Annotated in this window: 53 protein-coding genes, 4 tRNA genes and 1 riboswitch (2 of these 58 cut by a window edge); of the genes, 38 read left to right on the top strand and 19 right to left on the bottom strand. The window is 60.6% G+C overall.

Annotated elements, in window-relative coordinates:
• The 3 genes from ABIE16_RS14040 to ABIE16_RS14030 all read left to right on the top strand — a co-directional run.
• Positions 1–328, top strand: partial view of a PaaI family thioesterase gene (locus ABIE16_RS14040; protein ID WP_090453899.1) — the 3' portion only. It extends 125 nt beyond the left edge of the window; 328 of the gene's 453 nt are visible here — the last part of the coding sequence; its start codon lies beyond the left edge, outside the window; its stop codon occupies positions 326–328.
• 81 nt (positions 329–409) lie between these two features.
• On the top strand, positions 410–2,314 hold the full coding sequence (htpG, locus tag ABIE16_RS14035) for a molecular chaperone HtpG (RefSeq protein ID WP_429521388.1): 1,905 nt from the start codon (positions 410–412) through the stop codon (positions 2,312–2,314).
• A gap of 67 nt (positions 2,315–2,381) precedes the next feature.
• Positions 2,382–3,110 carry a dienelactone hydrolase family protein gene (locus ABIE16_RS14030; protein ID WP_429521387.1) on the top strand — a complete coding sequence of 243 codons (729 nt, stop codon included), beginning with the start codon at positions 2,382–2,384 and terminating at the stop codon, positions 3,108–3,110.
• Positions 3,111–3,394: 284 nt separating this feature from the next.
• On the opposite strand, the gene ABIE16_RS14025 is transcribed toward ABIE16_RS14030, so the two are convergent.
• From ABIE16_RS14025 to purM, 5 genes are all read right to left on the bottom strand, one after another.
• Positions 3,395–4,255, bottom strand: a complete 861-nt coding sequence (locus ABIE16_RS14025; protein ID WP_429521386.1) for a pirin family protein — start codon at positions 4,253–4,255, stop codon at positions 3,395–3,397.
• Positions 4,256–4,317: 62 nt separating this feature from the next.
• Complete coding sequence (locus tag ABIE16_RS14020; protein ID WP_057715818.1) at positions 4,318–4,734, bottom strand: OsmC family protein; 417 nt, start codon at positions 4,732–4,734, stop codon at positions 4,318–4,320.
• A 202-nt stretch (positions 4,735–4,936) separates the two neighbouring features.
• Entirely contained in the window at positions 4,937–5,650 is a 714-nt protein-coding gene (locus ABIE16_RS14015; protein ID WP_057715817.1) for a DUF3108 domain-containing protein, read from the bottom strand.
• 8 nt (positions 5,651–5,658) lie between these two features.
• Complete coding sequence (gene purN, locus ABIE16_RS14010) at positions 5,659–6,309, bottom strand: phosphoribosylglycinamide formyltransferase (protein WP_407515228.1); 651 nt, start codon at positions 6,307–6,309, stop codon at positions 5,659–5,661.
• Entirely contained in the window at positions 6,309–7,367 is a 1,059-nt protein-coding gene (gene purM, locus ABIE16_RS14005) for a phosphoribosylformylglycinamidine cyclo-ligase (RefSeq protein ID WP_057716649.1), read from the bottom strand. Before purM ends, purN begins: the two co-directional genes overlap by 1 nt.
• A 384-nt stretch (positions 7,368–7,751) precedes the next feature.
• Here purM and ABIE16_RS14000 point away from each other — a divergent pair, with 384 nt between their 5' ends.
• The 6 genes from ABIE16_RS14000 (at position 7,752) to ABIE16_RS13975 (ending at position 13,079) form a co-directional block, all read left to right on the top strand.
• Positions 7,752–8,804, top strand: coding sequence for a DUF2066 domain-containing protein (locus ABIE16_RS14000; protein ID WP_429521385.1), 1,053 nt, complete (start codon positions 7,752–7,754; stop codon positions 8,802–8,804).
• Positions 8,805–8,840: 36 nt separating this feature from the next.
• Complete coding sequence (locus ABIE16_RS13995) at positions 8,841–9,914, top strand: AI-2E family transporter (RefSeq protein ID WP_090453906.1); 1,074 nt, start codon at positions 8,841–8,843, stop codon at positions 9,912–9,914.
• 230 nt (positions 9,915–10,144) lie between these two features.
• Positions 10,145–10,849 (top strand): DnaA regulatory inactivator Hda, encoded by a 705-nt coding sequence (gene hda / locus ABIE16_RS13990; protein WP_007984552.1) that lies wholly within the window; start codon positions 10,145–10,147, stop codon positions 10,847–10,849.
• Positions 10,850–11,072: 223 nt separating this feature from the next.
• Entirely contained in the window at positions 11,073–11,705 is a 633-nt protein-coding gene (locus ABIE16_RS13985; protein WP_057715813.1) for a C40 family peptidase, read from the top strand.
• A 165-nt stretch (positions 11,706–11,870) separates the two neighbouring features.
• Entirely contained in the window at positions 11,871–12,407 is a 537-nt protein-coding gene (locus ABIE16_RS13980) for a C40 family peptidase (protein WP_057715812.1), read from the top strand.
• Positions 12,408–12,425: 18 nt separating this feature from the next.
• Complete coding sequence (locus tag ABIE16_RS13975; RefSeq protein WP_429521384.1) at positions 12,426–13,079, top strand: O-methyltransferase; 654 nt, start codon at positions 12,426–12,428, stop codon at positions 13,077–13,079.
• 126 nt (positions 13,080–13,205) lie between these two features.
• Here the strand turns inward: ABIE16_RS13975 and ABIE16_RS13970 are convergent, their stop codons facing one another.
• Together ABIE16_RS13970 and ABIE16_RS13965 are read right to left on the bottom strand one after the other, a co-directional pair.
• Entirely contained in the window at positions 13,206–14,519 is a 1,314-nt protein-coding gene (locus tag ABIE16_RS13970; protein WP_429521383.1) for a PQQ-dependent sugar dehydrogenase, read from the bottom strand.
• Between the two features lie 66 nt (positions 14,520–14,585).
• The gene (locus ABIE16_RS13965; protein ID WP_429521382.1) at positions 14,586–15,170 is read right to left on the bottom strand and encodes a hypothetical protein; all 585 of its coding nucleotides are present in this window, start codon (positions 15,168–15,170) and stop codon (positions 14,586–14,588) included.
• Between the two features lie 153 nt (positions 15,171–15,323).
• Positions 15,324–15,556: riboswitch (cobalamin riboswitch) on the top strand.
• A gap of 81 nt (positions 15,557–15,637) precedes the next feature.
• Between ABIE16_RS13965 and cobO the strand changes: the two genes are divergently transcribed.
• From cobO to ABIE16_RS13895, 14 genes are all read left to right on the top strand, one after another.
• Positions 15,638–16,249: a cob(I)yrinic acid a,c-diamide adenosyltransferase gene (gene cobO / locus ABIE16_RS13960; RefSeq protein ID WP_057715808.1), complete on the top strand. Its 612-nt coding sequence runs from the start codon at positions 15,638–15,640 to the stop codon at positions 16,247–16,249.
• The gene (locus tag ABIE16_RS13955; RefSeq protein ID WP_057715807.1) at positions 16,246–17,583 is read left to right on the top strand and encodes a cobyrinate a,c-diamide synthase; all 1,338 of its coding nucleotides are present in this window, start codon (positions 16,246–16,248) and stop codon (positions 17,581–17,583) included. Before cobO ends, ABIE16_RS13955 begins: the two co-directional genes overlap by 4 nt.
• Positions 17,580–18,230 (top strand): 5,6-dimethylbenzimidazole synthase, encoded by a 651-nt coding sequence (gene bluB, locus ABIE16_RS13950; protein ID WP_090453914.1) that lies wholly within the window; start codon positions 17,580–17,582, stop codon positions 18,228–18,230. Before ABIE16_RS13955 ends, bluB begins: the two co-directional genes overlap by 4 nt.
• Entirely contained in the window at positions 18,227–19,135 is a 909-nt protein-coding gene (gene cbiB, locus ABIE16_RS13945) for an adenosylcobinamide-phosphate synthase CbiB (protein ID WP_090453916.1), read from the top strand. The genes bluB and cbiB overlap by 4 nt, the downstream gene beginning before the upstream one ends.
• Complete coding sequence (gene cobD / locus ABIE16_RS13940) at positions 19,128–20,120, top strand: threonine-phosphate decarboxylase CobD (RefSeq protein WP_340315130.1); 993 nt, start codon at positions 19,128–19,130, stop codon at positions 20,118–20,120. The genes cbiB and cobD overlap by 8 nt, the downstream gene beginning before the upstream one ends.
• Positions 20,117–21,568: a cobyric acid synthase gene (locus ABIE16_RS13935; protein ID WP_429521381.1), complete on the top strand. Its 1,452-nt coding sequence runs from the start codon at positions 20,117–20,119 to the stop codon at positions 21,566–21,568. Before cobD ends, ABIE16_RS13935 begins: the two co-directional genes overlap by 4 nt.
• 122 nt (positions 21,569–21,690) lie before the next feature.
• Positions 21,691–22,212, top strand: coding sequence for a bifunctional adenosylcobinamide kinase/adenosylcobinamide-phosphate guanylyltransferase (gene cobU, locus ABIE16_RS13930; RefSeq protein WP_429521380.1), 522 nt, complete (start codon positions 21,691–21,693; stop codon positions 22,210–22,212).
• The gene (cobT, locus tag ABIE16_RS13925; protein ID WP_429521379.1) at positions 22,209–23,264 is read left to right on the top strand and encodes a nicotinate-nucleotide--dimethylbenzimidazole phosphoribosyltransferase; all 1,056 of its coding nucleotides are present in this window, start codon (positions 22,209–22,211) and stop codon (positions 23,262–23,264) included. Before cobU ends, cobT begins: the two co-directional genes overlap by 4 nt.
• Positions 23,261–23,836, top strand: coding sequence for an alpha-ribazole phosphatase family protein (cobC, locus tag ABIE16_RS13920; RefSeq protein WP_429521378.1), 576 nt, complete (start codon positions 23,261–23,263; stop codon positions 23,834–23,836). The genes cobT and cobC overlap by 4 nt, the downstream gene beginning before the upstream one ends.
• A 2-nt stretch (positions 23,837–23,838) precedes the next feature.
• The gene (locus tag ABIE16_RS13915; protein ID WP_218497179.1) at positions 23,839–24,570 is read left to right on the top strand and encodes an adenosylcobinamide-GDP ribazoletransferase; all 732 of its coding nucleotides are present in this window, start codon (positions 23,839–23,841) and stop codon (positions 24,568–24,570) included.
• Positions 24,571–24,743: 173 nt separating this feature from the next.
• Entirely contained in the window at positions 24,744–25,148 is a 405-nt protein-coding gene (locus ABIE16_RS13910; RefSeq protein WP_046037619.1) for a MarR family winged helix-turn-helix transcriptional regulator, read from the top strand.
• A gap of 52 nt (positions 25,149–25,200) precedes the next feature.
• Positions 25,201–26,409: an MFS transporter gene (locus ABIE16_RS13905; RefSeq protein WP_057715797.1), complete on the top strand. Its 1,209-nt coding sequence runs from the start codon at positions 25,201–25,203 to the stop codon at positions 26,407–26,409.
• Positions 26,406–26,528 (top strand): hypothetical protein, encoded by a 123-nt coding sequence (locus ABIE16_RS13900; protein ID WP_008051054.1) that lies wholly within the window; start codon positions 26,406–26,408, stop codon positions 26,526–26,528. Before ABIE16_RS13905 ends, ABIE16_RS13900 begins: the two co-directional genes overlap by 4 nt.
• 55 nt (positions 26,529–26,583) lie before the next feature.
• Positions 26,584–27,150: a glutathione peroxidase gene (locus tag ABIE16_RS13895; protein ID WP_429521377.1), complete on the top strand. Its 567-nt coding sequence runs from the start codon at positions 26,584–26,586 to the stop codon at positions 27,148–27,150.
• 180 nt (positions 27,151–27,330) lie between these two features.
• Here ABIE16_RS13895 and ABIE16_RS13890 read toward each other — a convergent pair whose 3' ends face one another.
• From ABIE16_RS13890 to ABIE16_RS13880, 3 genes are all read right to left on the bottom strand, one after another.
• Positions 27,331–28,611 carry an OmpP1/FadL family transporter gene (locus ABIE16_RS13890; RefSeq protein WP_057715795.1) on the bottom strand — a complete coding sequence of 427 codons (1,281 nt, stop codon included), beginning with the start codon at positions 28,609–28,611 and terminating at the stop codon, positions 27,331–27,333.
• 146 nt (positions 28,612–28,757) lie between these two features.
• Positions 28,758–29,240, bottom strand: a complete 483-nt coding sequence (locus ABIE16_RS13885; protein WP_057715794.1) for a hypothetical protein — start codon at positions 29,238–29,240, stop codon at positions 28,758–28,760.
• A gap of 275 nt (positions 29,241–29,515) precedes the next feature.
• A complete protein-coding gene (locus ABIE16_RS13880; protein ID WP_008051046.1) occupies positions 29,516–29,740 on the bottom strand; it encodes a hypothetical protein in 225 nt (74 codons plus the stop codon).
• A gap of 1,007 nt (positions 29,741–30,747) precedes the next feature.
• Here ABIE16_RS13880 and ABIE16_RS13875 point away from each other — a divergent pair.
• Together ABIE16_RS13875 and rmuC are read left to right on the top strand one after the other, a co-directional pair.
• Positions 30,748–31,071 (top strand): hypothetical protein, encoded by a 324-nt coding sequence (locus ABIE16_RS13875; RefSeq protein ID WP_079246787.1) that lies wholly within the window; start codon positions 30,748–30,750, stop codon positions 31,069–31,071.
• 175 nt (positions 31,072–31,246) lie between these two features.
• Entirely contained in the window at positions 31,247–32,611 is a 1,365-nt protein-coding gene (rmuC, locus tag ABIE16_RS13870; protein WP_162252406.1) for a DNA recombination protein RmuC, read from the top strand.
• A gap of 171 nt (positions 32,612–32,782) precedes the next feature.
• Here rmuC and ABIE16_RS13865 read toward each other — a convergent pair whose 3' ends face one another.
• Complete coding sequence (locus ABIE16_RS13865) at positions 32,783–36,253, bottom strand: hybrid sensor histidine kinase/response regulator (protein WP_429521376.1); 3,471 nt, start codon at positions 36,251–36,253, stop codon at positions 32,783–32,785.
• A gap of 216 nt (positions 36,254–36,469) precedes the next feature.
• Entirely contained in the window at positions 36,470–37,006 is a 537-nt protein-coding gene (locus tag ABIE16_RS13860; RefSeq protein WP_340315149.1) for a TetR/AcrR family transcriptional regulator, read from the bottom strand.
• A gap of 148 nt (positions 37,007–37,154) precedes the next feature.
• Between ABIE16_RS13860 and ABIE16_RS13855 the strand changes: the two genes are divergently transcribed.
• The 4 genes from ABIE16_RS13855 (at position 37,155) to ABIE16_RS13840 (ending at position 41,933) form a co-directional block, all read left to right on the top strand.
• Complete coding sequence (locus ABIE16_RS13855; protein WP_429521375.1) at positions 37,155–38,345, top strand: MFS transporter; 1,191 nt, start codon at positions 37,155–37,157, stop codon at positions 38,343–38,345.
• 48 nt (positions 38,346–38,393) lie between these two features.
• The gene (locus ABIE16_RS13850) at positions 38,394–38,705 is read left to right on the top strand and encodes a cupin domain-containing protein (RefSeq protein WP_429521374.1); all 312 of its coding nucleotides are present in this window, start codon (positions 38,394–38,396) and stop codon (positions 38,703–38,705) included.
• 105 nt (positions 38,706–38,810) lie between these two features.
• Entirely contained in the window at positions 38,811–39,962 is a 1,152-nt protein-coding gene (locus ABIE16_RS13845; protein ID WP_429521373.1) for a TDT family transporter, read from the top strand.
• 96 nt (positions 39,963–40,058) lie between these two features.
• Entirely contained in the window at positions 40,059–41,933 is a 1,875-nt protein-coding gene (locus ABIE16_RS13840; protein WP_090453940.1) for an MFS transporter, read from the top strand.
• A gap of 126 nt (positions 41,934–42,059) precedes the next feature.
• Here the strand turns inward: ABIE16_RS13840 and sugE are convergent, their stop codons facing one another.
• From sugE to rdgC, 3 genes are all read right to left on the bottom strand, one after another.
• A complete protein-coding gene (sugE, locus tag ABIE16_RS13835) occupies positions 42,060–42,374 on the bottom strand; it encodes a quaternary ammonium compound efflux SMR transporter SugE (protein ID WP_007977599.1) in 315 nt (104 codons plus the stop codon).
• A gap of 118 nt (positions 42,375–42,492) precedes the next feature.
• Entirely contained in the window at positions 42,493–43,458 is a 966-nt protein-coding gene (locus tag ABIE16_RS13830) for a bile acid:sodium symporter family protein (protein WP_150814129.1), read from the bottom strand.
• A gap of 134 nt (positions 43,459–43,592) precedes the next feature.
• Complete coding sequence (rdgC, locus tag ABIE16_RS13825) at positions 43,593–44,513, bottom strand: recombination-associated protein RdgC (protein ID WP_007969735.1); 921 nt, start codon at positions 44,511–44,513, stop codon at positions 43,593–43,595.
• Between the two features lie 159 nt (positions 44,514–44,672).
• Between rdgC and ABIE16_RS13820 the strand changes: the two genes are divergently transcribed.
• The 4 genes from ABIE16_RS13820 to ABIE16_RS13805 all read left to right on the top strand — a co-directional run bounded on the left by ABIE16_RS13820 (position 44,673) and on the right by ABIE16_RS13805 (position 45,210).
• Positions 44,673–44,748 (top strand) — tRNA-Val (locus ABIE16_RS13820).
• Between the two features lie 19 nt (positions 44,749–44,767).
• Positions 44,768–44,844: transfer RNA gene (locus tag ABIE16_RS13815), tRNA-Asp, on the top strand.
• A gap of 198 nt (positions 44,845–45,042) precedes the next feature.
• Positions 45,043–45,118: transfer RNA gene (locus tag ABIE16_RS13810), tRNA-Val, on the top strand.
• 15 nt (positions 45,119–45,133) lie between these two features.
• A tRNA-Asp gene (locus ABIE16_RS13805) sits at positions 45,134–45,210 on the top strand.
• 184 nt (positions 45,211–45,394) lie between these two features.
• On the opposite strand, the gene ABIE16_RS13800 is transcribed toward ABIE16_RS13805, so the two are convergent.
• Both ABIE16_RS13800 and ABIE16_RS13795 read right to left on the bottom strand, forming a co-directional pair.
• Entirely contained in the window at positions 45,395–46,531 is a 1,137-nt protein-coding gene (locus ABIE16_RS13800; protein WP_429521372.1) for a catalase family protein, read from the bottom strand.
• Positions 46,532–46,559: 28 nt separating this feature from the next.
• Positions 46,560–48,362 carry a di-heme-cytochrome C peroxidase gene (locus tag ABIE16_RS13795; protein ID WP_429521371.1) on the bottom strand — a complete coding sequence of 601 codons (1,803 nt, stop codon included), beginning with the start codon at positions 48,360–48,362 and terminating at the stop codon, positions 46,560–46,562.
• A gap of 270 nt (positions 48,363–48,632) precedes the next feature.
• On the opposite strand from ABIE16_RS13795, the gene ABIE16_RS13790 reads away from it, so the two are divergent.
• The 5 genes from ABIE16_RS13790 to ABIE16_RS13770 all read left to right on the top strand — a co-directional run bounded on the left by ABIE16_RS13790 (position 48,633) and on the right by ABIE16_RS13770 (position 51,329).
• Positions 48,633–49,349 (top strand): FKBP-type peptidyl-prolyl cis-trans isomerase, encoded by a 717-nt coding sequence (locus tag ABIE16_RS13790; RefSeq protein ID WP_090453947.1) that lies wholly within the window; start codon positions 48,633–48,635, stop codon positions 49,347–49,349.
• Between the two features lie 292 nt (positions 49,350–49,641).
• On the top strand, positions 49,642–50,097 hold the full coding sequence (locus ABIE16_RS13785; RefSeq protein WP_057715782.1) for a YkvA family protein: 456 nt from the start codon (positions 49,642–49,644) through the stop codon (positions 50,095–50,097).
• A 114-nt stretch (positions 50,098–50,211) separates the two neighbouring features.
• On the top strand, positions 50,212–50,553 hold the full coding sequence (locus ABIE16_RS13780; RefSeq protein ID WP_218497211.1) for a helix-turn-helix domain-containing protein: 342 nt from the start codon (positions 50,212–50,214) through the stop codon (positions 50,551–50,553).
• Complete coding sequence (locus ABIE16_RS13775; protein WP_007898892.1) at positions 50,550–50,921, top strand: hypothetical protein; 372 nt, start codon at positions 50,550–50,552, stop codon at positions 50,919–50,921. Before ABIE16_RS13780 ends, ABIE16_RS13775 begins: the two co-directional genes overlap by 4 nt.
• Positions 50,922–51,329 carry a sel1 repeat family protein gene (locus ABIE16_RS13770; protein ID WP_057715781.1) on the top strand — a complete coding sequence of 136 codons (408 nt, stop codon included), beginning with the start codon at positions 50,922–50,924 and terminating at the stop codon, positions 51,327–51,329. It begins immediately after the preceding gene.
• Between the two features lie 24 nt (positions 51,330–51,353).
• Here the strand turns inward: ABIE16_RS13770 and ABIE16_RS13765 are convergent, their stop codons facing one another.
• Positions 51,354–53,144 carry a bifunctional diguanylate cyclase/phosphodiesterase gene (locus ABIE16_RS13765; RefSeq protein WP_218497213.1) on the bottom strand — a complete coding sequence of 597 codons (1,791 nt, stop codon included), beginning with the start codon at positions 53,142–53,144 and terminating at the stop codon, positions 51,354–51,356.
• Between the two features lie 144 nt (positions 53,145–53,288).
• Positions 53,289–55,279 carry the 3' portion of a carboxy terminal-processing peptidase gene (locus tag ABIE16_RS13760; protein WP_429521370.1) on the bottom strand. 91 nt of this gene lie beyond the right edge of the window, so the window shows 1,991 of its 2,082 coding nt (coding positions 92–2,082); its start codon lies off the right edge, out of view; it ends in the stop codon at positions 53,289–53,291.

Genomic DNA, 55,279 nt, shown 5'->3' with positions numbered 1-55,279 from the left:
GCTGTTCAAGCTGCCAGCGAACCAGGACAACATCGGTAACCCCTTGTTGCCGGCGATTCATGGCGGTGTGATCGCCGGTTTCATGGAATTGGCCGCGGCGCTGCACCTGTTGGTGTTTACCGGAACGCCCGGGGTGCCGAAGATCATCGACTTCTCCCTGGATTACCTGCGAGCCGGACAGTTTCGCGATACCTGGGCCCGATGCCAGGTTTGGCGCCAGGGTCGCCGGGTCGCCAATGTGGCGATTACCGCCTGGCAAAGCACCGAAGCCGAGCCCATTGCCACGGCTCGTGCACATTTCAAACTCGAAGAGCCCTTGAAATCCTGAACTCAGCCCCAAACTCTGAGGACAACCCGCCGTCGATCCTCAAGGTCGCGGCTTATGCCATCTGATTGGAGTTTGATGACCATGAGTGTGGAAACTCAAAAGGAAACCCTGGGCTTCCAGACCGAGGTGAAGCAGCTGCTGCATCTCATGATCCATTCGCTGTATTCCAACAAGGAAATTTTCCTTCGCGAATTGATCTCGAACGCCTCTGACGCTGTCGACAAGTTACGTTTCGAAGCCCTGGCCAAGCCAGAGCTGCTGGAAGGTGGCGCCGAACTGAAAATCCGCGTGAGCTTCGACAAGGACGCTAAAACCGTCACCCTCGAAGACAACGGTATTGGCATGAGCCGCGAAGACGCGATCACCCACCTGGGTACCATCGCCAAGTCTGGCACCGCCGATTTCATGAAGCACCTGACCGGCGACCAGAAGAAAGACTCGCACCTGATCGGCCAGTTTGGCGTTGGTTTCTACTCCGCCTTCATCGTCGCCGACAAAGTCGATGTGTTCAGCCGTCGCGCCGGCAGCCCGGCCAGCGAAGGCGTGCATTGGTCGTCCAAAGGCGAAGGCGATTTCGAAGTCGCAACCGTCGACAAGGCTGAGCGCGGCACTCGCATCGTCCTGCACCTGAAGTCCGGTGAAGACGAGTTCGCCGATGGCTGGCGTCTGCGCAACATCATCAAGAAGTACTCCGACCACATCGCCTTGCCGATCGAGCTGCCGAAAGAAGTGGCCGCTGCCGAAGGTGAAGAGCAGCCGGCCGTTGAGTGGGAAACCGTCAACCGCGCCAGCGCCCTGTGGACCCGTCCGCGTACCGAGATCAAGGACGAGGAATACCAGGAGTTCTACAAGCACATCGCTCACGATTTCGAAAATCCGCTGAGCTGGAGCCACAACAAGGTCGAAGGCAAGCTCGAATACAGCTCATTGCTGTACGTGCCGACCCGTGCGCCGTTCGACCTGTACCAGCGTGAGGCGCCGAAAGGCCTGAAGCTGTACGTGCAGCGCGTGTTCGTCATGGATCAGGCCGAGTCCTTCCTGCCGCTGTACCTGCGCTTCATCAAGGGCGTGGTCGACTCCAACGACCTGTCGCTGAACGTGTCGCGGGAAATCCTGCAGAAAGACCCGATCATCGACTCGATGAAGTCGGCGCTGACCAAGCGCGTCCTGGACATGCTGGAAAAACTGGCGAAGAACGAGCCTGAGCAATACAAGGGCTTCTGGAAAAACTTCGGTCAGGTCATCAAAGAAGGCCCGGCAGAAGATTTCGCCAACAAGGAAAAAATCGCCGGTCTGCTGCGTTTCGCATCGACCCACGGCGACGATGGCGAGCAGGTTGTCGGCCTGGCCGAGTACCTGGCGCGCGCCAAGGAAGGTCAGGACAAGATCTACTACCTGACCGGCGAAACCTACGCCCAGGTCAAGAACAGCCCGCACCTGGAAGTCTTCCGCAAGAAAGGCATCGAAGTGCTGCTGCTGACCGACCGTATCGACGAGTGGCTGATGAGCTACCTCAGCGACTTCGACGGCAAGAGCTTTGTCGACGTAGCGCGCGGTGACCTGGACCTGGGCAACCTGGACTCGGAAGAGGACAAGAAGGCCGCGGAAGAAGTCGCCAAGGCCAAAGAAGGTCTGGTCGAGCGTCTGAAAACCGCATTGGGCGAGTCCGTTGCTGAAGTGCGGGTTTCCCATCGCCTGACCGACTCCCCGGCAATCCTGGCCATCGGTGAGCAGGACCTGGGCTTGCAGATGCGCCAGATCCTGGAAGCCAGCGGTCAGAAGGTTCCGGATTCGAAGCCGATCTTCGAATTCAACCCGGCTCACCCGCTGATCGAGAAGCTCGACAACGAGCAGAGCGACGAGCGCTTCGGCGACCTGTCGCACATCCTCTTCGATCAGGCGGCCCTGGCGGCCGGCGACAGCTTGAAAGACCCGGCGGCCTATGTGCGCCGTCTGAACAAGCTGTTGGTCGAGCTATCGGCCTGACGGTGTTGTAGAAAAACCCGCTTCGGCGGGTTTTTTCATTTCGGTGCTAAAACAACAGGAGTCAGAAATGAGCCAAATCACTGTACGTTCCGTTGCCTATCAGATTGACGGCCAGGCTTACGAAAGCCGTCTGGCCTTCGATGCCGACCATAAAGGCCCGCGCCCGGGCTTGTTGATGGCGCCGAACTGGATGGGCGTCAGCGCCGGTGCCGAGGAGATCGCCAAGTCGGTGGCTGCCAAGGGTTATGTGGTGTTGATCGCAGATCTTTACGGTCAATCGGTTCGACCGACGAACAATGACGAGGCCGGCGCGGCCATGATGCCGTTGAAGAATGATCGCCCATTGTTGTGCAAGCGCATGCAGGTGGCGTTCGAACAGCTGCAAAGCCAGGGTGAAGTGGCTGTCGATACTTCGAAACTGGCCACTTTCGGTTTCTGCTTCGGCGGTTGCTGCGCCCTGGAGTTTGCCCGTACCGGCGCGCCGGTGAAGGTCGCGGTGTCGTTCCACGGCACGCTGGACACACCGAATCCGGCTGATGCGAAAAACATCAAGGGTAAGGTCCTGGTGCTGCATGGCGCATCCGATCCATTGGTGCCGAAGGAGCAGTTGCCGGCGTTCGAAGACGAAATGAACGCGGCGGGTGTGGACTGGCAGTTGCTGAGCTACGGCGGTGCGTTCCACTCGTTCACCGACCCGCACGCCAATGTGCCGGGCATGATGATGTATGACGCCAAGGTGGCTGCCCGGGCGTTCACGTCGATGCACAATCTGCTGGATGAAGTGTTCAAGGGCTGATAGCTGTTTTCAGCCTGGGGTCGGCCGGTGTCTTCGCCGGCCTCATCGCGAGCAAGCTCGCTCCCACAGGGGAATGGTGTCGTACACAATTCTTGCGGCCGACACGGTCAACTGTGGGAGCGAGCTTGCTCGCGATGGCGGCATAACTGGCGCTGAAGTTTTCAGGGCAATTCGAACCTCTCACTCCCACAGGGGAAATGTGTCGTACACAATTCTTGCGGCCGGCACGGTCAACTGTGGGAGCGAGCTTGCTCGCGATGGCGGCATAACGGGTGCTGAAAGTTTCAGGGCAGTTCGATTCGCTCAATTTCCCCGGGCACCGTCGGCCAATCCCCGGCCGCCCAACGCCGGCGTGCTTCATCAATCGCCGCCGGATCGCTCGCGACAAAATTCCAGTTGATCCGCCGTGGCCCGTCCAGCGGAGCACCGCCGAACAACACGGCGTGACTGTCGCTTTCGGCAAACAGTGTCATCTCTTCCCCCGCAGGCAGTACCACCAGCGAGTACGGCTCTATTGGCTCGCCATCGAGTTGCACTTCGCCGCTCAACACATACAGCGCACGTTCTTCATGCTCGGTGGGAATCAGCAATGTCGTCGCCGTTTGCAGGTGCAGTTCCGCGTACAGCGTAGGAGAAAGCACTGGCACTGGCGATTCCAGGCAAAAGCCTGACCCGGCAATCATGCGAATCTTCACCCCCAGGTTTTCGCTGACTGGCAATGTGGACACTGGATGATGGCTGTAATGCCCCGGACCTTGTTCTTTATCCTTGGGTGAAGCCAGCCAGATCTGCAGGCCGTGCATCGTGAAGCCGCTTTCCTTCAGGGCCTCGGGCGTGCGTTCGACGTGGGCAATGGCGCTGCCGGCCGTCATCCAGCTGACGTCGCCAGTCCCGACCACTTGATCGGAACCGAGACTGTCCTTGTGCTGGATCTGCCCCTGGAACAAGTAGGTGAGGGTGGACAGGCCAATGTGTGGATGCTGGCGAATGTTCATGCCTTTGCCCGGTGGATAACGGGTTTCCAGCATGTGGTCGAAAAACACGAATGGCCCGACGCTGCGGCACTTGGCCGAAGGCAGCGGGCGGAGAATCGGCTGGCCCTCGACATCTTCGGTGCGGGGGCGGATCACGAGCGGAGTGTTCATGGTGCGTTCCAGGCTGAGCGGGTAATGCGTTCGAGCATAACCCGCTTGGGCAGCCCTTGCCGCTATTGGCTGAACGCGCCTTCGGACAAATGCGTTTCGATGCTGACTTCAGACGTGGTCATCAGCTTGTGGATCGGGCAGCGATCGGCCACACGGTGCAGTTCATCGCGCTGGGCGTCGGTGAGTACGCCCTTGAGGGTCAGTTTGACGTGCAGCGCGTACTGGCCTTTCTGTTCCAGGCTGTTGTCGCGCTTGACCTCGACGCCGACACCGGTCAGCGGGATGTCTTTCTTCCTGGCATACAGCTTCAGGGTCAGGGCTTTGCAGGCACCCAGCGCGGCATCGAAATAATCGTGTGGCTCCGGCGCCGAACCCTCTCCGCCAGCCGTGGCGGGCGCGTCGGCGAAGAGTTCGTGGTCATCGATCTGGACGCTGTGGCGCAAACCTTCGGCAGAAACGGTGTTGACGGTAACAGTCATGGCAAACCTCGCAGGCGACAGGAAAACTCATTCGATCAAAAAATGACCTTGAGGGTATAGAGCCATCGCGTTTGTCGGGTGTTCCAATCTGTAGGAGCGAGCTTGCTTGCGATGATCTCACTGGCACTGCGTGTATCCGCCAGGGCGAGTCATCGTTAAAGTCCATCGCGAGCAAGCTCGCTCCTACTGGTCTCGATCCGGATCAGCTGCCTTTGACTGGCTTGCCGTTGACCGTGCCGTCCAGGAGCATGATGTTGTATTCCTTGCCGTCGGTTTCGACCTGTTGCAGGCGGACCAGCAGGTAGTCCCAATCCTTGGCGAACCACAGCACGGTGATGCGCTTGCTTTGCGTCGGATCGCGTACGCGCTCGACCTTGATCGCATCGATCTGGCCAGCCTTGGTGTCGACTTTTTCCGAACCCAGCACACGGAAGTCATAGGTATCGACTTCGCCATCATCGACAACCTGATAGCTCATGCTCTTTTTGCCGGCAGCCACGTCATGTTGCAGCGCCAGTTGATAGGTGGATTTGTCGACCATGCCGCGGTTCAGCGGAATATCGACCGCGTCACCACGATCGGTGCCGGTGACCTTTTTCGCGGCCCAGTCGAAATCCAGGTCGGCTTTCTTGGCTTTGCCCAGGCCGCCACGCTCGAAGTGGTAGGACTGGGGCAGCAAGGTGTCCTTGTCCACGGTCAGGGTGCTTTCTTCGGACAGGCTGGCGATCATCATCGAAGCCTTGAAGCTGAGCTTCCAGACGCCGTTGGCTTCCTTGGTCAGGCTGCGCTCGGCAGTGCCACTCATGGGCAGCTGTTTCCAGTCGGCGGTGTAGCTGGCGGAGAAAGGTTGAAGGTCTGCCGCCTGGGCGAAGGGCAAGGCGAGCAGAGCGCAAGCGAAGAGCAGGGCGCGACGCATAAAATCTCCTAGTTTCGAATCAAGTGGCCGCTGGCCGCGAGTAACTGTCCATCCAGTAAAGCACCTTGCTCACCGAGGGCTAGACGACCTTCGGCAAACCAGCGTACGGCCATCGGGTAGATCAGGTGTTCCTGAACATGGACCCGCTGCGCCAGACTCTGCGGCGAATCCTGTAACTCTACCGGTATTACAGCTTGTACGACCAGTGGTCCGCCATCGAGTTCCTCGGTGACGAAGTGCACGGAGCAGCCGTGCTCGGTGTCGCCAGCCTCCAGCGCGCGCTCATGGGTGTGTAACCCTTTGTGTTTGGGTAGCAGCGAGGGATGGATATTGAGCAGGCGACCCTGATAGTGGCGTACGAAACCAGCGCTGAGAATGCGCATGAATCCGGCGAGTACCACGAGTTTGGGATTGAAGGCGTCGATCAGTTCGATCAGCGCGGCGTCGAAGGCCTCGCGACCTTCGAAAGCCTTGTGATCCAGGGCGCGGGTGTCGATACCCGCGTCCCTGGCGCGTTGCAGGCCGTAGGCGTCGGCGCGGTTGGAAATCACCGCAGCGATGCGGACCGGGCTGTCGCCGGTCCGCGTGCTGTCGATCAGGGCCTGCAAGTTACTGCCGGTGCCGGACAACAGCACCACGACATCACAGGTCTTAGGCATCAGTGAGCCTTGAGGTTCTTCAGTTCAACCTGAGCTGCGCCTTCGGCAGCGGTGGAGATCTGGCCGATGACCCAAGGCTGCTCGCCCGCTTCGCGCAGAACGTTCAGGGCGGTTTCAACGTGCTCCTGAGCCACGCAGATGACCATGCCCACGCCGCAGTTCAGCACGCGGTGCATTTCGTTCTCGTCAACGTTGCCTTTCTCTTGCAGCCAGTCGAACACTGCCGGGCGGTTCCAGCTTGCCACGTCAACCACGGCTTGAGCGCCTTTTGGCAGAACGCGCGGGATGTTGTCCAGCAGACCGCCGCCAGTGATGTGGGCCATGGCTTTGACAGCGCCGGTTTCCTTGATCAGCTTGAGCAGCGGCTTCACGTAGATACGGGTCGGGGCCATCAGCAGGTCGGTCAGCGGCTTGCCGTCGAGCTGGATGTTCTCGATGTCGGCGCCGGATACTTCGATGATCTTGCGGATCAGCGAGTAGCCGTTGGAGTGCGGGCCGGAAGACGGCAGGGCGAGCAGGGCATCGCCGGCAGCAACCTTGGAACCGTCGATGATTTCGGATTTTTCCACGACGCCGACGCAGAAACCGGCCAGGTCGTAGTCTTCACCTTCGTACATGCCCGGCATTTCAGCGGTTTCGCCGCCAACCAGCGAGCAGCCCGACAGTTCGCAGCCTGCGCCGATGCCGGTCACAACCTGGGCAGCGGTGTCGACGTTCAGTTTGCCGGTAGCGTAGTAGTCCAGGAAGAACAGCGGCTCGGCGCCGCACACCACCAGGTCGTTGACGCACATGGCAACCAGGTCGATGCCGATGCTGTCGTGCTTGTTCAGATTCAGTGCCAGGCGCAGCTTGGTGCCGACGCCGTCAGTACCGGAAACCAGCACAGGCTGCTTGTAGCCGGCCGGGATTTCGCAGAGGGCGCCGAAACCGCCCAGGCCGCCCATGACTTCCGGGCGCGCAGTGCGCTTGGCGACGCTCTTGATGCGTTCGACCAATGCTTCACCGGCGTCGATGTCTACACCGGCGTCCTTGTAGCTCAGGGAGGGTTGCTTGCTCATGATCCAGGCCTTTAGGGGGGGGATTTCTGGGTAACGACCGAGTCCATCGGGACCGCCGAAACAGGCGAAGGCGAGGGCCATGCACGAATTTCAGGGTGCCCGGCTGTTGCCGGTCTGCGAAGGCGCGCGATTTTATCAGGCTTGAGCCGCAGCGGCCATCCTCAGGCCGACAGCAGGGCCATATCCGTTCAAAAAAACCGTTAATGCGCGGTGTCGGTGGCATCCTGCATGGCTGTATAAGGTATCGCATTAACCGTCTATCGTTATGACAGTGCGAAAACTTACCCGGAACGTGTGAATGTTTTGCGTCGGGCAACGGTCACAGTCTTGCTCGATCGTCTTCATGCGGTCTGTTCCAGCCGCTCTTGTCGTCAGGAATCCTCCATGCGTTTTTGTAAATTCTTGCTTGTGAGTTGTTTGTCAGTGGTCAGCCTGGTCAGTCAAGCCGAAACCGTCAAAGGCCTTTACCTGGTGCGCGAGCCGGTGAATGGCCAGTCGCCCGAGGAGCGCGACCAGGCGACTCAGCGTGCGTTGGACACGTTGGTACTGCGCCTGACCGGCGACCCCAAGGCCGCTCAAAGTCCGGGGTTGGCAGCGATTCGCAAAGACCCGCAACAGATCATCAGCCAATACGGCTTTGAGGCCGGGCCCCCGGAAGTCCTGAAGGTCGATTTCGATCCGGGTACCACCGAGCAGGCCTTGCGCCGCGCCGGCCTGGCCATGTGGGGGGCCAATCGGCCGTCGATCCTCGGCTGGTGGTTGAATGATTCCACCGAGGGTTCGAGCCTGGTGGGCGACGGCCAGGCCAGCGCGGCGCCGCTGCGTCGGGCTGCTCAGCATCGGGGCTTGCCATTGCGCTTGCCATTGGCGGACCTGAACGAACAGATCGTCGCAACCGCGCCGAACCTGGAGGGCGCAGATCCCGCACCTTTGCATGCGGCATCGGAACGCTACAATGCCGACGCCCTGCTTGCCGTACACGCCAGGGAAGAGGGCGGGCAATGGCAAGCCAAGTGGCAATTGTGGCTGGGGGATAAAAAAGAGGCCGGCAGTGTGCAGGGCGCCGATCAGGCCGCCGTGGCCGATGCGGTGATGCTGGCCGTCAACGAGCGCCTGGCGCCGCGGTTTGTCGCCAGGCCGGGTGCTTCGAGCGAGCAATTGCTGGAAGTGCAAGGCATGAATCTTGAGCGCTACGCGTCGCTCGGACGATTGCTGGAACCGTTTGGCGGGCGTGTGCGCAGTGTCGACGGTGACCGGATTCTTTATCGGGTCAATGGCAGCGTCGATCAGTTGCGTGCGCAACTGTCGCTGGCCAGACTGCAGGAGGCGCCGGCGGGTCAGGCCCCGGCCCCGGTCGCGCCCGTTCAGCCAACCACCGGCAGCCCGGTGCCAGCCGCCGCACCGGCCCCGATCCCGCAGCTACGTTTTCGCTGGTAGTTTTTCTTTCTTTATATAGAAGCAATGGAGTGGTTCATGGCCGATACGCGGCGTTGGTTCTGGCTCGGCGGGGTGGTCCTGCTGTGTGTGTTTGTCTGGTTGTTGCATCCGATCCTGACGCCGTTCCTGGTGGCGCTGCTGCTGGCCTACCTGTTCGACCCGCTGGTGGATCGGCTGGAGAAGGCAGGCTTGTCCAGAACCTGGGGTGTCGTGGCGGTGTTTACCCTGTTTACATTGATCTTCACCGCGCTGCTGCTGGTGTTGGTGCCCTTGCTCGCCAGGCAGTTGTTTCGTTTGTATGAGCTGGCCCCGCAAATGCTCGACTGGCTGCAGCACACGGCGTTGCCCTGGGCGCAATCGAAGTTCGGCCTGTCGGACGGTTTCTGGAAGTTTGACAAGCTCAAGGCCGCCATCAGCGAGCATATGAGTCAGACCACTGATGTTGTCGGTGTGGTGCTGAGCCATGCAACGGCCTCGGGGCTGGCGTTGATCGGCTGGCTGGCGAACCTGGTGTTGATTCCGGTGGTGAGCTTCTACCTGTTGCGGGATTGGGACCTGATGATGGCCAAGGTCCGCAGCCTGCTGCCCCGTGATCGTGAAGCGCGCGCGGTGTCGCTGGCGGGTGAATGCCATGAAGTGCTCGGAGCGTTCGTGCGCGGACAGTTGCTGGTGATGGTGGCCTTGGGTGTGATCTACGCAGCAGGCCTGATGCTGGTCGGGTTGGAACTGGGTCTGCTGATTGGCCTGATTGCCGGTCTGGCGGCGATCGTGCCGTACATGGGGTTTATCATCGGCATTGGCGCGGCGCTGCTTGCGGGGCTGTTCCAGTTCGGTGGTGATCTTTATCCAATGCTCGGCATTGTCGCGGTGTTCATGGTCGGCCAGGCGCTTGAGGGTATGGTGCTGACGCCGTTGCTGGTCGGTGACCGGATTGGTCTGCACCCGGTGGCGGTGATTTTCTCGATCCTGGCCGGTGGTGAGCTGTTTGGCTTTACCGGTGTGCTGCTGGCGTTGCCAGTCGCCGCGGTGATCATGGTGCTGGTGCGCCATGTGCATGATTTGTATAAGGATTCTGATATCTACGGGAGGGCCGACGAGCCGCAGGTGTAAGGGCCGTCGATAGCTGATGGCGGGCTGCCCGGGTTCGTGCCGGATCAGCCTGCTGGCATCGCCCGGCTGTCACATGCACCGCCAAAGAATCTGTCACAAAACCAATGCATTAACGCAAACCTTTGATTTTGCTTGTGGTCTGTCGCATTGTGCGGTCCGCTTCACGGGTATAAACTTCGCAAACTTTACACAGAGGCCACTAACGGTTCCTTTGGAACTGTTCAGTAAGCATGAAACCGATTCAGCTGCCCCTAGGTGTGCGTCTGCGTGACGACGCCACCTTTATCAACTACTACCCAGGCGCCAATGCCGCTGCACTCGGCTATGTCGAGCGGCTGTGCGAAGCCGACGCCGGCTGGACCGAAAGCCTGATCTACCTTTGGGGCAAGGACGGGGTAGGGCGTACGCACCTGTTGCAGGCCGCCTGCCTGCGCTTCGAGCAATTGGGCGAGCCGGCGGTGTATCTGCCGTTGGCCGAGCTGCTCGATCGCGGCATTGAAATCCTCGACAACCTCGAACAGTACGAGCTGGTCTGCCTGGATGATTTGCAGGTGGTCGCCGGACGAGCAGATTGGGAAGAGGCGCTGTTTCATCTGTTCAATCGCTTGCGCGACAGCGGTCGGCGCTTGCTGATTGCCGCGTCGACATCCCCTCGGGAGCTGCCGGTGAAGCTGGCGGATCTCAAATCCCGCCTGACCCTGGCCTTGATCTTCCAGATGCGTCCGCTGTCCGATGAGGACAAACTGCGTGCCCTGCAATTGCGCGCATCCCGTCGCGGTCTGCATCTGACCGATGAGGTCGGGCATTTCATTCTGACTCGCGGTACCCGCAGCATGAGTGCGCTGTTCGAGTTGCTCGAGCGCCTCGACCAGGCCTCCCTCCAGGCTCAGCGCAAGCTGACAATCCCGTTTTTGAAAGAAACCCTCGGCTGGTAAACCCGCTGAAACCGGGGCTTTTAGCTGTTTCGGCATATTTCAGGCGCCAGAAATCCCGCTTTCCTGCAAGGTTGCAGGCCGCGTGTGTGTTTAAAATGGGCTTAAGCGCTTAGATGTAAACGAGAAACGGATAAGTCACAAAAAGATCGATTGAATTTGCAAATGAGGTTGATAGCGGGCATAGTCTCGGCTTCTTTACAACTTTTCAGCCACGGTCGTGCCCATGCTAAATCGCTTCGCACCCCTCGTGCCTCTCGCACTCGTTACCCTGTTGTTCGGTTGCGCTGCCCACACTCCAGTGGCCCAGCAGGCTCCGCAACAGCAGGTTCAAAACTCGGCTACCGCCCAGTCTTCCGCTCTCTTCCAGGAAGAACTGGCTACCGAAAAAGAACTCGCAGACTTCGCTGGCGGCAAGTCCTACCAGCTTCCGGTCCTGGCCGACAGCATCCTCGAACGTGGCATGTCCCTGATCGGTACCCGCTACCGTTTCGGCGGTACTTCTGAAGCCGGCTTCGATTGCAGTGGTTTCATCGGTTACCTGTTCCGCGAAGAAGCGGGCATGAACCTGCCACGCTCCACCCGCGAAATGATCAACGTGGACGCTCCGCTGGTCTCGCGCAGCAAGCTTGAACCGGGCGACCTGCTGTTCTTCGCAACCAACGGTCGTCGTGGTCGCGTCAGTCACGCCGGGATCTACCTGGGTGACAACCAGTTCATCCACTCCAGCAGCCGCCGCAGCGGCGGTGTGCGCATCGATAGCCTGGGCGACAGCTACTGGAGCAAGACCTTCATCGAAGCCAAGCGCGCCCTGGCAATGGCACCTAACGCGTCGCCAATCGTCACTGCACGCAAATAAGCGGACAAATTGTAAGGCGAACTTAAAGTCTTACTTGAAGTTTGTCGTGTAGCCGCTAGAATCTTGATCTACAAATGATGGCAAACCGCCTGCGTCCCACGCAGGCGGTTTTCTTTTCTGCGCTCCCCGCAGAAAAAGCCGCAGCCAGATCAGGATGTTCTGCTTATGACGACGTCGGCCCGCCTCGCAATCATGTTCTTCGCAGCGCTGCTCAGTGCCTGCGCCAGCCGCACACCGCCTCCTGCGCCGGTGGTTCGCGCTCCCATCGTATTTGGTTCCTCACAGGCTTTTTCGCCCGAAGCGGAAGACGTGCTGTTTCGCGCGCTCGGTCTGGTGGGCACGCCTTATCGCTGGGGTGGCAATACGCCGGATTCCGGATTTGATTGCAGCGGCCTGATCGCTTATGTGTACCGCGATGTCGCCGGTATTGCCTTGCCGCGTACCACGCGCGAGATGATCTCCATGCAAGCGGCGAATGTGGGCAAGGATGGCTTGCAGACCGGCGACCTGCTTTTCTTTGCCACCAATGGCGGTTCCCAGGTCAGTCATGCTGGCATCTATGTGGGAGAGGGGCGTTTCGTCCATGCGCCGGCCACCGGCGGCACCGTGAAGCTCGACAGCCTGTCCAAGGCGTATTGGCAAAAAGCTTACCTGAGCGCCAAGCGTGTTCTGCAGCCTGAACATTTGGCGCGCAATCCATAACCTCCGGAGCTGGTGGTCATGACTGCTCGCACGCTCAATCTCGACGACGCCCTGTACCAATACCTGCTCGATGTTTCCCTGCGCGAAACGCCTCTGCTCAAGCGCTTGCGCGATGAGACCCAGGCGCTGCCGATGGCACGCTGGCAGGTGGCGCCTGAGCAGGGGCAGTTTCTTGCTTTGCTGGTGAAACTGACGGGGGCCAGGCGTTTGCTCGAAGTCGGCACCTTTACCGGTTACAGCGCGCTGTGCATGGCGGCGGCATTGCCCGCTGGTGGCTCGCTGATTTGCTGTGACATTCCCGGTGACTACAACGCCACGGCCCTGCGTTACTGGCAGGAAGCCGGGCTGGCCGGACGCATCGATCTGCGTCTGGCACCTGCGCTGGAAACCCTCGACAAGCTGGACCAGCCAGGCCAGTTCGATCTGATTTTCATCGATGCCGACAAGGCCAACTACCCGGCTTATCTGGAGCACGCCCTGCGATTGCTGCGGGTCGGCGGGCTGGCGGTGTTCGATAACACGTTGTGGAGCGGGCGCGTGCTCGAGGCCAGTCCCGAGAGCGCGGACACCCGGGCGATCCAGGCGCTCAACCGGGCGTTGAAGGACGATGCGCGGGTGGATCTGTCGTTGTTGCCGTTGGGTGATGGGCTCACACTCTGTCGCAAACGCTAGACCCCTGAACCCTGTGGGAGCGGGCTTGCTCGCGAATGCGCAATGTCAGACGCCACATCTGTTGACTGATACACCGCCTTCGCGAGCAAGCCCGCTCCCACAGGGGAATATGTTGGCAGTTGGAATTTATTTTGCTGCCGACACCCGCCACACCTTGTTCCCCACATCATCGGCCACCAACAGGTCACCCTGTCGGTCGATCACCACGCCCACCGGGCGGCCCATGGCTTCTTCCTTGCCATTGAGAAACCCGCTGAGCACATCAACCGGATTCCCGACCGGCTTGCCGGCGCGGAAGGGCACGAAAATCACTTTGTAGCCGCTGTGCGGCCTGCGGTTCCAGGAGCCGTGCTGCCCGATGAATGCCCCTTGGGTGAAGGGCGGCGGCAGTTTGCTGTTTTCAGCAAACGTCAGGCCCAGTGATGCCGTGTGCGGGCCGACGGCGTAGTCCGGGGCGATAGCCTTGGCCACCAGGTCCGGGTTTTGCGGCTCGACGCGAATATCGACATGCTGGCCGTAGTAACTGTACGGCCAGCCATAGAATGCGCCGTCTTTCACCGAGGTGATGTAGTCCGGTACCAGGTCGCTGCCGATTTCATCCCGTTCGTTGACCGCAGTCCACAGCGCGCCACTGTGCGGTTCCCAGGCCATGCCGTTGGGGTTGCGCAGGCCGGACGCGAAGATCCGCTGCTGGCCGGTGGCGCGATCCACTTCCCAGATCGCCGCGCGACCTTCTTCCTTGTCCATGCCGTGTTCCGCAACGTTGCTGTTGGAACCCACGGTGACGTACAGCTTGCTGCCGTCCTTGCTGGCGATGACGTTTTTGGTCCAGTGGTGATTCAACAGGCCGCCCGGCAGGTCGACCACTTTTGCCGGCGGTGACTTGATCTGCGTATCGCCACTTTCATAGTGAAAGCGCAGCAGGCGATCAGTGTCGGCCACATACAGGTCATTGCCGACCAGGGTCATGCCGAAGGGCGAGTTGAGGTTTTGCAGAAACACCGTGCGGGTTTCCGCGACCCCATCGTGGTCCTTGTCGCGCAGCAAGGTGATGCGGTTGGCGCTGGGCACCCTGGCCCCGGCACGGCTCATGAATTTCTTCATGATCCAGCCGCGAATGCCTTTGCCGTCTTCGGGTTTGGGAGGGGCATTGGTTTCCGCCACCAGCACATCGCCATTGGGCAGTACATAAAGCCAGCGCGGGTGATCCAGGTCTTCGGCAAAAGCGGCCACTTGGGTGCCATTGGCGGCGATGGGCTTCGCACCCTGCGGCCAGCCGATGGCCGGGGCGATGTTCACGATCGGGATCAGGGTTTTGTCGGGTTCTGGCAGTTGAGGCGAAGGACCGGTGCCGTCGGAGACTTGCAGGCGGGCGGTCCCGCCACAAGCGGCGAGCCCTCCGCAGAACGCGATAACGAGAACGAGCGGGGGCGTGCGCATGCGGGTCTTCCCTATGAGTGCCTTGTTCTAATCATAGAGGCGCGTTGTCGTCCGATGGTTCAACCCTTAGCCACGTGCTTCCTTGAACAGCACTGCAATGCCGGGGTGATAGTTGCCGGCTTCGTTGCGCAACTTGCGGTAGGCATAGGGGAAATACCAGGCGACAGCGCAGGTGTGTTCCTTTTGCAGGTCGTCGACCATGTCCTGGAGTTCTTCCGGTGTGGCGCCCTGCTGGGCTTTTTGCGGGGCGACGAACAGGCAGCCGAGTTTCAGGTCGCTGGCGTGGCTCACGCGCTTCGCATCGCTGGCAACATCGAGCAGGGCCTGGGTCAGATTGAGGCTGTTGACCCGTGGCCAGCGCTGGCTGGTCTGGATGTAGGCGCGGGTTTCGGGTGAAGCCAGGAGCAGGTCGGCGCGGCTGTTGCGTTCGCCTTCTTCGGTCTGCTTGCGGGTTGGTGTCTGTTGCAGCGTGACCATCTCGGCCATCCAGGCGGCGGCAGACAGTAGTCCGAGATTGGCCTTTTCGTCGTGCCAGTACGGTGTGTCGCCATCACCGCGGACGGCGTTATAACGGTCGATGCATTCGAACCAGTGCTCGAGCACCGGGCGCAGGAATTCCAGCTTTGGATTGCTGATGATCATGCCTTGCATGGGCTCACCCTTGTTGTTGTGTTGTGAGGTTGTGGCTCTTTGATATCACTGCTGAGGGCGTGGCACAAGATTGACGTCAGTTTATTGATTGACGGCAGTTATTCGGTCGATGGCCTCCCGGCTTTAATTGACGCTCCACCCCCAACCCTCTAACCTTCGCGGCTTGTTTCAGGTGCTCTGTGGCTTGGGTCGACAGAGTGAAACAGGGAAGCCGGTGAGTGAGTCCTTCTGTTGGTCGAAGGCCTGCAATTCCGGCGCTGCCCCCGCAACGGTAAATGAGTGAAAACTGTGTGTGATGCCACTGTGTCGATTTGATGCGGGAAGGCGCACGGTCTGGCCCCGCGCCACTCATGAGCCCGGAGACCGGCCTGATTCATCCAGCGGCATCACGGTGGGCGATGCCAGGCTTTTTGCCTTCTATTCTTGTGCCTGCCCGCCGTTAATCCTGCCTCAACGGAGAGCTCCCCATGACTGACACCCCCGATCGTGACGAACGCCACCTGGCGCGCATGCAGCGCAAGAAAGCAGTGATCGACGAGCGCATCGCCAATTCCCCGAACGAGTGTGGCCTGCTGCTGGTGTTGACCGGCAACGGCAAGGGCAAGAGCAGTTCGGCCTTCGGCATGCTTGCCCGCGCCATGGGGCACGGCATGCAATGCGGCGTGGTGCAGTTCATCAAGGGCCGCAACAGCACGGGTGAAGAGTTGTTCTTCCGGCGCTTTCCCGAGCAGGTGCGTTTTCATGTGATGGGCGAAGGCTTTACCTGGGAAACCCAGGACCGCCAGCGCGACATCGCCGCCGCCGAAGCCGCCTGGGCGGTGTCGCAGCAACTGCTGCGCGATCCGTCCATCGGTCTGGTGGTGCTCGATGAGCTGAACATCGCCCTCAAGCACGGCTACCTCGATCTCGATCAGGTGCTCAGCGACTTGCAGGCCCGGCCGCCGATGCAACACGTGGTGGTCACCGGTCGTGCCGCCAAGCCGGAGATGATCGAGATGGCTGACACCGTCACCGAAATGGGCGTGATCAAGCACGCCTTTCAAGCCGGGATCAAAGCGCAGAAAGGCGTTGAATTGTGAGTCAGCCTCGGCACTGTCCGGCGGTACTGATTGCCGCGCCGGCCTCTGGCCAGGGCAAGACCACCGTCACCGCGGCGCTGGCCCGATTGCATCGCAATCAGGGGCGCAAGGTCCGAGTGTTCAAGTGCGGGCCCGACTTTCTCGATCCGATGATCCTCGAGCGCGCCAGCGGTGCGCCGGTGTATCAACTGGACATGTGGATGGTCGGCGAGCAGGAGAGTCGCCGGTTATTGTGGGAAGCCGCCGCTGAAGCCGACCTGATCCTGATCGAAGGCGTCATGGGGTTGTTCGACGGTACGCCGTCGAGCGCCGATCTGGCGCGGCATTTCGGTGTACCGGTGCTGGGGGTGATCGATGGCACCGCCATGGCCCAGACCTTTGGCGCATTGGCCCTGGGGCTGGCGCGTTATCAGCCGGACTTGCCGTTTGCCGGCGTGCTGGCCAATCGTGTCGGCACGCTGCGCCACGCGCAACTGCTCGAAGGCAGCCTGACTGAGGGTTTGCGCTGGTACGGCGCGCTGTCCCGGGAAACCGGGATCGAATTGCCGAGTCGGCACCTTGGGTTGGTGCAGGCCAGTGAGTTGAACGATCTCGACCTGCGCCTCGATGCGGCAGCCGATGCCCTGGCCAGCAGTTGCGAGGTCGCGCTGCCACCGGCAGTCGAATTCGCCGCCCCTGATGTCATCGCGGCCGAACCACTGCTGGCCGGTGTACGAATTGCCGTCGCCCGCGATGAAGCCTTTGCGTTTACCTACGGCGCGAGCCTGGATCTACTGCGGGCGATGGGCGCCGAGTTGTCATTCTTCTCGCCGATCCGCGACCGTGCGTTGCCGCAGGCGGACAGCCTGTATCTGCCAGGCGGTTACCCGGAACTGCACCATGTTGCGCTGGCGCAAAACACCGCGATGCTCGATGCGATCCGCGCCCACCACCAGGCAGGCAAACCGTTGCTCGCCGAGTGTGGCGGCATGCTGTATCTGCTCGACTCCCTGACCGATGTCGAGGGCACTCGCGCCGAACTGGTTGGCTTGCTGGCCGGTGATGCAGTCATGCAAAAGCGCCTGGCAGCGCTGGCTTTGCAAGCGGTGGAACTGCCGGAAGGCTCGCTGCGCGGGCACACCTATCATCATTCGCTGACCACCACTGAACTGGCGCCGATTGCCCGTGGCTTGAGCCCTAACGGCGGGCGCGGAGCGGAGGCGGTCTACCGTGAGGGGCGGATGACTGCCTCTTACGTGCACTTTTATTTTCCGTCGAACCCCTCGGCGATTGCCGCGCTGTTTGCGCCTGACCAAAACCCTGTGGGAGCGAGCCTGCTCGCGAAGAGGCCATGAGCGACAACGCATTCTCCGAAGCCGAGCGCGCGGCGGTGTACCGCGCCATCGCCGAGCGCCGCGACATGCGCCACTTCAGCGGCGGCACCGTCGAGCCCGAATTGCTCCGTCGCCTGCTCGAAGCCGCGCATCAGGCCCCCAGTGTCGGCCTGATGCAGCCCTGGCGCTTCATCCGCATCAGCGATCGCGCCTTGCGCGGGCAAATCCAGGCCCTGGTAGAAGAAGAACGCATCCGCACCGCCGAAGCCCTTGGCGAGCGCAGCGATGAGTTCATGAAGCTCAAGGTGGAAGGCATCAACGATTGCGCCGAGGTGCTGGTCGCCGCACTGATGGATGACCGCGAGCAGCATATCTTCGGCCGCCGCACGCTGCCGGAAATGGACATGGCTTCGTTGTCTTGCGCGATCCAGAACCTGTGGCTGGCGTCCCGTGCCGAAGGGCTGGGCATGGGGTGGGTGTCGCTGTTCGAACCACAGGCACTGGCGGACCTGTTGAGATTGCCGCCGGGTGCCAAGCCGTTGGCCGTGCTGTGCCTGGGGCCGGTCAAAGAGTTCTATCCGGCGCCGATGCTGGTGCTCGAAGGCTGGGCGCAGGCGCGTCCGCTACATGAATTGCTGTATGAAAATTATTGGGGAGTGAGTCAATGAGTGTGGCGTTGTTGAGTGTCGCCGCGGTTGCGCTGGATGCGCTGCTGGGTGAACCCAAACGCTGGCATCCGCTGGTGGCGTTCGGCCGTTTTGCCGAGCGCATCGAGCAACGTTTCAACGGCGGCGGTCGCGGCTGGCGCAGCCATGGCGTCACCGCGTGGGTGATTGCCGTGTTGCCACTGACGCTACTGGCCACGGCATTCTCCTGGGCGCCTTATGTCGGCTGGATCGTCGAGATTCTCGCGCTCTATTGCGCCCTCGGCATGCGCAGCCTCGGTGAGCACGTCACGCCTGTGGCCAAGGCCCTGCGCAGTAATGACCTGGAAGCGGCGCGCACTCGGGTGAGCTATCTGGTCAGCCGCCAGACCAGCGAACTGGATGAAACCGAAGTCGCCCGTGCCGCTACCGAGTCGGTGCTGGAAAACGGAAGCGATGCGGTGTTCGCAGCGTTGTTCTGGTTTGCCGTGGCGGGCGCGCCGGGCGTGGTGCTCTACCGCCTGAGCAATACGCTGGATGCGATGTGGGGTTATCGCAATGAGCGCTTCGAACGGTTCGGCTGGGCGGCGGCGAAGGTCGACGACGTACTCAATTACATTCCTGCGCGCCTGGTGGCACTGACATACGCGCTGCTGGGCAAAACCCGGCTGGCATTGAAATGCTGGCGCACCCAGGCCCCGACCTGGGATAGCCCGAACGCCGGCCCGGTGATGGCGGCAGGGGCGGGTGCCCTTGGTGTCGAATTGGGTGGGGCGGCGATTTATCACGGCGAACTGCATCAGCGTCCGCAGTTGGGTGAAGGTGTGCCGGCGGATGCCGACTCGATTGACCGGGGCTGGCAATTGGTCCAGCGCGGGGTATGGTTATGGCTGCTGATTCTCTGCCTGGGGGCCGAATTTTATGCTTGAGCACGGTGGGCGACTGCGCAAGGCGGCGCTCGAATACGGCATAGATGAAGCCGACTGGCTGGACCTGTCCACCGGCCTTGCGCCCTGGCCGTTTCCGGTGCCGGATATTCCGCTGCGGGCCTGGGCCCGTTTGCCGGAGACGGACGACGGTCTGGAGCAGGCCGCCTGTGATTACTACGGCACCTTGCAGGCATTGCCGGTGGCCGGCTCGCAAATGGCGATTCAACTGCTGCCGCGATTGCGTCGGGCGGGCAAGGTCGGCGTACTGTCGCCGTGTTATGCCGAGCACGCCGAAGCGTGGCGTCGCAACGGCTACATCGTGCGTGAAGTGCTGGAGCAGGAAGTCGACTTCTTTATCGACAGTTTCGACGTGCTGGTGGTAGTCAATCCGAATAACCCCACGGGCCTGAGCCTCACCCCCAGTCGGCTGCTCGACTGGCACACGCGACTGGCGCAGCGCGGTGGCTGGCTGGTGGTGGACGAAGCGTTCATGGATAACACGCCGCAACTGAGCCTGGCGCCGTTTGCCCATCAAGTCGGATTGATCGTCTTGCGTTCCTTTGGCAAATTTTTCGGCCTGGCCGGTGTGCGCCTGGGGTTTGTGCTGGCCGAGCGAAAGTTGCTCAAGTTGCTGGCAGAACAAGTGGGGCCGTGGGCCGTGAGCGGGGCAACCCGGGTAGTGGGTCAGGCCTGTCTGCGCGATACCGAGGGACAAACGCGGCAACGGGTGCGCACCGAAGAGGCCAGCGAGCGCCTTGCGTCGTTGTTGGAACAGCACGGCTTCGAGCCCCAGGGCGGTTGTGCGCTGTTCCAGTGGCTGATCACCGAGCGCGCCGAAGAGCTGCATGAATTCATGGCCCGGCGCGGCATTCTCCTGCGGTTGTTCACGCACAACAGCAGCCTGCGATTCGGCTTGCCCGGTGACGAAATCGCCTGGGTACGACTGGCGCGGGCGTTCGATGATTTCGCCAAGGAAAACCAATGACCACGCTGATGGTGCAGGGCACTACATCGGATGCCGGTAAAAGCACGCTGGTAACCGCGTTGTGCCGCTGGGTCACGCGTCAGGGCGTCAGGGTGGTGCCGTTCAAGCCACAGAACATGGCCCTCAACAGTGCGGTGACCGCCGACGGTGGCGAGATCGGCCGCGCCCAGGCGGTACAGGCCCAGGCCGCGCACCTCGAACCGCACACCGACATGAACCCGGTGTTGCTCAAGCCCAACAGTGACACCGGTGCCCAGGTGATCATCCATGGCCGCGCTGTCACGACCATGAATGCGGTCGCCTATCACGACTACAAAACCATCGCCATGCAAGCGGTGCTGGCCTCCCACGAGCGCTTGAGCGCGGCGTATCCGCTGGTGATGGTCGAGGGTGCGGGCTCGCCGGCGGAAATCAATCTGCGGGCCGGGGACATCGCCAACATGGGCTTCGCCGAAGCGGTGGATTGCCCGGTGCTGCTGATCGCCGATATCAATCGCGGCGGAGTTTTTGCCCATCTGGTAGGCACCCTCGAACTGCTGTCGCCGAGTGAGCAGGCGCGGGTCAAAGGCTTCATCATCAATCGTTTCCGTGGCGATATCGCGTTGCTGCAACCCGGTCTGGACTGGCTTGAAGAGCGCACCGGCAAACCGGTGATCGGCGTGCTGCCCTACGTGATGGATCTGCACCTGGAGGCCGAGGACGGCATCGATCAACGCCAGACCGATAAAGCCGAACAGGTGCTCAAGGTGGTGGTGCCGGTGCTGCCGCGCATCAGCAATCACACCGATTTCGATCCGCTGCGCCTGCATCCGCAAGTGGACCTGCAATTCATCGGCCCCGGCCAGGCGATTCCGCCCGCCGACCTGATTATCCTTCCCGGCTCGAAAAGTGTGCGCAGCGACCTCGCGTACCTGCGGGCCAACGGCTGGGACACCGCCATCGCCCGGCATCTGCGTTACGGCGGGAAACTGCTGGGGATCTGTGGCGGCCTGCAGATGCTCGGTGAGCAGGTACATGACCCGCTGGGCCTCGAAGGTGCGCCGGGTTCCAGTGCCGGTTTGGGGTTGCTGGCGTTCCAGACCCAGCTCGAACAAGAGAAGCAGTTGCGCAATGTGCGTGGTCGCCTGGTGCTGGAAGATGCGCCGGTGGCGGGCTATGAAATTCATGCCGGCGTGACCACCGGACCGGCCCTGGAACATGCCGCCGTGCATCTGGATGACGGCCGCTGTGATGGCGCGCAAAGTGCTGACGGGCAGATTTTCGGCACCTACCTGCACGGGCTTTTCGAATCGCCGGCGGCGTGCAGTGCTCTGCTGCGCTGGGCCGGGTTGCAGGATGTGCAGGCCGTGGATTACCACGCCTTGCGCGAGCGTGATATCGAGCGGCTGGCGGATCTGGTGGAGAAGCATCTGGATACCGGGCTGTTGCGGCAGCTCTGTGGATTTTGAGGTGAAAGCTCTGGCCTCTTCGCGAGCAAGCCCGCTCCCACAGTTGACCGCGTTCTAATGTGGGAGCGGGCTTGCTCGCGAAGACTGAAGTGGCCACACCGCCCATTTGAAAGGATGTAACCATGCTCCAACTGATCCTCGGCGGCGCCCGCTCCGGCAAGAGTCGCCTGGCTGAAAAACTCGCCATCGACAGCGCCCTGACCGTGACCTACATCGCCACCAGCCAGCCACTGGACGGAGAAATGAGCGAGCGGGTGGCCCATCACCGCGCCCGTCGTCCTGCCGAATGGGCCTTGATCGAAGAACCGGTGGAACTGGCCCGGGTGCTGCGTGAGTCCGCCCGTGTCGACCGTTGCCTGCTGGTGGATTGCCTGACCCTGTGGCTGACCAATCTGCTGATGCTCGACGATGCGCAGCGCTTGCACGCCGAGCGTGATGCCTTGCTGGACTGCCTGGCGTCGCTGCCGGGTGAAATCATTTTTGTCAGCAACGAGACCGGCATGGGTGTCGTGCCGCTGGGTGAGTTGACTCGTCGCTATGTCGATGAAGCCGGTTGGCTGCATCAAGCTCTGGCTGAGCGTTGCCAGCGTGTCGTCCTGACCGTCGCCGGCCTGCCCCTGACTCTGAAAGGAACTGCGTTATGACTCAATCCTGGTGGTTGAACCCGTGCAAGCCGGTCGATACCCAAGTGGTCGAACAGGCCCAGGCGCGGCAACAGCAACTGACCAAGCCGGCCGGCTCCCTCGGCCAGCTGGAAGCGCTGGCGGTGCAGTTGGCGGGATTGCAGGGGCGGGTCAAGCCGAGTCTGGAGCAGGTGTGGATCGCGATTTTTGCCGGCGACCATGGCGTCGTCGCCGAGGGCGTGTCGGCGTTTCCCCAGGAAGTCACCGGGCAGATGCTGCTCAACTTCGTCAGCGGTGGCGCGGCGATCAGCGTGCTGGCGCGGCAACTGGGCGCTTCCCTTGAGGTGGTGGATCTTGGCACGGTGACGCCGTCGCTAAACCTGCCGGGCGTGCGCCATCTGAATGTCGGCCCGGGCACGGCGAATTTTGTACAGGGACCGGCCATGACCCAGGCCCAGGGGCAACTCGCCTTGCAGGCCGGTCGTGACAGCGTGCAGCTGGCAATTGCCACCGGTGCGCAGTTGTTTATCGGTGGCGAAATGGGCATCGGTAACACCACCGCTGCCAGTGCATTGGCGTGTGCGCTACTCGATTGCCCGGTGGTGCATTTGACCGGACCTGGCACCGGGCTCAATGCCGAAGGTGTCAGCCACAAGGCCCAGGTCATCGAGCGCGCCCTGGCATTGCATGGCGCGCAGCGTGGCGATGCCTTGCAGACCCTGTTCAACCTCGGCGGCTTTGAGATCGCCGCGCTGGTCGGTGCCTATCTTACGTGTGCCCAGGAAGGTGTCGCGGTGCTGGTGGACGGCTTCATTTGCAGCGTCGCGGCACTGGTTGCGGTGCGCTTGAATCCAGAGTGTCGTCAGTGGCTGTTGTTCGGTCATCGCGGCGCCGAGCCGGGGCATCGTCATGTGCTGGAAACCCTGGATGCGCAACCCTTGCTCGATCTCGGCCTGCGGCTTGGCGAAGGCAGTGGTGCGGCGTTGGCTGTGCCGCTGCTGCGCCTGGCTTGCGACCTGCACGGGCAAATGGCGACCTTTGCCGAAGCCGCCGTGGCAGATCGTCCGGCATGACCTTGCGCGTGGATCTGTTGCGTCACGGTGAAACCGAACTCGGCGGCGGCCTGCGCGGCAGTATCGATGATACGTTGACCGACACGGGCTGGGCGCAGATGCGCGCCGCCGTGATCGGGCAAGGTCCGTGGGATCGGCTGGTCAGTTCGCCGTTGCAGCGTTGTGCGCGGTTTGCCGAGGAACTCGCTGCGCAACTGGGTGTTCCGGTGCAACTGGACAAAGACCTGCAAGAGTTGCATTTCGGCGCCTGGGAAGGACAGAGCGCGGCGGCGTTGATGGAAACCGACGCGCAGGCCCTGGGTTTGTTCTGGGTCGATCCCTATTCGTTCACGCCGCCTCAGGGTGAGCCGGTTGCAGACTTTTCGGCACGGGTGCTGGCAGCGCTGGAGCGTTTGCACGCGACCTGTGCCGGTGAGCGAATTCTGCTGATCAGCCATGGCGGTGTGATGCGTCTGTTGCTGGCACAGGCGCGCGGGTTGCCACGGGAGCAACTGCTCAACGTTGAGGTCGGGCATGGTGCACTGTTTTCGCTGACGGTGGAGCCTGCGGGCGTGTTGAAGGAAGTGCTCTGACCATGCTGCCATTCTGGATTGCCCTGCAATTTCTCAGCAGCCTGCCGATTCGCCTGCCCGGAATGCCTGAGCCCCGGGATCTGGGGCGGTCGTTGCTGTTTTATCCGCTGGTGGGATTGCTCTTTGGCGCGATTCTGTGGGCAGTCAACTGGCTGTTGCTGGGTACACCGACCTTGCTGCACGCGGCGCTGTTGCTGAGCCTTTGGGTGCTGCTCAGCGGCGGCTTGCATCTCGATGGCCTGGCGGACAGCGCCGATGCCTGGCTCGGTGGTTTTGGCGACCGTGAGCGCACGCTGACCATCATGAAAGACCCGCGCAGCGGGCCGATCGCCGTGGTGACGCTGGTGCTGGTGTTGTTGCTTAAATTCACCGCACTGCTGGCGTTGATCGAGCAGCCGCATTCGCTGGCCTTGATCATTGTGCCGTTGATCGGTCGCAGCGCATTGCTCGGCTTGTTCCTGACTACGCCCTATGTGCGTGCCGGTGGCCTGGGCCAGGCATTGGCCGATCATCTTCCGCGTTCGGCGGGCAAGCAGGTGTTGGCGGTCAGCGCGCTGGCCTGTGTGTTGATCGCCGGCGTCAGTGGTGTGCTGGCGCTGGTGTTGGCAGTGCTGGGGTTTGTCTGGTTGCGCCAGGTGATGCTGCGGCGCCTGGGTGGCACGACAGGGGACACGGCGGGCGCGATGCTGGAGTTGCTGGAAGTTGCAGTGCTGGTAGGCTTGGCGTTGGCCTGATCGGGTTGTGTTGAATGTTCCGGCCTCTTCGCGGGCAAGCCCGCTCCCACATTGGAATGCGATCAACTGTGGGAGCGAGCTTGCTCGCGATGGCGATCTACAGGACACCGCCCAATCACTGAACAAACCCCATGCCACTTGATTTAACCGACTCGCGGGTATATACACGCACCATGCTCGATTCCCAATGTTTATGCATCAACCTGCGTCGCGCCGCCCGTGGCGTCAGCAGGCACTACGACGGCGCTCTCGACGGCTTCGGGATCAACGTTGCGCAGTATTCTTTGCTGTGCAATCTGCAGCGTCTGGATCAGCCGAGCATCTCGACCCTGGCCGAGGCCATGGGCCTGGACCGCAGCACCCTGGGGCGCAATTTGCGTGTGCTGGAGGGTGATGGCCTGGTGACGCTGGTCGAGGGCGAGGACATGCGCAACCGCATCGTCCTGCTGACCGAGGCCGGGGCAGAGCGCCTCAAGGCTGCCTTGCCGGCCTGGGAAGCCGCGCAGCAGCGTTTGATCGATCGCCTGGGTGCCGAGAAGCGCGAAACCTTATTGAAGCTGCTGGACGAACTGGCATGATGCCGGTTTTTTCGATCTTAAGCGGGTATATACCCGCTATTGGAGAATAACAATGACATCGATGTGGCGTACTTGCGGCTGGGTTCTGTTGGGGAGTGCGCTGATCCTTGCGTTGTCGCTGGGGGTTCGCCATGGCTTCGGGCTGTTTCTGGCGCCGATGAGCGCCGAGTTTGGTTGGGGTCGTGAAGTCTTTGCCTTCGCCATCGCCCTGCAAAACCTGATCTGGGGCCTCGCCCAGCCATTCACCGGTGCCCTGGCCGACCGCTTCGGCGCAGCGAAAGTGGTGCTGATCGGTGGCGTCCTGTACGCGGCCGGGCTGATTTGCATGGGGCTCTCCGACTCGGCGATGACCCTGTCCCTGAGCGCCGGCCTGCTGATCGGCATCGGACTGTCGGGTACGTCGTTCTCGGTGATCCTGGGGGTGGTCGGCCGCGCGGTGCCACCGGAAAAACGCAGCATGGGCATGGGGATCGCCAGTGCGGCCGGTTCGTTCGGCCAGTTCGCGATGTTGCCCGGCACGCTCGGTTTGATCGGATGGCTTGGCTGGTCCGCGGCGCTGCTGGCGCTGGGCTTGCTGGTGGCGTTGATCGTGCCGCTGGTGGGCATGCTCAAGGACAAGCCGCTGCCCGTCCTGGGCCACGAACAGACCCTTGGCGAAGCGCTGCGCGAAGCCTGCTCCCATTCCGGCTTCTGGCTGCTGGCGTTCGGCTTTTTCGTGTGCGGATTCCAGGTGGTGTTCATCGGTGTGCACCTGCCGGCCTATCTGGTGGATCAACACCTTCCGGCGACGGTCGGCACCACGGTGCTGGCACTGATCGGCCTGTTCAACATCTTCGGCACCTATACCGCGGGATGGCTCGGCGGGCGCATGTCCAAGCCGCGTTTGCTCACCGGGTTGTACTTGCTGCGGGCGGTGGTCATTGCGTTGTTCCTGTGGGCACCGGTGACCACCACCACGGCTTATCTTTTTGGCATGGCCATGGGTTTCCTGTGGCTGTCGACGGTGCCATTGACCAACGGTACGGTGGCGACCTTGTTTGGTGTGCGAAACCTGTCCATGCTCGGCGGGATTGTTTTCCTGTTTCACCAACTCGGTTCGTTCCTGGGCGGCTGGTTGGGTGGCGTGGTGTATGACCGAACCGGGAGTTATGACTTGATCTGGCAAGTGGCGATTCTCTTGAGCCTGTTGGCCGCTGCCCTCAATTGGCCGGTGCGTGAGCGGCCGGTAGAGCGTCTGCAATCACAAATGAGTGCGATATGAACAACCTTTGGCCACGGATCGCTGTAGCCGCCGTCTGCGCCTTATTGCTGGCGTTGTCGTGGTGGGGCTGGCATCAGGGCGGGCTGGCGCTGATGCAGTTGGGCATGGGTGCTTGCTAGCGACTGGCGAGGGCGAGTAACGTCGCTTTTGACGAATTATCAAGGGTGCACCGACATGCTGATGCGCTGGATTGCAGTCCCCGCGTTGCTGGTGGCGTTTACCGGGCTGGCCTACGCGGCCGAGTGCCCGGAGCTGTTGCAAGGATCACTGCAAAAGCTGCGCGCCAAGGAATCCATCGATTTGTGCCAGCGCTTCGCCGGTAAACCGTTGGTGGTGGTCAATACCGCAAGCTTCTGTGGCTTTGCTCCGCAGTTCAAAGGCCTTGAGGCGCTGAACCAGCGCTTCAAGGGTCAAGGGCTGGAGGTAATTGGCGTTCCGTCCAATGACTTCAAGCAGGAGTCAAAGGATGGTGCCGAGACTGCCAAGGTCTGCTACGTCAACTATGGTGTGACCTTCACCATGACCGAGCCGCAAAGGGTTCGCGGCGACGATGCGACGCACTTGCTCAAGGTCCTCGCCAGTCAAAGCAGCGCGCCGAAGTGGAATTTCTACAAGTATGTGGTGGACCGCCAAGGCAAGGTGATCGCCAATTTCTCCAGCCTGACCAAGCCGGACGATCCCGAGTTCATTGCGGCGGTGGAAAAGGCGCTGGCTTCGCCACCACTTGTTTCGACCCCCTGACCTGTAGGAGCGATCTTGCTCGCGAAAATCTCAAGGCGCCTCGTTCATCCAGTAAACACACGTCATCGTTCGCGTCCATCGCGAGCAGGCTCGCTCCTACAAATGAAAAGCCCCGCCTCCGTGAGGAGAGCGGGGCTTTTTTGATTCAGCGGGCAAGCGGTTCAGGCTCGCCGGGAATCATCAGAAGCGGTAGGTCGCACCGAGACCGAAACCGTTCGCGTAGTTGTCATACTTGGCGTTGTAGGTCTGGCCATGGTCGTCGCCGTTGACCTTGACCGATTCCTCGCGCAGGTACGAGTACGCCAGGTCGATGGTCAGGTCGTCGGTCGGGCTCCAGCCGGCGCCCACGCTGAAAATCGTGCGATCGCCAGTCGGGATGCGTGGGGAACGGTCGACGTTGTTGGTCGGTGCCTGGTCAACGGACAAGCCGGTACGCAGTACCCATTGCTTGTTCAACTGGTAGGACGCGCCGATGGCGTGAGCCCAGGTGTCGTGCCAGTTCTGTTCTTCGGTGATGGTGCCGAACTGGCCGTTCAGAACAGCCGGAACACCTGTGTTTTCAACGGTGATTTCTTTCAGGCGGCTCCAACGGGTCCAGGTGCTGCCTGCGTAAAGAGTCCACTTGTCGTCGAGCTGGTGAGTGACCGAAAAGTCCACCGATTCAGGCGTGGTCACATCCAGCGAAGCGTCGTATTTCTGGCTCGGGTTCTGGCCGACCAGGCCCAGCAGGTTGTAGTTGACCTTGGTGTCGCCCTCGAGCTTGTACTTCACTTTCGAGTGGTAGGTCAGGCCGACACGGGTGCTGTCGGTGGCTTGGACCAGCACGCCGATGTTGTAGCCCAGGGCGGTGTCGTCACCCTTGATCTTGACATGACCATCGGGCAAGTTCGTTAAGGTCGGCAAGGCCGTTATGTTCGATTCCAGGCTGCCGTCGATGCGGTTGATGGTCGGGCCGAAACCGATGGAAACCTTGTCGTTGAAGGCGTAGCTGACAGTCGGTTGCACGGTGACGATCTTGACTTCGCTCTTGCTGCCGAAGTAACGACCCTCAAAGCCGTTTTCGTAGTCGGTTACCAGGCCGAACGGGGCGTATATGCCAATACCGAAGGCCCAATGGTCGTCGATTGGCTTGACGTAGTAACCCATGGGCACGGCGATGAACGGAACCATGTCGCCGTCATTGCTGCCACGGTTGTTCGGGGAGGAGCTTGCATGGCTGATGTCAGTGTGTGCGTCGATCATCGCAACACCGCCGGTAACTTGTTCGCGCTTGATGCGCGACATGCCGGCAGGGTTGCCAAAAATGGTGGATGCGTCGTCGGCAGAGGAAGATCGCCCGGCAAAACCTGACCCCATCCCGCTGATGCTTTGTTCGTTGAGGGCAAAGCCACTTGCAAAGATCTGGGTGGATGCCATGGCAACGGCGAGACTAATGGTGGTTTTGAGCATTACTTTTTTCATTATTAGAACTCCTGGTGATCACCGGGGCGAAAATTACCAACATTTTCGTTCCGGCGCCATAGGCTGTATGCCTTGATTTAGAGCGGTTTTGTAGGACAATCCGACCAGAATCGCGGCGTGTTACGCGATCTTTGGATCCAAGGGTGTCAGCAGGCTACCTGATTCAGGGGTGAAACACAGGTTTGCCAGGCGCAGGTGAAATCACGCAGACGTCCCTGGGGCTGAAATGTCTGGCGCCAGATTCTGGCCATACCCAGCAAATCATCAGGGGCGGGGAGGGGGGTGTTCTGTTCTTCCACCAGCAGCCAGGCGATGGCTGTGGCGTAACGCAGGTTGACGGTCAACTCGAGGTGCGGGCCACTCAGGAACGCATGCTGGCTGGCCAGGCCGCGGACCAGGCTCGCACGCTCCGGATCAAGGGCCAGGTAATGGTCCCAAAGGGCCTGGTGACGGGGCTCGGCGATGCGGTACAGGCCGTGCCCACGGCGGTCATGCAGGGCGGAACCAAGGGCGGACTGGCTGGCGGCAATGCCCAGCAGCAGGGATTCGGCCGTAGCGCTATGTTGTCCGAGATAGATCAATGTCGGACGAATCACATAACGGCACAGTTCGCTGGCAGCGATACCCATAAAACCCTCGAAACCTGAAATGGACGGCGACACCTGAGGGGGGCTTGGCAGCTGTGAATCGACTCAGGCTCGCCGCAAGCGGGTCAAGCCGCTTGAGTTGAAGTGTAGTGTCATATTCGCGCTGTAAAGGCCTGTTTTTAAAATATTTCCAGCGATCAGTTATAACCGTTATATCGGATCGTGCTTAGTCGTGATTCGAGGAAAGGGAAATATCGGGCAATAAAAAGCCCCGCTTTTCGGGCAGGGCTTTTGGGTTTTTCAGCCTTTCTGGCGTTTCAGGCAACCAGTGCCTGACGGGTACGCTCGATCACGGCCTGCAGCGGCTCGGCGCTGGAGTATTGATCGGGGTACAGGCGTTCGCTGTGACGAGCGATGCCGTGTTCGTTGACCAGGGTGAAGCTGAAGCAGCCTTTGCGAGCGGCCATGATCAGGCAGTTCATTGGTGCAAAAGCGTTGGTTAGGGTGCGAATGGCATCCTGAGTCTGGATTTGAGTAGACATTATTGGGTGTTCCTACAAATGACACGGATAAGAACCGTGCAACGTTAAAACGTTCCAGTAACGTCGATCACCATTGATCGAACGAAGAACCCGACTGGAACAAAGCAGCCAGTTTGAAGCGCTGATAAGTTGGCGCGCTTGGGCTGGCAGGTAGGTACTTAGGAGGGCAGGCAACACATCGAGGGCAAAGGTTCTGGGCCCGGGGTGAAGATCCTGATCAATTTGCAGGTTGGTTCGAGCAGAGTAGGCAGGCGGAGCAACATCCTTTGCTTTCGATTCAAAGGTTGTGTTGGCGCAAGATTTACCTGGAAACCATCGAGGTGGTCGATCCCGCTTGTTCGGTGGAGGCTTCCGTCGGGAAGGCTGACCGGGGGGATTTGTTCGACCAGAATTGACTTTCAGCTTGGTACTAACGTCGCGGATACTAACGGATTGAACTGGGCAAGGGAAGTGTGGTAGCGAAAAAAGTTTCCTGGCCGGTGCCTGATCGGGCTGTTTTGTCTTGTGGAGGCGCGCATAAAGCTGCAAGACCTGGGATTCATGCGCCCTGTTTCGGGACAAAATCCGACCATCGGTCATCGACGTTTGTAGCAGCGCAGCCGTCTGGACACCGGGTTTGCCAGGGCTTATCCCCAGGCATGACAAAAAAATGCGCCGAAAAAGTGCATGGATATAACCATCGTAAAGGCACTTGTGCACATTAGTTGCGCGGTCTGTCACCCCGCTGTCATCTCACGTTCAAGCGTAATGGCTGCCTGTAACCAAAATTTAAGTCAATGAAAAACATCGCTTTTTTTTACTGGTGAAAAAATCGTCAGTTTGACTGCGAGCCCCATTCCACAGGGCTTTGAGCGAGTTCAAGGGCGGTTGTCCACTGAGTTATCCACAGCTTCTGTGGATTGTCCCGAGCGCTTGCTCTAGGACGGGCGTGCCGGGATATTTTCAGCTTTACCTGTAAGAAAAAGAGAGTAAAGTTGCGCGCCTTCTGATCTGCCCCACAGTGCTTTATGAAGTTTCGCTCAGCCCCTGTTTCCTCTTCCTCCACACCGCCCTCTGTTGCCCCTACCAAGCGCTTTTCCATGCGCGTGGCGGAGTGGCTGTTGGACAGCCCGCATCTGGGCGAAAACCGTAACGTCAAACACATCGCCGGACGTTTGCTCAAGCAACCGGCCCGTGAAGGCGTGGTGGCTGCGCAAAGTCGCCTTGGCCAGTTGATGTGCCGCGAATGCGGGAATGCCCGGGACCGCCGGATCGGTCAGGACCTGCTGCGTCAGGCCGCTCGGGCAGGCGATCACCGCGCTCAACAGGAACTGGGGCTGATCGAAGACTGAGCTGTCCAAGACCGGACGCCTTGGTTAACCTTCAGGCTTTATCCGAATGGCAGGAGTGGCTATGGCAATGGACTTGACCAGCGTATTGCTGGGGCTGGCAGCGGCTGCGTTGCCGTTGCTGGTATTGGCCTGGCAACTTCAGCGTCGGGCCAGCACCACGCAAGCCGATGTCGCGCTGCTGCAAGAACGCCTGGCCATGGCGCAACTGGCGCAGGACGGATTGAATGCACAACTCGAATCCAGCCGCGATGAAGCGGCTGATCTGACCCAGGCCAACGCCGCCAAACAAGCTGATCTGGCTGCGCTGCGTCGTGAAGTCGAGTTGCTGCAGATCGAGCGCGACGACGCTCGGGACGCCGCCCATGCGTGGAATATCGAACGCGCCGGCAAAGAAGCCGAATTGCGCCGTCTGGATGCCCAAGCCGCGTCGCTCAATGCCGAATTGCGCGAGCAACAGGACAGCCATCAGCAACGCCTCAACGACCTGCAAGGTTCGCGGGACGAGTTGCGCGCGCAGTTTGCCGAGCTGGCGGGGAAAATTTTCGATGAGCGCGAGCAGCGTTTTGCCGAAACCAGCCAGCAGCGCTTGGGGCAGTTGCTCGATCCACTCAAGGAACGCATCCAGTCCTTCGAAAAACGTGTCGAGGAAAGCTATCAGAACGAGGCCCGTGAGCGTTTCTCCCTGGCCAAGGAGCTGGAGCGCTTGCAACAGCTGAATTTGCGCTTGAGCGATGAAGCCACCAACCTGACCCGGGCCTTGAAAGGGCAGAAGACCCAGGGCAATTGGGGCGAGCTGATTCTTGAGCGCGTGCTCGAGCATGCGGGGCTGGAGAAGGGCCGCGAGTACCAGACTCAGGTCAATCTCAAGGGGCCGGACGGCGAGCGCTTCCAGCCGGACGTGATCATTTATCTGCCGGGCGACAAGCAGGTGGTGGTCGACTCCAAGGTCAGCCTGACGGCCTATCAGCAATACGTCGCGGCTGAGGACGAGGCCATCGGCCAGATCGCCATCAAGCAGCACGTCCTGTCGTTGCGCAATCACGTCAAAGGCCTGGCCGGCAAGGATTACAAGCGCCTCGATGGCTTGCACAGCCTGGATTTCGTGTTGCTCTTCGTGCCGATCGAGGCGGCGTTTTCTGCCGCGTTGCAGGCTGAGCCGACGCTGTTTCAGGAGGCATTCGACCGCAATATCGTGATCGTCAGCCCCACCACGTTGCTGGCGACCCTGCGCGTCATCGACAGCCTTTGGAAGCAGGAGCGCCAGAGCCAGAATGCCCGGGAAATCGCCGAGCGGGCCGGGTGGCTGTACGACAAGTTCGTGCTGTTCATCCAGGATCTGGACGAGGTCGGCAATCGCTTGCAGCAACTGGACAAGGCCTACAGTTCGGCACGCAACAAGCTGACAGAGGGGCGCGGCAATCTGGTCAGTCGCAGTGAACAACTCAAGCTGCTGGGCGCGCGGGCGAGCAAGAGTCTGCCGGCGGACTTGCTGGAGCGGGCGATGACCGATGTGGATGGGCTGGTCGAGTTACCGGAGTAGCCCCGGGCGAGCGTGGACCTTGTGGCGAGGGGGCTTGCCCCCGTTCGGCTGCGCAGCAGTCGTCAGTCCGGCAACGCGTTTTATCTGAAGAGGCTCATTGAATGGTTTGGGGCCGCTGCGCAGCCCAACGGGGGCGAGCCCCCTCGCCACAGGAGGCTGTGTTGAACCTCGTTACAACGGTATGTACCGGCTCAACAACGCCCGCAACGCCGCCGGTTTCACCGGTTTGGCCAAGTAATCCAGCCCCGCGGCATGCACCAGGTCGACCGTCTCCGGCCGGCCATCGGCGCTGATCACCACGCCAGGGACCGGCTCGCCCATTTGCGTGCGCAACCAGGCCATCAAATCGGTTCCGGTCTCGCCATGATCGAGGTGGTAGTCCACCAGCGCCAATTGCGGGCGCATGCCTTCGCCAAGCAACGCGGCGCATTCCTCGCGATTGCGCGCGGTCCAGACCTGGCAACCCCAGCGGCTGAGCAGGCTGTTCATGCCGATCAGGATGCTGTCTTCATTGTCGATACACAGCACCTGCGCGCCATTGAGCAATTTGCCATTGAGCTCGGCGACCTTGACCGGCGCTGCGGTTTGCGCCCGGGCCAGCGGCACACTGACGCTGAATACGCTACCGCGTCCCGGCCAGGAACGTACGCGCAAGGTATGACCGAGCACGCGACATAGCCCGTCGGCAATCGCCAGCCCCAGGCCGAGGCCTTTTTCGGCCCGTGTCTGATGGCTGTCGAGGCGCTTGAACTCTTCGAAAATCACCTGCAGTTTATCTTCCGGAATACCTGGCCCGCGGTCCCAGACTTCCAGGCACAGTTGATCCTTGTGTCGGCGAACCCCCAGTAGTACCGGCCCTTTGCCGTAGCGGAAAGCGTTGGTCAGGAAGTTCTGCAAAATCCGTCGCAGCAACTTGATGTCGCTGTCGACCCGTAACGTGCTTGCGCGAACCCGGAACTCCAGTTTTTGCTCTCGCGCCAGCACCTTGAACTCTGTACCGAGGGTATCGAACAGATCGTTGAGGGCGAATGGCTGGCGATTCGGGTTGATCTTGCCGTTTTCCAGGCGGGAAATGTCCAGCAAGTCGCTGATCAAGTCCTCGGCCGAGCGCAGCGAGCTGTCCAGGTGTTCGACCAGTTTCTGCGCTTCGCCGGGCAAACCATCTTCCTGATGGGAGAGGGCGGCGGAGAACAGCCGCGCCGCATTCAACGGTTGCATCAAGTCATGGCTGACGGCCGCGAGGAAACGGGTCTTGGACTGGTTGGCCGCCTCGGCGGTGCCTTTGGCTTCGGTCAGGGCAACGTTGAGCTGCGACAATTCGTGGGTCCGTTCGGTGACCCGTTGCTCCAGGCCTTCGTTGGCTTCGGTCAGCGCCTGTTCGGCTTCGCGGAACGCGGTGATGTCGGTGAAACTCATGACGAAGCCGCCGCCGGGCATCGGGTTGCCGATCAGTTCGATCACCCGGCCATTGGGGAACATCCGTTCGGAAGTATGCGCGCGGCCCTGACGCATCCAGTGCAGACGGCGGGCAACGTGCACTTCGGCTTCGCCGGGGCCACACAATCCGCGCTCGGCGTTGTAGCGAATGATGTCGGCAATGGGGCGGCCGATACTGATCAAGCCGTCCGGGTAATTGAACAGCTCAAGATAGCGACGGTTCCAGGCCACCAGTTTCAGCGACTGGTCGACCACGCTGATGCCCTGTGTGATGTTCTCGATGGCGCCTTGCAGCAAGGCGCGGTTGAATTGCAGCACCTCCGAGGCTTCGTCGGCGATGCGCACGACGTCCTCCAGTTGCATCTCGCGGCCTTCAATGGCGGCTTTTACCACCGCGCGGGTCGAAGAGGCACCAAGCACACCGGCCAGCAAGCGTTCGGTGTGGGCGATCCATTCACTGTCGGCGTTCTGGTTCGGGTTGAAGCCCTTGCCTTGGCGATAGGCAAAACGGATGAAGCTTTGACGGGCGCGTTCTTCGCCGACGAAGCGCGCCGCCAGTTGCAGCAGGTCATTGATCTGCACTGCCAGCATCGAGCGTGCGCTGGGGCGTGCGCTGATTTCCTGGCCGATGAAGCGGCCTGCCTGCCAGTGCTCGGAAACCCGGGTGCGGGACAGCACCGAGACCCAGGCGAACAATGTGAAGTTGCCTGCCAGCGACAGCACCACGCCCTGGGTCAGCGGGGTGATCGGCAGGTTCAGTGGATTGCTGTGCAACCAGGCCAGCCCCGGGAACGTGTTCAAGGACAGGCCGAGGCTGAGGGCGGCAATCGGCAGGATCAAGGTGTAGAACCACAGGAAGGTGCCTGCGGCGAGGCCAGCGAAAACGCCGCGGCGGTTGGCCTGTTTCCAGTACAGGGCGCCGAGCATGGCGGGGGCCAGCTGGGTCACGGCAGCGAAGGCGATCTGGCCGATTGTCGCCAGGCTGGCGGTCGAGCCCAGCAGGCGATAACTGACGTAGGCCAGCAGCAGAATCACCACGATGCTGACGCGGCGCACCGACAGCATCCACTGGCGGAACACTTCGAACGGGCGCTCGGCGTTGTTACGACGCAGCAGCCAAGGCAGCAGCATGTCGTTGGACACCATGGTCGACAGCGCCACACTGGCCACGATCACCATGCCGGTGGCGGCCGATGCACCACCGATAAACGCCAGCAGGGCCAACGCCGGATGCGCCTGGGCCAAGGGCAGGCTGATGACGAACGAGTCTGGCAACACCGAGCTGGGCAGCATCATCTGGCCGGCCAGGGCGATCGGTACGACAAACAAGGCGGCGAGGGCGAGGTAGGCCGGGAATACCCACTTGGCCAGGCGCAGATCCTGGGGATCGATGTTCTCGACAACGGTCACGTGGAACTGCCGTGGCAGGCAAATGATTGCCATCATCGCCACACCGGTCTGCACCACCATCGATGGCCAGTTGATGGTTTCCTTCCAGTACTGTTCGAGGCGCGGCGCAAGCATGGCCTGGTCGAACAGGTCGTCGAAACCGTCGTACAGGCCATAGGTCACGAAGGCACCGACGGCGAGAAACGCGAACAGCTTCACCAATGATTCGAAGGCGATGGCCAGCACCATGCCGCGGTGGTGCTCGGTGGCGTCGAGGTTGCGGGTACCGAAGACGATGGTGAACAGCGCCAGCACCAGCGACACAATCAGAGCGGTGTCCTGGGCGCGGGTGCCCATGGCGTCGGCACCGGCGCCGATCAGCAGGTTCACGCCGAGCACGATGCCTTTGAGCTGCAGCGCAATGTAGGGCAACACACCGACCAGGCAAATCAGCGCCACCACCACCGCCAGCGACTGGGATTTGCCATAGCGTGCGGCGATGAAGTCGGCGATCGAGGTGATGTTCTCCTGTTTGCTGATCATCACCATTTTTTGCAGGACCCACGGCGCGCCGACCAGCAACAGGATCGGCCCGAGGTAGATCGGCAGGAACGACCAGAGCTGTTCGGCGGCCTGGCCCACGGCGCCGAAAAAGGTCCAGCTGGTGCAGTAGACCGCCAGCGACAGGCTATACACCCACGCTCGCACACGCGGCGGCAAGGGCGCGCTGCGACGGTCGCCATAGAAGGCGATGGCGAACAGGATGGCCATATAGGCCAGGGCGACGACGGCAATCAGCCCGGTGGACAGCGACATGGGGACTCCAGACAAAAGACATCCGGACCTCCCGCCCGGACAGACAGTCTCGCACGACCGCCAGCGTTAGTCAGTGTCGACCAAGGTCGTGGCGTGGCGGGGTGACGCAGGGGGATTTGCAGTGTCTGGACGGGCCCCATCGCGAGCAAGCTCGCTCCCACATTTGCCCTGTGTTCGCCCTCCCCTGTGGGAGCGAGCTTGCTCGCGATAGGGGACTTACTGGCTGAATGCGATCTCGATCAATCGATGCAACTCTTCGACCTCCAGCGGCGCCTCGGCAAACAGGATGCGAAACACCGTCGGCGCGGCGATCAGATTGATCAACCGATCGACACTGGGCCTGGGCTCATCCGGATAGCGATCCAGAATCGTCTGCAATTGCCCGCCAATGATGGTCGCGCAATAACTCGGCTTCAACGCCGCCTGCACGTCGCACAGCATGTTGCGGCCGGGTTCGGAGCTCATCTCGTCCAGGTACTGCTCCGCCCAGGCCCGCACGTCGCCGTGAAGGCTGCCGGTGTTGGCCGGTTCGTTGTCGGGCTGCATGCGGGCGAGGGCGACGTCTGCCAGCAGCGCCGACACATCGCCCCAGCGTCGATAGATGGTGGACGGTGTGACGCCCGCGCGCGCTGCAATTTGCGGCACCGTCACGCTGGCGCGGTCCTGCTCCTCAAGGAGTTGACGCACGGCCGAATGAATCGACTCTTGCACCCGGGCGCTGCGGCCGCCGGGGCGTAATGTGGGAGCTGTCATCTTGTGTTTCCTGAATTGCACCGGGTCTTGCGGCTGGCACCCGGTCCTGAAAGCCATGCATCGGACCTTAACACAAAGAATTTGCTTTAAGAGGGGGCCAGTAGCACACTCCGCAAAAGCAAAAAATTAGCTTTTGCGGAGTGTATCGATGCCCGGTTCTCATTCAAATCGTGCCAGCCTGTGGTTTCTGGCCGTTACCTTGCTCAGTTTCCTGGCGGCCTCCACTGCGCCGACCCCGCTGTATCACCTGTATCAGGAGCAGATGCAGTTTTCGGCCGCGACCCTGACCCTGATTTTCGGCGTGTACGCCCTCAGCCTGTTGGCGGCGTTGCTGACAGTCGGCTCGCTGTCGGATTACCTGGGGCGCAAACCGGTGATCTTTACGGCGGTGATGCTGAATATCCTGGCGATGTTGCTGTTTATCCATGCCGACAGCGTCGCCTGGCTGATCAGTGCCCGGGTGCTGCAGGGGTTCGCCACCGGCATGGCAACCGCGGTTCTGAGTGCAACGCTGCTCGACACCGACCGCGAGCAGGGGCCGCTGGTCAACAGCGTCGCGCCTTTACTCGGGATGGCTCTGGGGGCGCTGGGTTGTGGTGTGTTGGCCGAGTTTGCCCCCGCGCCGCTGCATTTGACCTTCTGGCTGCTGCTGGCCCTGTTCGCGATGCAGGCCGTGTATGTCTGGCGATTGCGGGAAAGCGTCTCGCGCCAGCCTGGTGTGTGGGCCTCATTGCGACCGACCCTGTATGTGCCGGCTCAGGCACGTTCCACTTTGTGGCGGGTGTTGCCGCTCAACACGGCGGTCTGGGCGCTCGGCGGTTTTTACGCATCGTTGGCACCTTCGCTGGTGCGCACGGCGACTGGCTCGACCTCGAATCTGATTGGCGGGGCGACCGTCGCCGCATTGACGGTGACCGGCGCCCTGATGATTTACACCCTGCGCAATCAGGCTGCGACCAAGGCGCTGCAAATGGGCGCCTGTTTGCTGCCGGCGGGAGTCGCCCTGATTCTACTGGGCGTGCACAGCGCCAGTCTGCCGCTGTTTTTCCTCGGCACGCTGGTCGCCGGTTGCGGTTTCGGTGCCGGTTTCCTCGGGGCGGTGCGCAGTCTGGTGCCGCAGGCCTTGCCCCATGAGCGCGCCGGGTTGATGTCGGCATATTATGCGCTGAGTTATCTGGCGTTCTGCCTCCCGGCGCTACTGGCCGGGAACCTGGAGCGGACGTTTGGTCTGGTGGCAACGACCGATGGTTATGGTGCGATGCTGATTGTGCTGGCTCTCAGCGCAATGGCGAGTCTACTGCGATCACGTTCGGCCAGGGGCTGCGAGGCCAATCGGTAGAATTGAGTTAGCCTTGGCACCCACTCAATTCACTCGAAGGATCGGACCATGAAGATCATCCGCAGCAAGTCGTTCACTGGCGAGCGTGCCTGGGCCGCGCTGGAAATCGCCAGCATGAACGGCATCACCACGCGGCTGCACTGGACCGATCAACCCTACAAGTGGCACGTCAACGATGGCGAGGAAGTGTTCGTGGTGCTCGATGGCCAGGTCCGGATGCGTTATCGCGAAGAGGGGGTGGAGCAGGAGGCTTTGCTGGAGGTCGGTGATATTTTTTATGCTTCGGTTGGCACTGAACATGTGGCGCATCCGGTAGGAGCGGCTCGGATATTGGTGATCGAATCGGAAGGGAGTGTCTGACGCTATATAAGTGATATCGATAAGATATAGAGATATTACCCGTTATATAGATATTCTATTCGGATCTAACATGGGCTCTACCTCACGAGAGGACAGGAGTTCGCCATGACATGCGCCAATAGCATCAAGCCCGGAATCAAACCTTTCAGTTACTTGCAGCATCCCCGCGAGGTGATCCGCCAGTTCACCCCCAACTGGTTCGCGGCCACCATGGGCACCGGCGTGCTGGCGTTGGCACTGGCGCAGTTGCCGGTTGCCACACCTGCCTTGCACGCCTTTGCCGAAGCCCTCTGGCTGTTCAATATCGCTCTGTTCCTGCTGTTTACGGCGCTATACACGGCGCGTTGGGTGCTGTTTTTCGACGAGGCGCGGCGGATTTTCGGCCATTCCACGGTTTCGATGTTTTTCGGCACCATCCCCATGGGGCTGGTGACCATCATCAATGGCTTCCTGGTGTTCGGCCTGCCGCGCTGGGGCGACGGTGTGATTCACCTCGCCGAGGTGCTGTGGTGGCTGGATGTGGCGATGTCGCTGGCCTGTGGCGTGCTGATTCCCTACATGATGTTTACCCGTCAGGAGCACAGCATCGACCAGATGACAGCGGTCTGGCTGTTACCGGTGGTCGCGGCAGAAGTGGCGGCCGCCAGCGGGGGGCTGTTGGCGCCGCATTTGGCAGACGCTCATTCGCAACTGGTGGTGCTGGTGACCAGCTATGTGCTCTGGGCGTTTTCCCTGCCGGTGGCCTTCAGCATCCTGACCATTTTGTTGCTGCGCATGGCCCTGCATAAACTGCCCCACGAAAACATGGCCGCCTCGAGCTGGCTGGCCCTTGGCCCGATCGGCACCGGTGCGCTGGGCATGCTGGTACTGGGCGGCGATGCACCGCTGATTTTCGCGGCCAACGGCATGCCGGGAATCGGTGAGATTGCCGCAGGATTGGGTCTGGTGGCCGGCATCACCCTGTGGGGCTTCGGCCTGTGGTGGATGCTGATGGCGTTGTTGATCACTGTGCGCTACCTGCGTGCCGGCATTCCCTTCAATCTTGGCTGGTGGGGCTTCACTTTCCCGCTGGGCGTCTATTCTCTGGCGACGTTGAAACTGGCCAGTACCTTGAACTTGATGTTCTTCAGTGTGTTTGGCTGCGTGCTGGTGGCGTTGCTGGCGGTGATGTGGCTGATCGTCGGCAAGCGCACGGTGCTGGGCGCCTGGCGTGGCGAGCTGTTTGTCTCGCCGTGCATTGCCGGATTGAAGAAATAACCGGCAAAGATTAGGTAAGGTGTGGCCTGGATCGACTTTTGATAATCCAATAAGAATCCAGGCCACTCGCTACCTAACATCAGGGACACATGGAAGATGAGTCACCCCTCACAGTTCACCTTGCTGCGCACCCGGCGCTTCCTGCCGTTCTTCATCACCCAGTCCCTCGGGGCGTTCAACGACAACGTGTTCAAGCAGTCGTTGATCCTGGCCATTTTGTACAAACTGACCATCGAAGGTGACCGCTCTGTCTGGGTCAATCTGTGTGCGCTGCTGTTTATCCTGCCGTTTTTCCTGTTCTCGGCCCTGGCCGGGCAATTCGGGGAAAAGTTCGCCAAGGACGCGTTGATCCGCCTGATCAAGCTTGGGGAAATCGCCATCATGGCGGTCGGCGCCGTCGGCTTCATGTTCGATCACCTGTCGTTGATGCTGCTGGCGCTGTTCGCCATGGGCACCCATTCGGCGCTGTTCGGGCCGGTGAAGTACTCGATCCTGCCGCAGGCCCTGCGGGAAGATGAACTGGTAGGCGGCAACGGCCTGGTGGAAATGGGCACCTTCCTGGCGATCCTGGCCGGCACCATTGGCGCCGGGGTCATGATGTCTTCGGCGCACTACGCGCCGGTGGTGTCCACGGCGATCATCGGCATTGCCGTGCTCGGCTACCTGGCCAGCCGCAGCATTCCCCGGGCGGCGGCGGCCACGCCGCAAATGCGCCTGAACTGGAACATTTTCAGCCAGTCCTGGGCTACGTTGAAGCTGGGCCTGGGGCAAACGCCGGCGGTGTCACGCTCGATTGTCGGCAACTCGTGGTTCTGGTTTGTCGGGGCGATTTACCTGACGCAGATCCCGGCCTATGCCAAGGAATGGATGCACGGCGACGAAACCGTGGTGACGCTGATTCTGACAGTGTTCTCGGTCGGCATCGCATTGGGTTCGATGCTGTGCGAGAAACTCTCCGGGCGCAAAGTCGAGATTGGTCTGGTGCCGTTCGGATCGTTCGGCCTGACCGTTTTCGGCCTGCTGCTGTGGTGGCATTCCGGCTCAATACCGGAAAGCGCCGCCGGCCATGGCTGGATCGAGATCCTCGGTTTTGGCCACGCCTGGCTGGTGTTGCTCGACATCCTCGGCCTGGGTGTCTTCGGCGGTTTCTATATCGTGCCGCTTTACGCGCTGATCCAGTCGCGTACCGCCGAGAACGAGCGGGCGCGGGTGATTGCCGCCAACAACATCCTCAATGCGTTGTTCATGGTGGTGTCGGCGATTGTCTCGATCGTCTTGCTGAGTGTGGCCAAGCTGTCGATCCCGCAGCTGTTCCTGGTGGTGTCGTTGCTGAACATCGGCGTCAACGCCTACATCTTCAAGATCGTCCCCGAGTTCACCATGCGTTTCATGATCTGGCTGCTCAGCCATTCCATGTACCGCGTCGAACATCGCAATCTGGATTTGATTCCCGATGAAGGCGCGGCGTTGCTGGTGTGCAATCACGTGTCATTCGTCGACGCCTTGCTGATTGGCGGCGCGGTACGTCGGCCGATTCGCTTTGTCATGTACTACAAGATCTACAACCTGCCGGTGTTGAACTTCATCTTCCGTACCGCGGGGACGATTCCGATTGCCGGGCGCCAGGAAGACATCCAGATATATGAGCAAGCCTTCACGCGCATTGCCCGGTATCTGAAGGACGGTGAACTGGTGTGCATTTTTCCCGAGGGTAAATTGACCGCCGATGGCGAGATCAACGAGTTCAAGGGCGGCTTGACGCGGATTCTCGAAGAGACCCCGGTGCCGGTGATTCCGTTGGCTTTGCAGGGGTTGTGGGGGAGTTTCTTCAGCCGCGATCCGGGTAAAGGACTGTTTCGCCGGTTGTGGTCGCGGGTGACGTTGGTGGCAGGGCCGGCGGTGGCGGTTGAGGTGGCGGAGCCGGTCAAGTTGCAGGCGTTGGTGGGGGATTTGCGTGGGGCCGTCAGATAGCGGTTGTTTGCGCGGGCCGCTTCGCGAGCAGGCTCGCTCCCACAAGGGATCCACGGTGTGTCGCAGATTGTCGCAACACCTTCGATTCCTGTGGGAGCGAGCTTGCTCGCGATGGCGGTCTGAAAGTTAAGCGCTGACCTTCAGGCCAACGAGCCCGGAAATGATCAACGCCACACTCGCCAACCGCACCAGCGCCATGGACTCGCCAAACAGAATGATCCCGGCGATCACCGTGCCTACGGCGCCGACACCGGTCCAGATCGCATAGGCCGTACCCAGCGGCAATTCCTTCATCGCAAGGCCGAGCAAACCAAGGCTGATAGCCATGGCCGCAACGGTCAACACAGTGGGAAGCGGGCGGGTGAAGCCGTCGGTGTACTTGAGGCCGACGGCCCAGCCCACTTCGAACAGGCCGGCGAAAAACAGAATGATCCAAGACATGAAGACCTCCATCGTCTGACGGGGTCGTCCCCTGATTAATGACTCGATCGAGCCGCGAGGTCGTCCCCGCGTTGCGCAATATAGTGCCCAGCATTAACCCGGGGATCAAGTTTTCAACTCAGTTACTGGCCTGTTGCGCCGCCATTTCCCGATCCTGTTTCTCGCTCATGCGGCGGAAATACGTCGAAAGCAATGCCCCGGAAATGTTGTGCCACACGCTGAACAAGGCGCTCGGCACCGCCGCCAGTGGCGAGAAGTGTGCACTCGCCAATGCGGCACCCAATCCGGAGTTCTGCATGCCGACTTCCAGGGCCAGGGACTTGCGCTGGGCCAGAGGCAGCTTGAATAGGCGTCCGGTGAAGTAACCCAGCAGGTAGCCGAAGCTGTTGTGCAGCATGACCACGGCCATGATCAACAGACCGGACTCTGCGATCTTCGCCTGGCTGGCGGCGACGACTGCGGTGACGATGATCACGATGCTGACCACCGACACCAGCGGCAACACGTCCACGGCATGGCGAACCTTGTCGCCGAGCACCCGTTGGGCAACCACGCCCAGCACGATCGGCAACAGCACCACTTGCAGGATCGACCAGAACAACTCCATGAACGACACCGGCAACCAGGCCGAGGCCAGCAGCCAGATCAGGGCTGGGGTCAGTAGCGGGGCGAGGAGGGTGGTGACGGCGGCGATGGCCACCGACAGCGCCAGGTCGCCACGGGCCAGCCAGGTCATCACGTTCGACGAGGTGCCGCTTGGGCAGCAGCCGACCAGAATCACGCCGACGGCGATTTCCGGCGGCAAGTGGAACACCTGGCAGAGCAACCACGCCACGCCCGGCATGATCACGAAATGGGCAACCACGCCCAGGGCCACGCGCCAAGGATGGCGAGCGACTTCGGCGAAGTCTTCGAGTTTGAGGGTCAGGCCCATGCCGAACATCACCAGCCCCAGCAAGGGCACGATGGCGCCTTTGAGGCCGATGAACCATGCCGGCTGCAGAAACGCCACGACAGCGAAAATCAGTACCCAGTAAGCGAAGGTGTTGCCGACAAAACGACTTAATGCAGCCAGTGCGCGCATGGCCTGATCCTTATTTTAAGTGACTCTACAACCCCCCCCTGTAGGAGCTCGCTCGCGATGGTGTGTCAGACAAAGAGGGGCTACTGACACTCCATCGCGAGCAAGCTCGCTCCTACATTAGAGATCAAAAGGCGTTAGATCCCCTGCGGAGTCTCTTCGCCACCCAGCGCTTCAACCAGCGCCGGCAGGAAGTCGCCGAAGGTCAGCATCATCAGGGTGAAGCTGGCGTCCAGTTGGCCCAGGGCTTCGTCGCCGCCGTCCTGTTCCGCCTGGTCTTGCAGCAGGTCTTCGAACTTCAGGCGCTTGACCACCATTTTGTCGTCGAGGACGAAGGACAGTTTGTCCTGCCAGGCCAGGGACAGTTGAGTGACCACTTTGCCGGTGCTCAGGTGCAGCTGGATTTCTTCGCTGGTCAGGTCCTGGCGCTTGCAACGCACGATGCCGCCGTCTTCGTGGGTGTCGCGCAGTTCGCACTCGTCCAGCACAAAGAAGTCGTCCGCGGCTTTCTGGGTGGTGACCCACTCGGTCATGGTCGCGGTCGGGGACATCTTCACGGTCAGCGGACGCACCGGCAGGGTGCCGATCACTTCACGCAGGGTCGACAGCAAGTCTTCGGCGCGTTTCGGGCTGGCCGAGTTGACCAGGATCAGGCCCTGTTTCGGCGCGATGGCGGCGAAGGTCGACGAGCGGCGGATAAAGGCGCGGGGCAGGAAGGCCTGGATGATTTCATCCTTGATCTGATCGCGCTCCTTCTTATAGACCTTGCGCATTTGCTCGGCTTCGATCTCTTCGACCTTTTCCTTGACGGCGTCACGCACGACGCTGCCTGGCAAAATACGTTCTTCCTTGCGCGCGGACACCAGCAGGAAGTCACCGCTGACGTGTACCAGTGGCGCATCTTCGCCTTTGCCGAATGGCGCGACGAAACCGTAGGTGGTCAACTCCTGGCTTGCACATGGGCGCGCCAGTTTGGTGGCCAGTGCAGTTTCCAACGCCTCGGCATCAACAGGCAGATCTTGGGTTAGGCGATAGATAAGCAGGTTTTTGAACCACATGGGGTGAGTCTCTCCTTTATACAAAGGGGGGCATTATTGTCTTCGCCGTGCCATAGGCCAACCTTTCTCTAAGCCTTTGGAAGGGCTGAGAAAATTATTTTAAAAAGTGCTTGCCAGAGGTTGGGTCGCTCCGTAGAATGCGCGCCACACCGAAGCGAAGGGTGATTAGCTCAGCTGGGAGAGCGTCTGCCTTACAAGCAGAATGTCGGCGGTTCGATCCCGTCATCACCCACCATTCGTTTTCAGTGTTACGCGCAGCGGTAGTTCAGTCGGTTAGAATACCGGCCTGTCACGCCGGGGGTCGCGGGTTCGAGTCCCGTCCGCTGCGCCATATTCGGTAACCTGGAACACTGAACGCCAGGTCACCACGGAAAAACCCGCTAACGCGGGTTTTTTTCTGTTCCAAGTTTGTATGTTGTTCCTGCAGGTTGCATCGTTTCACCGGTTTTTAGATTTTTTTGAAAAAACTTCAAATAAATCAACACTTTATAAAAACCTGTGGCATAATGTGCCCCGCAACGAAGGTAAAGGGTGATTAGCTCAGCTGGGAGAGCGTCTGCCTTACAAGCAGAATGTCGGCGGTTCGATCCCGTCATCACCCACCACTTTCAACGCTACGCGCAGCGGTAGTTCAGTCGGTTAGAATACCGGCCTGTCACGCCGGGGGTCGCGGGTTCGAGTCCCGTCCGCTGCGCCATATTCGGTAACCTGGAACACTGAACGCCAGGTCACCACAGAAAGCCCGCCTTGTGCGGGCTTTTTGCTGTCCGGGATTTGGCTTTTCTCGCTCCCGTAGGAGCGAGCTCGCTCGCGATGGTCGTTAACGATAACGCGTAGATTAGCCAGCGGCGCCCATGGGTTTTTCGCGAGCAAGCTCGCTCCTACAGTCCGGCGTTACGGCTGTGCCGGTAGTCGCTGACGGCTTCATACACGGCCTTGCGCAGGCGATTGATCCCGCCAATCGGTCGGTGCGCCTCGATGCCGAACCAGGGATTGAACGACTGGTTGTCGCATTGCAGGTTCAGCGCCGGTGTATCGAAGTCCTGCGCCGGAACCTTGATTCGCGCCACCGTCTCGAAGGGCGCATCGCTCTCGCGCCACTCAATGCTGGTGTCTTCAATCGGCATGTACTTGTTGGCGTCCTGTCGCTGGATTTGCAAGGCGAAACATGCAGGCACCCGGTCGGTCGACAGCTGTTGGTTCAGCGCATTGCGCAGAAAGTTTGGCAGCTTGCGATTCTGTTCCGGCAGGTTGTAGGCCGGGCAGCCATCGGGATCGGGCATGACCCGGAACTTCGCATTGGCTTCACCGAATTTGTAGGGTGAAACCGAAAAGTACGTCGTCTGGGTCGGGCTCGACGGGGCAGGGGCCAGTGTCGCCAGGGCAATGAACAGGTGGCGAACCTGCCAGGTGCGTGGGTCCCGGCCGGGGAAGAAGGCCATCATCTTTTTACCATCGGCCTGGGCGGCGACGTTCTGACGGTATTCGGCGACATTACTGACAAAGAAGTTCGGGTGGTTGAACATCACAAAGTCCTGTTCACCTCGGCCCTGCCGGTCGCTCAACAGTTGCTTGCCCGGCACATCGAACAGTTTGATCGCCATGCCCCGGGCGTCGCGGATGCTGTCGAACTGCGGGTAGGCATTGCCGTTGGACAGGCGCATTGTCGCTTGCCAGGTTTTACCCGGCTCGCTGAACACACCCTGGCGCAGTTCGCCTGGCAGTTCCGGCAGCACCTGAACCTCGGCCTTCACACAGCCATGGGCCTTGGCATGGGCGTCGCGCAGGTAGCGGGTGCTTTCACGGTGCTGATCGACGATGCGCACGGCGGTCTGGATGATGTCCTGGGTCATCGCCGCTTCGTCGTCCGCAATCAACTCCTGCGCCGAGACCGGCCCGCGATGCTGCCAGGCAAACCAGGCGCTGGCCAGGGCCCAGCCCAGCACGCCGAGGACCAGTGACCACAGCAACAGCCTGGCGAGGAAGGCGCCCAGGCGCAGCCAGAGCGTTATCAGCATGGGAACGTTCTCCTGACTGAGGCAGTGGTCATGGCAATTGCGCCTCCAGCGGGCCGCCCAGCACTTTCAGATACTCCAGCAATGCCCAGCGTTCTTGCGGTTGCAACCCGCGGCCGATCACGCCATTGCCAAGTTTGCCGGCACGGAATTCATGGCCACTGTTGTGGTTGCCGGTGATACGCGTGTCGAACAGGAAGCCATTGGCAAAGGCTTCGGTGCGGTAACCGAGGTGTCTCGGGTCGTATTCGAAAGTGCCTTTATAGAACGTGGTCGCACGCTCATCCTGAGGCGATAGCAGCTGATAAATACTCGGTACCGAACCGTTGTGCAGAAACGGCGGTGTCGCCCATACACCCGCCAATGGCCTGGCCTTGTACGAACGCAATTCGCGCACTCCGATTGGCAGACCGAAACCGTCCATTTCAGGGCGCTCGGCAGGGGTGACATTGGCGTCTTGATACGCGCGGCCCTGGACATAGGCGGTGACATAGGCCAGTCCCTTGGCCACGGACATCTTGCTCAGGTCCAGAGGCTCGTCGGGTTTTGGCTCGACATCGAGTTTTTCCAGTTCGGCCTGCTTCCATTGCAGCGCTGTCAGGTCGAAGCGGTGGTCGGCGATGTTGTTGGCCGCGCCGGGGTCTGTGCCGATGTAATCCACCGGGAGCATTTTCAGGTGCTGGACGTATCGTCCCTCGCCCTGGGTGGTGCGCGGTACATGGCAACCCGCGCAGTTTTCGGCGAACAAGGTGCGCCCCTGGGCTGCCAGAGGCTTGTCGACCGCGCCCAACAGGTCTTCCGGCCAGGCCGGAGGCGAGAGTCGTTGCAGGGTTTCTTCGATCAGGTGCAGATCGCGTACGCGGACACTGGACGGGTAGCGGGCATCGCCCATCAACGGCTGGCCGTTCTTGTCGAAGAAATTCAGCGTGGCGCCGACGCCCAACGCCTCGCCGATGTTGCGGGCCATGGGTTGTTTCGCCGAACCATTCCACTGCACCCATTCGAACGTCCACATGTCCCACAGCTGTGGATAATCGACCGGGGCATTGGCCACGCGGTAGTTTTCGGGGGAAATCGCATCACCGAAGCTGGCGTTGGCGATGCGCCCGAAGGCGTCTGTGCGCCCCGGGCCTTCCTCGGTCGGATAGAGCCCGCGATGGGTGTCGTTCCAGGCCACTTTGAGGAATGTATCCAGTGAAGATTTGAAATCTTTGCGCAACTGTTGGTGGCGCGTCTCGTAGTCCTGGCCAAGCACGTTGCGTGCGAAGCGCTCGAATTTCCACGGGTTGTAGTAAGTGGAGGCGAGGCTGGCCACCAGGGCCTGTCCGAAACTGCCGCCTTTGAGCGTAGGAACACTGGACGGCAGCACATGTTGCGCTGAGCCGCCGTCGATACGCAGGGCTTGACCCTTGAAACGCAGTTCACCGGTGTGGCAGGCCGCGCAGGTGATATCCAGAAACACATCCGGGCTCCCCGCGTTCTGGTGCCGGGTAAAGCCTGCCGGGAGGTTGCCGGGGTTGTTCGGTGTTGGTGCCTGGCCGGGGTCCACCAGGAAACCGAAGCGGGCGAGGTATTCGGGAGTGGCGAAGCGTTGTTGCGAGAAGGGCAGTTCGAGGGCAGTGAACCAGTCATAGCGCAAGCCTTTGACCTGAGTGCCCTGGGGCGTGAAGTAATAAGTATCTCGATCGGCGGCGCTCCATTGCTCCAGGTAATGCACCTGTTGTGCGGGCGACCAGGCCGGCAATTTCGGGTTGGCGACGTAATAAAGAACCACGGCGATGACCAGCCCGAGCAGTAGTGCGATGAGAATCAGCAAACGAAAGAAGAGGCGCAAAATAAACTTCCTTGTCGAATTATCCTGCCGTTATGCCCGAGCACTCAGGGTGGGGCAAGAGGCCATTACGCCAGATATTGTAGGTTCAGGAATCAGCCTGCGTCGGAACAAGATGAAAGAAGCTTCATCGACAGGAATTGTGAAATGCGTTTAAACACCTGAACTTATCAATTGTTTCCGGCTCTCATGCCGGTAGCCATTGGTCGTGGCGGCCTGATAAGCTCGCGGCTTTACTCGATTGCCCTTTAGGCGCATGAACAAGGAAATAGCATGAAACAGCATCGGTTGGCGGCGGCGGTAGCCCTGGTTGGCCTGGTACTCGCGGGTTGTGATTCGCAGACCAGCGTAGAGCTGAAAACTCCGGCGCAAAAAGCTTCCTACGGCATTGGCCTGAACATGGGCAAGAGCCTGGCTCAGGAAGGCATGGATGACCTGGATTCCAAGGCTGTAGCCCAGGGCATCGAAGACGCCGTCGGCAAGAAAGAGCAGAAGCTCAAAGACGAAGAACTGGTCGAGGCGTTCGCCGCACTGCAAAAGCGTGCCGAAGAGCGCATGGCCAAGATGAGCGAAGAGTCGGCGGCTGCCGGCAAGAAATTCCTCGAAGACAACGCCAAGAAAGCTGGCGTGACCACCACCGCTTCGGGCTTGCAGTACGAAGTCGTGCAGAAAGCCGATGGTCCTCAGCCAAAGCCGACTGACGTAGTGACCGTTCACTACACCGGCAAGCTGACCAATGGCACCGTATTCGACAGCTCCGTCGAGCGCGGCAGCCCGATTGATCTGCCGGTCAGCGGTGTGATCCCGGGTTGGGTCGAAGGCCTGCAACTGATGCACGTTGGCGAGAAGTACAAGCTGTACATCCCTGCTGACCTGGCTTACGGTGCTCAAAGCCCAAGCCCGGCGATTCCAGCCAACTCGGTGCTGGTATTCGACCTGGAACTGCTGGCCATCAAGGATCCGGCAAAAGAAGACGCCGCTGCCAAGTAACCAGCGCCTGCTTCGATAACAACGCCTCGCTCATGCGGGGCGTTGTTGCATCTGGCGTTCGGTACGGGTAAACAAAACGAACAGACGCTCTAGGCTGGAGTCTTAGGCATAGTAGTGTTGGCGGTAGACGCACAAGGCCGCCAAGTCAATGAAATTATGGGTTTTTTTTGATGAGTAAAAAACGCCCGATCTGAACGCGGGCCTTGTAAAACGGGGCTTACAGCGATGAAAAGCAGCTCTGTTCACAAGGTTATCCACAATTTGTGTGGATAACATTTCAACGGGAGGAATGATGAAAACGCCCTGGAGTTTCGCTCGTTTCCTGCCACTGGCCGGACGTCTGCTGGCACGCGGTCGATTGCCAACCCTGTTGTTCGCGGTCGCCAGTAAAGGCGCAAGCCAGGGTAATCGATTGGGCAAGATCAAGGACGACTTGAAGCTGTTGCAGGCACTCTGCCTGGCCTACTGGCGTGGTGAGTATCGCGCCATCAGCCCCAAGGCGCTGGTTTCGGTTGTCGCGGGCCTGATGTATTTCCTCAGTCCGGTGGATGCGATCCTGGATTTCATTCCAGTATTTGGCATGCTCGATGACATCGCGGTACTGGCATGGCTGATGAAAGTGCTCGACGACGAGCTCAATGCCTTCCGCGCCTGGCGCAAACGGCAGGTGCCGGAGAAGCTCGCGGTGGTTGAGCGTCTGCCTGATACCCCCGAGCAACTTCAACTTCAAGGCCCGAAAAAACACTGATTCGATTTTGACGAGTTCATAGATTGATGCCCCCCGCGACCTTGGCCGCTGTTAGGATTACACTTCTAGGGAAAAGTGCCGACTCGCTAAGTGTTGTTGTCCTACGGGGTAGTGATGGATATTCAGATAATTACACGCGAAGGCGAGCCCGAATATGCGGTTCTGCCATGGGCTCAGTATCAGGCGTTATTGAAAGCAGCGGGCATCAAAGAGCAAGAGTCGCCTCAAGCCACGAAGCCTCAGGCGGCGACACCAGACGCGATACTTCCGGGTCTGGATCAACTACGCAGTTTGCGCGAGGGGAAGGGCATCGCCATCGAGGCGTTGGCCCGCACGGTAGGCATCAGCCCGTCTTACCTGGCCATGATCGAAAGTGGCGAGCGTCTGCCCGACGCCGCGATTCGCCGTAGCCTGGCCTGGGAATTGACGGTGCCAGGGTGGAGGGATGAATCGTGAGCGTACGCATCAGTCGTCAACATTGGGACGGATTGCTCGGCGAACTGGATCAGGCGCGTCGTCAGCGCCATCTGTTGACGTATCGGGCATTGCTGGAACGTTTGCAGCTGCCGACCCCGGCCATGCAGACCCTGACGGCGGCCCTTGAGCATCTGGCGGCTTTGGACGCCAGGGCGGAGCAGCCATTGCGCAGTTCACTGGTGATCAGTCAGGGCGCCAGCCGCTTGCCGCGCACCGGATTCTTTGAATGTGTCGAGCGTCTCGGGCGTTTTTCCGGGCCGTCGGACGGCGTTGCCGCCGCATCCTGGCATGCTTCGGAAGTGGTGCGGGTATTCGAGTACGAATACCCGGAATCGGCCGAGGCCTGAGTGTTTTTACAACTCAAGGCGCGGGCTGGTTACTGGCTCGCGCGCCGATTGTTTCACTGGTCATGGTTTGTCCGTCAGCCACGTGGCTGGCGCTGGCTCGAAGGCCAGTTCGCACGCATGGCCAACCTGGGCGATGTCGGCGCCCAGAGCTTCTATGGGCACATCCTGGCGTTTCGCGGCGTCGGCCTCGGTGCTCGTGAGGAGGGCGTGCGTTTGTTGCGCCTGGCGGCGTTGGCGGGCGATGGCAAGGCGGCGTATCAGGTGGGCGTGATCACGCTGGCCGGGACGGCGAGCAAGGCTCCGGATCCGGTCGAAGCGGCGCGATTCTGGGAGATGGCGGCGAAGGCCGGGCATCCATTGGCGCCGATCAAGCTCGAAGAGCTGAAGTCTTCCTCGGCGCCTCGTTGATGGGAGTGAAGCCGGAAAGCGCCCTTATCGATGCCCGGAAACGAGCAGCTCTTCAACAGTCGAAACCACCCGGCTATCAATCACATGCACGCTATAGCCCTGCACATTTTTCGCATGGTGCTTGGCCTGTGATGCCATCTCGGCCAACTGGCTCGCATCGAGTTGTCCACAGGCCTGTGGATGCAAATGCACTACGCCGATCGACAGCGACAACAACGCAAACTCCTGGCGCTGCCCTTGGCGATTGGGTGCGATGAAGCAGCCGGCTTCCAGGTGCTCGCTGCGGTAGAAGCGCCGGCACTGGCTCTGGAAGTCGTCGAGCAACTGGTTCAAACGTTTGCGCCAGTCTTCCGGGCCTAGCACCAGCAGGAAATCATCGCCGCCGATGTGGCCGACGAAGTCGCGGGACGGGTCGACGCGATCGTTCAGGCATTGCGCCAGGCACAGCAGGACTTCGTCGCCGCGACCATAGCCGTAGATGTCGTTGAAAGGTTTGAAGCTATCAATGTCCACGTAGCAGATCACCGATTCCCTTCGCTGTTGCAGCAGTCGCGTCAGGCATTGCTGAATCGGCACGTTGCCCGGAAGCAAGGTCAACGGGTTGGCGTAGCGGGCCTGCTGGATCTTCAGTTCCGTGATCAGCTTGAGCACGTCGATCACCCGGCCCAACCCCAGGTAACCGCCGTTGAGGGTAATGATGAAATCTTCTTCGATGCGCTGGCGGGCACGGCTGGTGATCAGGCGGCTGACTTGTTGCAGTGACTGGCTCAGTTCGACGGCGAGGAAGTCGTCGTTCATCAGGCGGCTGATGGGCTTGCGGGCGAACAGGTCGGTGGCAAAGGGCTTGAGCAGGACGTCGGAGAGCGAATGACGATGGACAATGCCGCAGGGTTGACCCTGTTCATCCAGGACTGCCAGCGAGTTCAGGTTGGCCTGGCGGCGAAAGGCTTCGAGCACCGTGGCGGTCGGCGTGTCGCGGTTCACCGCGGGCAGCTCGTTGAGCAGGGCGCTGAGGTCGCTGCCGTCTTCGCTCAGTGCAACGGCGGTGCTGTCCTGTCGGGGCATCAATGTCCGGGCATCCCGTGGCGGGTGTTCCTGGGGGCGGCAGAGCAGATAGCCCTGCACCAGGTCCACGCCCATTTCGGTCAGCACCGTGAGTTCTTCGGGGAGCTCGATACCTTCGGCGATGACTTGCGCCCGCGAGGCCTTGGCGATTTGCAGGATCGAGCCGACGAACTCGCGCTTGAGCGCATCCTGATGAATGCCATCAATGAAATGCCGGTCGATTTTCACGTAATCCGGCCGTAGCTCGGACCACAAGCGCAAACTCGAATAGCCCGCCCCCAGGTCATCCAGCGCAATCGAAAACCCCATCGCCCGATAGTGATGCAGGGCGGTTTGCAGCAGCTGGAAATCATCCGTCGGCGTCTGTTCCGTGAGCTCGATGACCACCTGACTTGGCGCAATGCCGAAATCCTGCAGCAATTGCAGGGTGCGCCCCGGTTGATGGGCCGCTTCGAGCAGGGACTCCGGGGACACGTTAAGGAACAACAGGCCTGGCAGTTGTTGCTCATTGAAGCGTCGGCAAGCGCTTTTGCGGCAGGCAATTTCCAGCTCGCTCAGGCGTCCGGCCTGGCGGGCGACGGCGAACAGGGCGACAGGGGAGTGCAGAGGGCTGTTGGAGGGGCCACGACTGAGGGCTTCGTAACCGAGGATGCGTCGTTCAGAGAGGCTGATGATCGGTTGGAACAGACTGTGTAAACCGCTTTGACTCAGGATCGAGCTCAAGGCACTCAGCTGTTCGGTTGTGGTCATGGCGATCTCTGGCAATAAAAAAGGACTGGGCGTGTCCTTGGTAAAAAGGGCACGCCCGGTCCTTTATTTCACGACAGAATGATGACTGTTTGATGACGCTACCGGGGCGTCAGCATTAAATTGCCATCAGTTGTTTGTACAAACTCAGTGCTTGGCCACTGCCGTGTTGAGTTTCAGGTAGTCCAGCAGAATCCGCCCTGTTTCGCTGAGGTAGGCGTCGTCTTCCGGTTTGGTCTTGTCGTCCTCGGCCGCAAGGGCGTCCTCGTCTTCTTTCTTCAGCTCTTTGAGCGGTTCTTCGCCCTTGGCCTTGCGACGGATGTTTTCCATGGCCAGCTGTTTGGCTTCGATGTCGGCGTGCTGGGCACGGCGCTCGATTTCGTTGAGGCTGACGGTTTTTTCGGCCATCAGTTTCTGCGCCAGGGCCAGCTTGTCGCGGATGAACACGAACTCTGCATCTTTGGCCGTACGCACGTCATGCTCGGACTGGAGCTGCGAAATGTACGGCTTGAACGGGTCGAGCGCAGGCTTGATCGCCGCCTTGATGGTGTCCCACGGCATGGCTTCCGGCAGGGCGCTTTCACCGATTTCCTTGGTGTCGATGATCGACGGGTAATCGATGTCCGGCAAGACGCCCTGATGCTGGGTGCTCTGCCCGGAAACCCGGTAGAACTTGGCCAGGGTCAGTTTCAGTTCTCCATGGTTGAGCGGCTGAATGGTCTGCACGGTGCCTTTGCCGAAGGTCTGGCCGCCGATGATCAGCGCGCGGTGGTAGTCCTGCATGGCGCCGGCAAAAATCTCCGAAGCCGAGGCGGACAGGCGGTTGACGAGCAACGCCATGGGGCCTTTGTAGAACGCACCCGGATTTTCATCCTCCAGGACATCGACCCGGCCATCGGCGTTACGCACGAGCACGGTCGGGCCTTTGTCGATGAACAGGCTGGTCAGCTCGGTGGCCTCTTGCAAGGAACCGCCGCCGTTGTTGCGCAGGTCAATGACCACGCCGTCGACTTTCTCTTTCTGCAATTCGGTCAGCAGTTTCTTGACGTCGCGGGTGGTGCTCTTGTAATCCGGATCGCCGGCACGGAAGGCCTTGAAGTCCAGATAGAACGCCGGGATCTCGATGACGCCGAGCTTGTAGTCCTTGCCGTCCTGCTTCAGATTCAAGACCGACTTCTTCACGGCCTGATCTTCGAGTTTCACCGCTTCACGGGTGATCGGCACGATCTTGGTGGTCTGGTCGTTCGGCGCATTGCTGGCCGGGATAACTTCCAGGCGCACCACGGTGCCCTTCGGACCACGGATCAGCTTGACCACTTCGTCCAGGCGCCAGCCCACGACGTCGACCATTTCCTTGTTGCCCTGGGCAACGCCGATGATCTTGTCGGCCGGTGCAACCTGCTTGGTCTTGTCCGCGGGACCTGCCGGCACCAGGCGCACGACTTTCACCTGGTCGTTATCGCTTTGCAACACGGCACCGATGCCCTCGAGGGACAGGCTCATGTTGATGTCGAAGTTCTCCGCGTTATCCGGCGACAGATAGTTGGTGTGCGGGTCGTAGGACATGGCGAAGGTGTTGATGTACGCCTGGAAGATGTCTTCCGCGCGGGTCTGGTCCAGGCGCGCCAACTGGTTCTTGTAGCGCTTGGTCAGGGTTTCCTGGATCTGCTTGGAATCCTTGCCGGCGATCTTCTGACGCAGGACTTCGTCCTTGACTCGTTTGCGCCACAGGTCGTCGAGTTCTGCGGTGGATTTGAGCCAAGGGGCGTCCTTGCGGTCGATCAGCAAGGTTTCCTTGGTGGTGAAGTCGATCTTGTCGACGCCTTTGTTCAGCTCGGCAATAGCGAAGTCCAGACGCGCCTTGACGCGGTCCAGGTAGCGCTTGTAGATGGTGAACCCGGCGTTCAGGTCGCCGCTCTTGAGGAAATCGTCGAACTGCGTCTTCCACTTGTCGAATTCGGCAATATCGCTGGCCATGAAGTAGCTGCGCGACGGATCCAGCAGCTTGAGGTAGCTGTCGTAGATGATTACCGAGCGTGCGTCATCGAGCGGCGGCTTGCTGTAGTGGTGGCGCTTGAGCAACTCCACGACGTTCAGACTGGCGATCACTTCGTCACGATCGGGTTGAAGCTTGTCCC

The organism is Pseudomonas sp. 2725 (assembly GCF_050434585.1).
Classification (GTDB): Bacteria; Pseudomonadota; Gammaproteobacteria; order Pseudomonadales; family Pseudomonadaceae; genus Aquipseudomonas; species Aquipseudomonas jessenii.
The sequence above is the reverse complement of the archived record's forward strand: the minus strand, read 5'-3'. Positions and strand labels throughout refer to the sequence as shown.

Excerpts from the sequence above, each read along its gene's own strand:
- htpG (WP_429521388.1), top strand. The coding sequence starts at position 410 with ATGAGTGTGGAAACTCAAAAGGAAACCCTGGGCTTCCAGACCGAGGTG.
- ABIE16_RS14030 (WP_429521387.1), top strand. The coding sequence starts at position 2,382 with ATGAGCCAAATCACTGTACGTTCCGTTGCCTATCAGATTGACGGCCAG.
- ABIE16_RS14025 (WP_429521386.1), bottom strand. The coding sequence starts at position 4,255 with ATGAACACTCCGCTCGTGATCCGCCCCCGCACCGAAGATGTCGAGGGC.
- ABIE16_RS14020 (WP_057715818.1), bottom strand. The coding sequence starts at position 4,734 with ATGACTGTTACCGTCAACACCGTTTCTGCCGAAGGTTTGCGCCACAGC.
- ABIE16_RS14015 (WP_057715817.1), bottom strand. The coding sequence starts at position 5,650 with ATGCGTCGCGCCCTGCTCTTCGCTTGCGCTCTGCTCGCCTTGCCCTTC.
- purN (WP_407515228.1), bottom strand. The coding sequence starts at position 6,309 with ATGCCTAAGACCTGTGATGTCGTGGTGCTGTTGTCCGGCACCGGCAGT.
- purM (WP_057716649.1), bottom strand. The coding sequence starts at position 7,367 with ATGAGCAAGCAACCCTCCCTGAGCTACAAGGACGCCGGTGTAGACATC.
- ABIE16_RS14000 (WP_429521385.1), top strand. The coding sequence starts at position 7,752 with ATGCGTTTTTGTAAATTCTTGCTTGTGAGTTGTTTGTCAGTGGTCAGC.
- ABIE16_RS13995 (WP_090453906.1), top strand. The coding sequence starts at position 8,841 with ATGGCCGATACGCGGCGTTGGTTCTGGCTCGGCGGGGTGGTCCTGCTG.
- hda (WP_007984552.1), top strand. The coding sequence starts at position 10,145 with ATGAAACCGATTCAGCTGCCCCTAGGTGTGCGTCTGCGTGACGACGCC.
- ABIE16_RS13985 (WP_057715813.1), top strand. The coding sequence starts at position 11,073 with ATGCTAAATCGCTTCGCACCCCTCGTGCCTCTCGCACTCGTTACCCTG.
- ABIE16_RS13980 (WP_057715812.1), top strand. The coding sequence starts at position 11,871 with ATGACGACGTCGGCCCGCCTCGCAATCATGTTCTTCGCAGCGCTGCTC.
- ABIE16_RS13975 (WP_429521384.1), top strand. The coding sequence starts at position 12,426 with ATGACTGCTCGCACGCTCAATCTCGACGACGCCCTGTACCAATACCTG.
- ABIE16_RS13970 (WP_429521383.1), bottom strand. The coding sequence starts at position 14,519 with ATGCGCACGCCCCCGCTCGTTCTCGTTATCGCGTTCTGCGGAGGGCTC.
- ABIE16_RS13965 (WP_429521382.1), bottom strand. The coding sequence starts at position 15,170 with ATGCAAGGCATGATCATCAGCAATCCAAAGCTGGAATTCCTGCGCCCG.
- cobO (WP_057715808.1), top strand. The coding sequence starts at position 15,638 with ATGACTGACACCCCCGATCGTGACGAACGCCACCTGGCGCGCATGCAG.
- bluB (WP_090453914.1), top strand. The coding sequence starts at position 17,580 with ATGAGCGACAACGCATTCTCCGAAGCCGAGCGCGCGGCGGTGTACCGC.
- cbiB (WP_090453916.1), top strand. The coding sequence starts at position 18,227 with ATGAGTGTGGCGTTGTTGAGTGTCGCCGCGGTTGCGCTGGATGCGCTG.
- cobD (WP_340315130.1), top strand. The coding sequence starts at position 19,128 with ATGCTTGAGCACGGTGGGCGACTGCGCAAGGCGGCGCTCGAATACGGC.
- ABIE16_RS13935 (WP_429521381.1), top strand. The coding sequence starts at position 20,117 with ATGACCACGCTGATGGTGCAGGGCACTACATCGGATGCCGGTAAAAGC.
- cobU (WP_429521380.1), top strand. The coding sequence starts at position 21,691 with ATGCTCCAACTGATCCTCGGCGGCGCCCGCTCCGGCAAGAGTCGCCTG.
- cobT (WP_429521379.1), top strand. The coding sequence starts at position 22,209 with ATGACTCAATCCTGGTGGTTGAACCCGTGCAAGCCGGTCGATACCCAA.
- cobC (WP_429521378.1), top strand. The coding sequence starts at position 23,261 with ATGACCTTGCGCGTGGATCTGTTGCGTCACGGTGAAACCGAACTCGGC.
- ABIE16_RS13915 (WP_218497179.1), top strand. The coding sequence starts at position 23,839 with ATGCTGCCATTCTGGATTGCCCTGCAATTTCTCAGCAGCCTGCCGATT.
- ABIE16_RS13910 (WP_046037619.1), top strand. The coding sequence starts at position 24,744 with ATGCTCGATTCCCAATGTTTATGCATCAACCTGCGTCGCGCCGCCCGT.
- ABIE16_RS13905 (WP_057715797.1), top strand. The coding sequence starts at position 25,201 with ATGACATCGATGTGGCGTACTTGCGGCTGGGTTCTGTTGGGGAGTGCG.
- ABIE16_RS13900 (WP_008051054.1), top strand. The coding sequence starts at position 26,406 with ATGAACAACCTTTGGCCACGGATCGCTGTAGCCGCCGTCTGCGCCTTA.
- ABIE16_RS13895 (WP_429521377.1), top strand. The coding sequence starts at position 26,584 with ATGCTGATGCGCTGGATTGCAGTCCCCGCGTTGCTGGTGGCGTTTACC.
- ABIE16_RS13890 (WP_057715795.1), bottom strand. The coding sequence starts at position 28,611 with ATGAAAAAAGTAATGCTCAAAACCACCATTAGTCTCGCCGTTGCCATG.
- ABIE16_RS13885 (WP_057715794.1), bottom strand. The coding sequence starts at position 29,240 with ATGGGTATCGCTGCCAGCGAACTGTGCCGTTATGTGATTCGTCCGACA.
- ABIE16_RS13880 (WP_008051046.1), bottom strand. The coding sequence starts at position 29,740 with ATGTCTACTCAAATCCAGACTCAGGATGCCATTCGCACCCTAACCAAC.
- ABIE16_RS13875 (WP_079246787.1), top strand. The coding sequence starts at position 30,748 with ATGAAGTTTCGCTCAGCCCCTGTTTCCTCTTCCTCCACACCGCCCTCT.
- ABIE16_RS13865 (WP_429521376.1), bottom strand. The coding sequence starts at position 36,253 with ATGTCGCTGTCCACCGGGCTGATTGCCGTCGTCGCCCTGGCCTATATG.
- ABIE16_RS13860 (WP_340315149.1), bottom strand. The coding sequence starts at position 37,006 with ATGACAGCTCCCACATTACGCCCCGGCGGCCGCAGCGCCCGGGTGCAA.
- ABIE16_RS13855 (WP_429521375.1), top strand. The coding sequence starts at position 37,155 with ATGCCCGGTTCTCATTCAAATCGTGCCAGCCTGTGGTTTCTGGCCGTT.
- ABIE16_RS13850 (WP_429521374.1), top strand. The coding sequence starts at position 38,394 with ATGAAGATCATCCGCAGCAAGTCGTTCACTGGCGAGCGTGCCTGGGCC.
- ABIE16_RS13845 (WP_429521373.1), top strand. The coding sequence starts at position 38,811 with ATGACATGCGCCAATAGCATCAAGCCCGGAATCAAACCTTTCAGTTAC.
- ABIE16_RS13840 (WP_090453940.1), top strand. The coding sequence starts at position 40,059 with ATGAGTCACCCCTCACAGTTCACCTTGCTGCGCACCCGGCGCTTCCTG.
- sugE (WP_007977599.1), bottom strand. The coding sequence starts at position 42,374 with ATGTCTTGGATCATTCTGTTTTTCGCCGGCCTGTTCGAAGTGGGCTGG.
- ABIE16_RS13830 (WP_150814129.1), bottom strand. The coding sequence starts at position 43,458 with ATGCGCGCACTGGCTGCATTAAGTCGTTTTGTCGGCAACACCTTCGCT.
- rdgC (WP_007969735.1), bottom strand. The coding sequence starts at position 44,513 with ATGTGGTTCAAAAACCTGCTTATCTATCGCCTAACCCAAGATCTGCCT.
- ABIE16_RS13800 (WP_429521372.1), bottom strand. The coding sequence starts at position 46,531 with ATGCTGATAACGCTCTGGCTGCGCCTGGGCGCCTTCCTCGCCAGGCTG.
- ABIE16_RS13790 (WP_090453947.1), top strand. The coding sequence starts at position 48,633 with ATGAAACAGCATCGGTTGGCGGCGGCGGTAGCCCTGGTTGGCCTGGTA.
- ABIE16_RS13785 (WP_057715782.1), top strand. The coding sequence starts at position 49,642 with ATGAAAACGCCCTGGAGTTTCGCTCGTTTCCTGCCACTGGCCGGACGT.
- ABIE16_RS13780 (WP_218497211.1), top strand. The coding sequence starts at position 50,212 with ATGGATATTCAGATAATTACACGCGAAGGCGAGCCCGAATATGCGGTT.
- ABIE16_RS13765 (WP_218497213.1), bottom strand. The coding sequence starts at position 53,144 with ATGACCACAACCGAACAGCTGAGTGCCTTGAGCTCGATCCTGAGTCAA.